General features: G+C 44.4%; 51 protein-coding genes and 1 riboswitch (2 of these 52 only partly in view). Of the genes, 25 read left to right on the top strand and 26 right to left on the bottom strand.

Annotated features, from left to right (window positions below; genetic code table 11):
* Together R7F07_RS02825 and R7F07_RS02820 are read right to left on the bottom strand one after the other, a co-directional pair.
* On the bottom strand, positions 1-100 hold the start of the coding sequence (locus tag R7F07_RS02825; protein WP_005386427.1) for a ubiquinone anaerobic biosynthesis protein UbiU. The gene continues 914 nt to the left of window position 1, outside the view; only the first 100 of its 1,014 coding nucleotides appear in the window; it begins with the start codon at positions 98-100; the stop codon falls past the left edge of the window.
* A 133-nt stretch (positions 101-233) separates the two neighbouring features.
* Positions 234-2,273 (bottom strand): EAL domain-containing protein, encoded by a 2,040-nt coding sequence (locus R7F07_RS02820; RefSeq protein ID WP_171343200.1) that lies wholly within the window; start codon positions 2,271-2,273, stop codon positions 234-236.
* Positions 2,274-2,636: 363 nt separating this feature from the next.
* Here R7F07_RS02820 and R7F07_RS02815 point away from each other — a divergent pair, with 363 nt between their 5' ends.
* Entirely contained in the window at positions 2,637-3,164 is a 528-nt protein-coding gene (locus R7F07_RS02815; RefSeq protein ID WP_005394645.1) for a ubiquinone anaerobic biosynthesis accessory factor UbiT, read from the top strand.
* Complete coding sequence (locus R7F07_RS02810) at positions 3,148-3,651, top strand: GNAT family N-acetyltransferase (protein ID WP_005380119.1); 504 nt, start codon at positions 3,148-3,150, stop codon at positions 3,649-3,651. Before R7F07_RS02815 ends, R7F07_RS02810 begins: the two co-directional genes overlap by 17 nt.
* A 62-nt stretch (positions 3,652-3,713) precedes the next feature.
* Here R7F07_RS02810 and R7F07_RS02805 read toward each other — a convergent pair whose 3' ends face one another.
* Positions 3,714-4,160 carry a hypothetical protein gene (locus R7F07_RS02805; protein WP_064368743.1) on the bottom strand — a complete coding sequence of 149 codons (447 nt, stop codon included), beginning with the start codon at positions 4,158-4,160 and terminating at the stop codon, positions 3,714-3,716.
* 159 nt (positions 4,161-4,319) lie between these two features.
* On the opposite strand from R7F07_RS02805, the gene R7F07_RS02800 reads away from it, so the two are divergent.
* The 6 genes from R7F07_RS02800 to R7F07_RS02775 all read left to right on the top strand — a co-directional run bounded on the left by R7F07_RS02800 (position 4,320) and on the right by R7F07_RS02775 (position 9,601).
* Entirely contained in the window at positions 4,320-4,718 is a 399-nt protein-coding gene (locus R7F07_RS02800) for a DNA polymerase III subunit psi (RefSeq protein ID WP_005386429.1), read from the top strand.
* 12 nt (positions 4,719-4,730) lie between these two features.
* Entirely contained in the window at positions 4,731-5,186 is a 456-nt protein-coding gene (gene rimI / locus R7F07_RS02795; RefSeq protein WP_005386430.1) for a ribosomal protein S18-alanine N-acetyltransferase, read from the top strand.
* A 285-nt stretch (positions 5,187-5,471) separates the two neighbouring features.
* Positions 5,472-7,061 (top strand): peptide chain release factor 3, encoded by a 1,590-nt coding sequence (prfC, locus tag R7F07_RS02790; protein WP_005380123.1) that lies wholly within the window; start codon positions 5,472-5,474, stop codon positions 7,059-7,061.
* A gap of 94 nt (positions 7,062-7,155) precedes the next feature.
* Positions 7,156-7,353, top strand: a complete 198-nt coding sequence (locus R7F07_RS02785; protein WP_005380125.1) for a DUF5363 family protein — start codon at positions 7,156-7,158, stop codon at positions 7,351-7,353.
* On the top strand, positions 7,340-8,113 hold the full coding sequence (locus R7F07_RS02780; RefSeq protein WP_053304096.1) for a TatD family hydrolase: 774 nt from the start codon (positions 7,340-7,342) through the stop codon (positions 8,111-8,113). The genes R7F07_RS02785 and R7F07_RS02780 overlap by 14 nt, the downstream gene beginning before the upstream one ends.
* A gap of 204 nt (positions 8,114-8,317) precedes the next feature.
* Positions 8,318-9,601: a NupC/NupG family nucleoside CNT transporter gene (locus R7F07_RS02775; RefSeq protein WP_005380131.1), complete on the top strand. Its 1,284-nt coding sequence runs from the start codon at positions 8,318-8,320 to the stop codon at positions 9,599-9,601.
* 358 nt (positions 9,602-9,959) lie between these two features.
* Here the strand turns inward: R7F07_RS02775 and R7F07_RS02770 are convergent, their stop codons facing one another.
* The gene (locus tag R7F07_RS02770) at positions 9,960-10,094 is read right to left on the bottom strand and encodes a hypothetical protein (RefSeq protein ID WP_005391675.1); all 135 of its coding nucleotides are present in this window, start codon (positions 10,092-10,094) and stop codon (positions 9,960-9,962) included.
* Positions 10,095-10,184: 90 nt separating this feature from the next.
* On the opposite strand from R7F07_RS02770, the gene deoC reads away from it, so the two are divergent.
* The 4 genes from deoC to deoD all read left to right on the top strand — a co-directional run bounded on the left by deoC (position 10,185) and on the right by deoD (position 14,539).
* Positions 10,185-10,961: a deoxyribose-phosphate aldolase gene (gene deoC / locus R7F07_RS02765; RefSeq protein ID WP_005380133.1), complete on the top strand. Its 777-nt coding sequence runs from the start codon at positions 10,185-10,187 to the stop codon at positions 10,959-10,961.
* A 97-nt stretch (positions 10,962-11,058) separates the two neighbouring features.
* Positions 11,059-12,387 (top strand): thymidine phosphorylase, encoded by a 1,329-nt coding sequence (gene deoA, locus R7F07_RS02760; RefSeq protein ID WP_025768209.1) that lies wholly within the window; start codon positions 11,059-11,061, stop codon positions 12,385-12,387.
* A 68-nt stretch (positions 12,388-12,455) separates the two neighbouring features.
* Positions 12,456-13,676, top strand: a complete 1,221-nt coding sequence (locus R7F07_RS02755) for a phosphopentomutase (RefSeq protein WP_054700480.1) — start codon at positions 12,456-12,458, stop codon at positions 13,674-13,676.
* 143 nt (positions 13,677-13,819) lie between these two features.
* Positions 13,820-14,539 carry a purine-nucleoside phosphorylase gene (gene deoD / locus R7F07_RS02750; RefSeq protein WP_005380140.1) on the top strand — a complete coding sequence of 240 codons (720 nt, stop codon included), beginning with the start codon at positions 13,820-13,822 and terminating at the stop codon, positions 14,537-14,539.
* A gap of 95 nt (positions 14,540-14,634) precedes the next feature.
* Here deoD and R7F07_RS02745 read toward each other — a convergent pair whose 3' ends face one another.
* Positions 14,635-15,240 (bottom strand): YtjB family periplasmic protein, encoded by a 606-nt coding sequence (locus R7F07_RS02745; protein WP_005391677.1) that lies wholly within the window; start codon positions 15,238-15,240, stop codon positions 14,635-14,637.
* A 91-nt stretch (positions 15,241-15,331) separates the two neighbouring features.
* On the opposite strand from R7F07_RS02745, the gene serB reads away from it, so the two are divergent.
* On the top strand, positions 15,332-16,312 hold the full coding sequence (gene serB / locus R7F07_RS02740) for a phosphoserine phosphatase (protein WP_005380142.1): 981 nt from the start codon (positions 15,332-15,334) through the stop codon (positions 16,310-16,312).
* Positions 16,313-16,376: 64 nt separating this feature from the next.
* Here the strand turns inward: serB and R7F07_RS02735 are convergent, their stop codons facing one another.
* Positions 16,377-18,725: a PilZ domain-containing protein gene (locus R7F07_RS02735; protein ID WP_005380143.1), complete on the bottom strand. Its 2,349-nt coding sequence runs from the start codon at positions 18,723-18,725 to the stop codon at positions 16,377-16,379.
* A 136-nt stretch (positions 18,726-18,861) separates the two neighbouring features.
* Here R7F07_RS02735 and radA point away from each other — a divergent pair, with 136 nt between their 5' ends.
* Together radA and fusA are read left to right on the top strand one after the other, a co-directional pair.
* On the top strand, positions 18,862-20,241 hold the full coding sequence (gene radA, locus R7F07_RS02730; protein WP_005386443.1) for a DNA repair protein RadA: 1,380 nt from the start codon (positions 18,862-18,864) through the stop codon (positions 20,239-20,241).
* Positions 20,242-20,456: 215 nt separating this feature from the next.
* Complete coding sequence (gene fusA / locus R7F07_RS02725; protein ID WP_005386444.1) at positions 20,457-22,547, top strand: elongation factor G; 2,091 nt, start codon at positions 20,457-20,459, stop codon at positions 22,545-22,547.
* 118 nt (positions 22,548-22,665) lie between these two features.
* On the opposite strand, the gene R7F07_RS02720 is transcribed toward fusA, so the two are convergent.
* Positions 22,666-23,613, bottom strand: a complete 948-nt coding sequence (locus tag R7F07_RS02720) for a LysR substrate-binding domain-containing protein (protein WP_005391685.1) — start codon at positions 23,611-23,613, stop codon at positions 22,666-22,668.
* Positions 23,614-23,710: 97 nt separating this feature from the next.
* Between R7F07_RS02720 and R7F07_RS02715 the strand changes: the two genes are divergently transcribed.
* Entirely contained in the window at positions 23,711-23,920 is a 210-nt protein-coding gene (locus R7F07_RS02715) for a DUF1127 domain-containing protein (RefSeq protein ID WP_005380156.1), read from the top strand.
* A gap of 68 nt (positions 23,921-23,988) precedes the next feature.
* Here the strand turns inward: R7F07_RS02715 and R7F07_RS02710 are convergent, their stop codons facing one another.
* Complete coding sequence (locus tag R7F07_RS02710; protein ID WP_031779037.1) at positions 23,989-25,680, bottom strand: AMP-binding protein; 1,692 nt, start codon at positions 25,678-25,680, stop codon at positions 23,989-23,991.
* A gap of 476 nt (positions 25,681-26,156) precedes the next feature.
* Here R7F07_RS02710 and R7F07_RS02705 point away from each other — a divergent pair, with 476 nt between their 5' ends.
* Positions 26,157-27,152: a transporter gene (locus R7F07_RS02705; protein WP_005380160.1), complete on the top strand. Its 996-nt coding sequence runs from the start codon at positions 26,157-26,159 to the stop codon at positions 27,150-27,152.
* Between the two features lie 224 nt (positions 27,153-27,376).
* Here R7F07_RS02705 and R7F07_RS02700 read toward each other — a convergent pair whose 3' ends face one another.
* Genes R7F07_RS02700 through R7F07_RS02685 form a run of 4 tightly spaced genes read right to left on the bottom strand, consistent with a single transcriptional unit; the run spans position 27,377 to position 29,954 of the window.
* Positions 27,377-27,943 carry a hypothetical protein gene (locus tag R7F07_RS02700; RefSeq protein WP_025768212.1) on the bottom strand — a complete coding sequence of 189 codons (567 nt, stop codon included), beginning with the start codon at positions 27,941-27,943 and terminating at the stop codon, positions 27,377-27,379.
* A 54-nt stretch (positions 27,944-27,997) separates the two neighbouring features.
* On the bottom strand, positions 27,998-28,675 hold the full coding sequence (locus R7F07_RS02695; RefSeq protein ID WP_005380165.1) for a C39 family peptidase: 678 nt from the start codon (positions 28,673-28,675) through the stop codon (positions 27,998-28,000).
* 5 nt (positions 28,676-28,680) lie between these two features.
* Positions 28,681-29,004, bottom strand: coding sequence for a hypothetical protein (locus R7F07_RS02690; protein WP_005380167.1), 324 nt, complete (start codon positions 29,002-29,004; stop codon positions 28,681-28,683).
* A gap of 20 nt (positions 29,005-29,024) precedes the next feature.
* Positions 29,025-29,954 (bottom strand): hypothetical protein, encoded by a 930-nt coding sequence (locus tag R7F07_RS02685; RefSeq protein ID WP_005391691.1) that lies wholly within the window; start codon positions 29,952-29,954, stop codon positions 29,025-29,027.
* A gap of 568 nt (positions 29,955-30,522) precedes the next feature.
* On the opposite strand from R7F07_RS02685, the gene R7F07_RS02680 reads away from it, so the two are divergent.
* Positions 30,523-31,167 carry a helix-turn-helix transcriptional regulator gene (locus R7F07_RS02680; RefSeq protein ID WP_005380169.1) on the top strand — a complete coding sequence of 215 codons (645 nt, stop codon included), beginning with the start codon at positions 30,523-30,525 and terminating at the stop codon, positions 31,165-31,167.
* A 123-nt stretch (positions 31,168-31,290) separates the two neighbouring features.
* Here R7F07_RS02680 and chrA read toward each other — a convergent pair whose 3' ends face one another.
* Positions 31,291-32,430, bottom strand: coding sequence for a chromate efflux transporter (gene chrA / locus R7F07_RS02675; RefSeq protein ID WP_054577566.1), 1,140 nt, complete (start codon positions 32,428-32,430; stop codon positions 31,291-31,293).
* Between the two features lie 112 nt (positions 32,431-32,542).
* On the opposite strand from chrA, the gene R7F07_RS02670 reads away from it, so the two are divergent.
* Positions 32,543-33,460, top strand: a complete 918-nt coding sequence (locus R7F07_RS02670) for a LysR family transcriptional regulator (RefSeq protein WP_115386440.1) — start codon at positions 32,543-32,545, stop codon at positions 33,458-33,460.
* A 170-nt stretch (positions 33,461-33,630) separates the two neighbouring features.
* On the opposite strand, the gene ebgR is transcribed toward R7F07_RS02670, so the two are convergent.
* A complete protein-coding gene (gene ebgR / locus R7F07_RS02665; RefSeq protein WP_171343201.1) occupies positions 33,631-34,617 on the bottom strand; it encodes a transcriptional regulator EbgR in 987 nt (328 codons plus the stop codon).
* 420 nt (positions 34,618-35,037) lie between these two features.
* On the opposite strand from ebgR, the gene R7F07_RS02660 reads away from it, so the two are divergent.
* A complete protein-coding gene (locus R7F07_RS02660) occupies positions 35,038-35,625 on the top strand; it encodes an outer membrane beta-barrel protein (protein WP_017820436.1) in 588 nt (195 codons plus the stop codon).
* Positions 35,626-35,663: 38 nt separating this feature from the next.
* Here the strand turns inward: R7F07_RS02660 and R7F07_RS02655 are convergent, their stop codons facing one another.
* Positions 35,664-36,215 (bottom strand): gamma-glutamylcyclotransferase family protein, encoded by a 552-nt coding sequence (locus R7F07_RS02655; RefSeq protein ID WP_025768214.1) that lies wholly within the window; start codon positions 36,213-36,215, stop codon positions 35,664-35,666.
* 182 nt (positions 36,216-36,397) lie between these two features.
* Here R7F07_RS02655 and R7F07_RS02650 point away from each other — a divergent pair, with 182 nt between their 5' ends.
* Positions 36,398-37,582 (top strand): NnrS family protein, encoded by a 1,185-nt coding sequence (locus tag R7F07_RS02650; RefSeq protein WP_318110434.1) that lies wholly within the window; start codon positions 36,398-36,400, stop codon positions 37,580-37,582.
* Between the two features lie 73 nt (positions 37,583-37,655).
* Here the strand turns inward: R7F07_RS02650 and R7F07_RS02645 are convergent, their stop codons facing one another.
* From R7F07_RS02645 to R7F07_RS02625, 5 genes are all read right to left on the bottom strand, one after another.
* On the bottom strand, positions 37,656-38,609 hold the full coding sequence (locus R7F07_RS02645; RefSeq protein WP_005391702.1) for a CorA family divalent cation transporter: 954 nt from the start codon (positions 38,607-38,609) through the stop codon (positions 37,656-37,658).
* Between the two features lie 277 nt (positions 38,610-38,886).
* The gene (gene glpD / locus R7F07_RS02640) at positions 38,887-40,446 is read right to left on the bottom strand and encodes a glycerol-3-phosphate dehydrogenase (RefSeq protein WP_017636005.1); all 1,560 of its coding nucleotides are present in this window, start codon (positions 40,444-40,446) and stop codon (positions 38,887-38,889) included.
* Between the two features lie 177 nt (positions 40,447-40,623).
* Positions 40,624-41,415 carry a DeoR/GlpR family transcriptional regulator gene (locus R7F07_RS02635; RefSeq protein WP_005380192.1) on the bottom strand — a complete coding sequence of 264 codons (792 nt, stop codon included), beginning with the start codon at positions 41,413-41,415 and terminating at the stop codon, positions 40,624-40,626.
* Positions 41,416-41,573: 158 nt separating this feature from the next.
* Positions 41,574-43,091: a glycerol kinase GlpK gene (glpK, locus tag R7F07_RS02630; protein WP_171343206.1), complete on the bottom strand. Its 1,518-nt coding sequence runs from the start codon at positions 43,089-43,091 to the stop codon at positions 41,574-41,576.
* 59 nt (positions 43,092-43,150) lie between these two features.
* Positions 43,151-44,005, bottom strand: coding sequence for an MIP/aquaporin family protein (locus R7F07_RS02625; RefSeq protein WP_005380195.1), 855 nt, complete (start codon positions 44,003-44,005; stop codon positions 43,151-43,153).
* An 896-nt stretch (positions 44,006-44,901) separates the two neighbouring features.
* Between R7F07_RS02625 and glpT the strand changes: the two genes are divergently transcribed.
* Both glpT and glpQ read left to right on the top strand, forming a co-directional pair.
* Positions 44,902-46,266: a glycerol-3-phosphate transporter gene (gene glpT, locus R7F07_RS02620; RefSeq protein WP_171343207.1), complete on the top strand. Its 1,365-nt coding sequence runs from the start codon at positions 44,902-44,904 to the stop codon at positions 46,264-46,266.
* Positions 46,267-46,322: 56 nt separating this feature from the next.
* Complete coding sequence (gene glpQ, locus R7F07_RS02615; RefSeq protein ID WP_005380201.1) at positions 46,323-47,378, top strand: glycerophosphodiester phosphodiesterase; 1,056 nt, start codon at positions 46,323-46,325, stop codon at positions 47,376-47,378.
* 81 nt (positions 47,379-47,459) lie between these two features.
* On the opposite strand, the gene dapD is transcribed toward glpQ, so the two are convergent.
* The 5 genes from dapD to R7F07_RS02590 all read right to left on the bottom strand — a co-directional run bounded on the left by dapD (position 47,460) and on the right by R7F07_RS02590 (position 52,362).
* Positions 47,460-48,491, bottom strand: a complete 1,032-nt coding sequence (gene dapD, locus R7F07_RS02610; protein ID WP_171343208.1) for a 2,3,4,5-tetrahydropyridine-2,6-dicarboxylate N-succinyltransferase — start codon at positions 48,489-48,491, stop codon at positions 47,460-47,462.
* 325 nt (positions 48,492-48,816) lie between these two features.
* Positions 48,817-49,800 carry a GGGtGRT protein gene (locus R7F07_RS02605; protein ID WP_005391709.1) on the bottom strand — a complete coding sequence of 328 codons (984 nt, stop codon included), beginning with the start codon at positions 49,798-49,800 and terminating at the stop codon, positions 48,817-48,819.
* 23 nt (positions 49,801-49,823) lie between these two features.
* Positions 49,824-50,516 (bottom strand): iron-sulfur cluster assembly scaffold protein, encoded by a 693-nt coding sequence (locus tag R7F07_RS02600; RefSeq protein WP_005391710.1) that lies wholly within the window; start codon positions 50,514-50,516, stop codon positions 49,824-49,826.
* Between the two features lie 259 nt (positions 50,517-50,775).
* Positions 50,776-50,851, bottom strand: a riboswitch (Fluoride riboswitch).
* Positions 50,852-51,007: 156 nt separating this feature from the next.
* Positions 51,008-51,307: a YebG family protein gene (locus R7F07_RS02595; RefSeq protein ID WP_005380208.1), complete on the bottom strand. Its 300-nt coding sequence runs from the start codon at positions 51,305-51,307 to the stop codon at positions 51,008-51,010.
* A 128-nt stretch (positions 51,308-51,435) separates the two neighbouring features.
* A complete protein-coding gene (locus R7F07_RS02590) occupies positions 51,436-52,362 on the bottom strand; it encodes a LysR substrate-binding domain-containing protein (protein WP_318110433.1) in 927 nt (308 codons plus the stop codon).
* Positions 52,363-52,471: 109 nt separating this feature from the next.
* Between R7F07_RS02590 and R7F07_RS02585 the strand changes: the two genes are divergently transcribed.
* Positions 52,472-53,446, top strand: coding sequence for a TDT family transporter (locus R7F07_RS02585; RefSeq protein WP_017636010.1), 975 nt, complete (start codon positions 52,472-52,474; stop codon positions 53,444-53,446).
* A 75-nt stretch (positions 53,447-53,521) separates the two neighbouring features.
* On the opposite strand, the gene R7F07_RS02580 is transcribed toward R7F07_RS02585, so the two are convergent.
* Positions 53,522-55,345, bottom strand: coding sequence for a DUF3413 domain-containing protein (locus R7F07_RS02580; RefSeq protein WP_033905554.1), 1,824 nt, complete (start codon positions 55,343-55,345; stop codon positions 53,522-53,524).
* A 252-nt stretch (positions 55,346-55,597) separates the two neighbouring features.
* Here R7F07_RS02580 and recC point away from each other — a divergent pair, with 252 nt between their 5' ends.
* Positions 55,598-57,671, top strand: partial view of an exodeoxyribonuclease V subunit gamma gene (gene recC / locus R7F07_RS02575; RefSeq protein WP_054574838.1) — the 5' portion only. The gene runs 1,418 nt beyond the window's last position; the window shows 2,074 of its 3,492 coding nt (coding positions 1-2,074); its start codon is at positions 55,598-55,600; its stop codon lies beyond the right edge, outside the window.

Here is a 57,671-nt window from a genome sequence, read left to right as displayed (position 1 = left end):
CGTTGGTATCATCTTTGAAACCAATGTAGACGGCATCGGCACCGCAATCAATCGCAGTTTTTAACGCAGGCAGGTTACCCGCGGGACACAAGAGTTCCATATGCTCACAATCATTGAGAATAAAAAGGTGTCCGCATTTTATGAAGAATTATGAATAGCGAAATTGACCTAAGTTAGGTTTAGCTCAATAAAGTCGATATTTACCCCTTGCGAGTAAGGGTATCGGGTCGGGGTTAGTTCTTGTGACGACGATTCTGTACAAACAGCTCTTCAATTTCATGTTTTGGCTGCGGGCGATAAAAATGGAATCCTTGAATCGCATTACATTGAAGGTTAGAGAGCAAAGTAGCTTGCTGGTGGGTTTCCACCCCCTCGGCAACGACAGTTAAGTCGAGCGACTTACCCAGATTAATGATGTTTTCAATCACAGTGACTTGTTTCGGTAGTGTGTCGATATCATTAATAAAAGCGCGGTCGATTTTTAGCTCGTCAATAGGGAAACGCGCTAAGTAGGAAAGAGAAGAGTAGCCGGTACCAAAGTCATCGATAGAGAGAGCGAAGCCAAGCTTTTTAATCGCATTCAACATCTGCAGTGTATGTTCGCTATCACTCATCACGGCACTTTCGGTTAGCTCGAAGGTAATGCAGCTTGGATCAAGCTCGGTAGTGCGAAGCAGCTTTTCCATAAAGTCGATCAGCTGTGGGTTGCCAAATTGCTCGGGAGAGAGGTTGATGGCGACACGGCCTGGCAGTATGCCTTGTTGCTTCCAACGTTTTACCGTATTGAAAACATCACGCATCACGACACGTCCAAGGTGTTCGATTAACCCAGCGCGCTCGGCGACAGGAATGAATGAGCCGGGACTAATGTACCCTTCGACTGGATGCTTCCAACGAACGAGTGCTTCTGCGCCGTTGATACTGAAGTCTCGCGCGTTAACCTTAGGTTGATACCACACTTCCAAACCGTTCTGCTGCAATGCTTTTTGCAGTTCGATTTCAAGCCACAAACGCATACGCGCTTCTTTGTTCATTTGATCGTTAAATTTGATCAGACGATTTCTACCACGATCTTTGGCTTCATACATCGCAGTATCGGCATTTTGTAGTAGGATTCGTGCATCTTGTCCGTCTTCAGGGTATCGAACGCTACCAATTGAACAGGCAAGGCGTTTGCTGAAGTGGTGCAAGTCGAAAGGTTGGTTGATCAACGAGATAATGCGATCGGACAAAATTTCAGCCATGCGGGTATTTTCTGGCTCCGGCAGAATGACGCCAAACTCATCGCCACCCAAATGACCAATAATCGCTTGGTTTGGTAGCAACCGTTTAAGACGGGCCGATACCTCTTGAATCACTTTATCGCCAATATGGTGACCAAGTGAGTCATTAATGTTTTTGAAGTTATCGATATCCAAATAGAACACCAGAAGCGGTGTTTGCTTTTTGATCAGCTGTTCCAAACGTTTGGTGAAGCCAAAGCGGTTGTAGAGTTTGGTGAGCGAGTCAATGTGTATGTCTTCATTCGATGCAGAAGACAGGTTTTTGGGCGCATCATCAGCATCTTGGATTAGGATAATTTGAGATTCGCTACCTAATATCGCCGTGGAATCCGCGTGTAGCTGAACTTTCCGTTCAAAGCCGCATCTTGCACTGGTTAAGCAGACAAAAGGTTTGTCAGAAATTAATGTACTCAATCGATGACTAAATACCTTTTTACTGTTTTCATCGATGAATAAACGACTTAGCTCTTCGCCCAACAATTCATGAGGAGAGTTAAGTCCGAGAAGGCGCGCTGATGCGGGGTTCGCAGAGATGACAATATCATCTTCGATAAGCAGTAAGCCGTCTGGTAGCAGTTGTGTTAACTTCGCAAACTTACTTTCGGCCTCTTCTAAGGAGCGAACGAGGATCTGCTTTTCTGAAGTATCGACAGCGTGAAACACAACAAAGCGAATGTCGTTACCTTCAAAAACTGGCGAAAGACTAAAGTGAAGACTGGTTTCAAGGTCGGTTTCATCGAGCGTGATTTCGGCTTCGACATGTGCCCCTTTGAACGCGCGCTGATAGTATGGTGCAAGCTTCTTATAAAACTGTTCACCCAGCACTTGGCAATCGTTTAAGCCGACGATTTCCTCATGACTTAAACCTGCGATATCGCAGTAACGGTCACTTACCATTCGATAATTGTGTTTTTTATCAAGAATGGCAAAGAAGAAAGGGCTATTTGAGGTTAGCGTGGCAAACCAATGTTTTAATTGCTGGGAAGGCATTAGGGTATTACCGATCTCCAATGAGCCAGATTATTCGTCCGTGTATAAAAAGCGACACCCTGATAAGCCTGCGGCGGTCTACCACCAAGCTAAAGTGTTACTTGCCATTAAAGGGCTCGCGGTTTTAGCTGTGCAGTCGACAATCACATGGATACGCTCAGATAACTATAACTTTGAAAATACGGTTGTAAAAGTGTTTATCCACCTGTTCGCATCAATAATACACGTAAGTTCAAAAAAAGAAGCGTTAGTGAGCAATAAACCACCAATCTAAAATAAGCACTTTATTGATACATAACAGTAATCTCATCGCCACGATTGCTTAATATAAGCAACCTAATGACAAAGTAACGGATAATGAACGTGTTAAACAAGATTCGCAGTCAACTAGTAAAGAACGCAGCTAATATTTTGCGTTCTCCAGTCCAGTTATTACCACAGCCAATTCAGCAAAAAGCGTTGCTGGAAGGGCTAAAAATGGTGTTTAAAGAAGCCTTGGAAGATGGTGACTTTGAGTTCCTTGAAGACAAGTGGTTAAAAGTTGCGATTAAAGACTTGAACTTAGCATGGTACATCAGCTATCAAGACGAAAAATTGGTGGTAGCTGAAAAACCAGTTCAGGAAGATGTGAGTTTTAGTGGTAATCTAAACGACCTAGTACTGATTGCTGGTCGTAAAGAAGACCCTGACACACTGTTCTTCCAACGTCGCCTTTCAATTGAAGGTGATACTGAGCTTGGCTTAGAAGTGAAAAACTTAATGGACAGTGTCGACTTAGAGCAGTTACCGAAAGCAATGCAAGTCGCTTTGAATCAATTGGCTGATTTTGTTCAGAAAGGAGTTCAAGCGCCTGCACAACCAACCGGAGTAGCGAATGCTTATTCGAACTGAAGCCCCTGCGGACATTCTTACCATTGACCGCTTATTGAAACACGCCTTCCCAACGGAAGCTGAAGCTGAGCTTGTGATGCGTTTGCGCGAAAACAGCAAATTCACACTTTCCTTAGTCGCGTGTACAGATGAGGGAGAGGTGATAGGCCATGCTTTATTTAGCCCTGTGACCTTAAATGGTGAAGATTTGTCATGGCAAGGGCTAGCGCCATTAGCTGTTCATGAAGATTACCGTCGCCAAGGCATCGCTGCAGAGTTGATCAAAGAAGGTTTTGATTCACTGCGTGATTTTGGCTACCCAGTGTGTGTGGTGTTGGGCGATCCTGATTATTACGCGCGCCAGGGTTTTCAATCATGCGACGAGATGGGCTTTGAATGTGCTTGGGATGTCCCTAAAGGTGCATTTCGAGTCGCAGAGTTGGTCGAAGGTCAATGTGCTGGACGCTCCGGACGCATAGACTATGCGCCAGAGTTCTCTGAACTGTAAATGAAAGAAGCCCACGACTAAGTGGGCTTCTTTCTTATTCACTGAAAACTGAGATAGGGAGGTTAGGATGACTGGTTACTTTTCTTTTTGCCCCAGACCTCTATTTTCGCTTTTTTACTTACCCCTAGCAGGCTAAGTTTTGTGCTTCCCCAGCTACTGTAAGTCATTTCAATCCGTTTTAGCTTGGCTTCTTTTGTACCTGGAAGGCTCCAGGCACGAGTCGACAATCCGCTTGTTAGTACGCCCATAGAGGAAAGCTTTTTCTCACTACCATCTGTCATGACGACTTTTAAACCATTAATGTCTACCGTTCCTTGCACACATTTTAATTTTATTTTACTGAAGCTTCGGTTTCGGAATAAGCTATTTGGTGTCACGGTATCTGTTTCTGTATGAAAGTTAACGGCTTTCGTTGCAATCAGCTCCCACTCGTCGCTGTTATTAGCAAAAACACTCATGCTGGTGGCGGCTACCAGTGTGCAAAGCAGTAGCGTATTTAAGAATTTCATAATGTACCTCATATGTCATACCCAATGTGTGGCCGTTGGCAAAACGCTATGTTCAGGAATATCCAAATCATCTCATTGTGTTCAGGTGTTCCTTGAAGTCCTTTAGGTATAATCGCGATAATTTGATAGGATTGCCCTCGTTCAAATAGGTGACGGAAAATGTCAATTAACGAGAAACAGTATTTACGTGAAATGGGGATCAGCACATGGGAGCTGGTACACCCTGAAAGACTGGAAGGCTATCAATCGCCATTATTGGATTTGCAAAGTTCATGTAAACTCCTATTGGTATCGCCAATATGTCCAGAAAACGAGACGGCATTGATGTTTGAGCGCGTATTAAAAAGCATTAAGCTCACGCTTGATGATGCGCTACACCTAGAGCCTGAGCGCTTATCCATGCTGGGTGAACATCAGCTAGAGTGGGTGTGGTTTGCAGGCTGTGAGGCTGATCAAAGCATCAAGGCAAAGCACCTGACCTCGCCACTATTACAAGATATTGATGGTAATAACGAACAGCGCCGCGCATTGTGGCAACAAATCTGTTCGTACTCTTAACGGAGCTAATGCGTGACAATTGAAATTACGCCGATGCGTGCAGAGCACCTCGACCAAGTTTGGCAAATCGAGCAGCAAGCACATTCTCACCCTTGGGCCGAATCTTTGGTTCGTGACTTATCCAGTCGCGGTGCTTGCCACCATGTGATGCTGGAAGGCTCTCAAGTGGTTGGTTACTTCTATGGACAGAATATTGTTGGAGAAGTGACACTATTAAATATTGCAGTAGCGCCTTCTCAACAGGGCAGAGGGCTAGGGCAAAAATTGCTGGACGCGTTTATTGAACACTGTGAACAAGCCAAAGCAGAGAGTGCTTGGTTAGAAGTGCGTGAAAGTAATCACCCAGCTATCCATATTTATGAGCAAGCAGGTTTTAATGAAGTGGACCGTCGTTACAACTATTACCCAGCTAAATCGGGAAATGGTAAGGAAGACGCCATTATCATGAGTTACTTATTTTTGAGTTAGTTTTAGGCCGTTACTAATTACCTCATCAACACTTATGCTTTAAATGCGTATCCGGATTCGAGGCTTTTGAATATGTAATAATAATTTTTTGAATTTTTACATCTCTTTGTGTGGAGCTGGCTTTCCCTTGTTAGTTGCAGGTAAAGGCTGGTGAGCCGAGTAAATTCAGTTCATATCTTTCCAGTTTGCTAGCACAGCGATAATAAGCGAGAATACCGCACAATATCGAATAGTAGATATGCTTGCCTATTTTGTGAGCATGAAAGTAATTTAGAAGATTAACTAATGTCAAATCCCCTTTTTTTAGGCGAAGTGTCTAAGCGCAGAACGTTCGCTATTATTTCTCACCCGGATGCGGGTAAAACCACCATTACTGAAAAAGTCCTTTTATTCGGAAACGCGATCCAAAAAGCAGGTACGGTTAAAGGTCGTGGTAACGCACAGCACGCAAAATCAGACTGGATGGAAATGGAAAAAGAACGTGGTATCTCGGTAACCACTTCTGTAATGCAGTTCCCTTACAATGACTGTCTGGTAAACCTACTTGATACGCCTGGACACGAAGACTTCTCGGAAGATACATACCGTACGTTAACGGCAGTAGACTCGTGTTTGATGGTTATCGATGCGGCGAAAGGTGTCGAGGATCGTACACGTAAGCTGATGGAAGTAACGCGTCTGCGTGACACGCCAATCGTAACCTTCATGAACAAACTTGACCGTGACGTTCGTGATCCAATGGAAGTATTGGACGAGGTAGAAAACGAGTTGGGCATGATGTGTGCACCAATTACATGGCCAATCGGCTGTGGTAAAGAATTTAAAGGTGTGTACCACATTCACCGTGATGAAACGATTTTATACGAATCAGGTCACGGTCATGAGATTCAAGAAGTTCGAATCATCAAAGGTCTCGATAACCCAGAGCTTGATGAAAAAGTTGGTGCAGGCCTTGCGGAAAGTGTTCGAGAAGAGCTTGAGCTTGTCATGGGTGCTTGCCCTGAGTTTGATTTGGAAATGTTCCTAACCGGTGATCTTACGCCAGTTTACTTCGGTACTGCATTAGGTAACTTTGGTGTGGATCATATGCTAGACGGTCTAACTGAATGGGCTCCAGCGCCGAAAACTCGTCAAGCGGTTGAACGTGAAGTTGAAGCGACTGAAGAGAAGTTCTCTGGTTTCGTATTTAAGATCCAAGCGAATATGGACCCAAAACACCGTGACCGTATCGCATTCATGCGTATTGTATCGGGCACTTACACGCAAGGTATGAAGATGAACCACGTTCGTCTTGGCAAGCAAGTGAGTATCTCTGATGCAGTAACCTTTATGGCTGGTGACCGTGCACGTGCAGAACACGCTTACGCCGGTGACATTATTGGTCTACACAACCACGGTACTATTCAGATTGGTGATACCTTTACGCAAGGTGAATCACTGAAGTTCTCTGGTATTCCGAACTTCGCTCCGGAACTATTCCGTCGTATTCGTCTGAAAGATCCACTAAAGCAGAAGCAGCTTCTCAAAGGCTTGGTTCAGCTATCAGAAGAAGGTGCGGTACAGGTATTCCGTCCTCTACAGAACAACGATCTGATCGTTGGTGCCGTTGGTGTACTTCAGTTTGATGTTGTTGTGGCTCGTTTGAAGTCTGAGTATAACGTTGAAGCGATTTATGAAGGCATTAACGTTGCAACTGCGCGTTGGGTTGAGTGTGGTGATGCGAAGAAACTGGATGAGTTCCAACGCAAGAATCAAGCGAACTTAGCATTGGATGGTGGTGATAACCTAACGTATATCGCTCCAACAATGGTTAACTTAAACTTAGCGAAAGAGCGTTTTCCTGACGTTGATTTCCGTGCGACACGTGAGCACTAATTTGCGCGGTTAGGGTAAGCCGTAACGCAAACTAGATTTTAAAACGCCCTTGGCTATAAACTTAGCCAAGGGCGTTTTTATATAAGGATAAGATATGAATTGGTTTAAACGTGGGCTAAAGCGTTACGACAACTGGTGTAAAGAGATGGGGTTAACTCCCGATCAGAAACGCAGTTGTGTCCCATATCGAAAAGACCCTGCCCATCAAACTGAAGAGAAGAGTGAAGCCCAACCATCCTCTGATTTTCTGCCCGCAGATACAGATAAAAAGCGTCAAGATGAAGCTCTTTGATACGCACTGCCACTTTGATTTTGATGTGTTTCAAGATGACTTTGCACATCAACTTGAGCTTGCTCAAACGCAAGGCGTCGCAAGAATTTTGATTCCTTCCGTCGGTCCGCAAAACTGGGCTCGTATTCAAACTTTGGCAGAGCAACATGCCAATTTGTATTATGCGCTCGGCTTTCATCCGTATTTTCTTGAAGATAACGTTGAGCAGCACCTTACAGAGCTAGAAGGCTATCTAGATCAAAAAGGGCAGCAGTGCGTGGCAATAGGAGAGTGTGGTTTAGATTTTGCCATTGATGTTGATCCACAGTTGCAAGAAAAGATACTTGAAGTTCAATTTGAGCTGGCTAGACGCTTCGAACTCCCAGTTATTTTACATAGCCGAAAAGCGCACAATCGCCTTATTCAAATGGTGAAAGCGGCGAATCTCCCCAGAGGTGGTGTGCTACACGCTTTTTCTGGGAGTTATCAGCAAGCCATGGAGTGGGTCAAATTAGGTTTTTTTATCGGTGTAGGAGGAACGATTACCTACCCAAGAGCCAAGAAAACACGCGACGCAATTCAAAAATTACCACTCGAAAACCTAGTAATCGAAACAGACGCACCAGATATGCCTATACTTGGATATCAAGGGGAGTCAAATCACCCAGCCAAACTCATTCACGTCTTTAATGAGCTCGTAGAGTTGCATAACGGCCGAAAGCAATCGATTGCCTCTCAACTGTGGAAAAATAGCAATTTTGCTTTCTCGATATGTGAATAAAATCTAAAGATGTGGTTTGAAATCGAAAACGTTTTCCTGCTTATTGTGAATTAACTCACAAAGCTGGTTGAATCAATCATGAATCTTATAGGAAAGTGTGAGGCTGGCATTACTTTAATTGATTCTGCATGAGTATAATTGCCCCCGCTTTATAGCTCCATTTTGTAACACGCCAATAAATAACTTATAAGGAAGTCATAAACTATGAGCCTGTTTATGAGCCTAATCGGTATGGTAGTGCTTCTTGCGATTGCAGTGGCATTTTCTAACAACCGAAAAGCTATCAACTTTAGAACTGTGGGTGGCGCATTCGCTATCCAATTCGCATTAGGTGCATTTGTTCTGTATGTACCTTGGGGCCGTGATCTACTAAACGGTTTCTCTTCAGGTGTTTCTAACGTTATCAACTACGGTAACGATGGTTCATCATTCCTATTCGGTGGTCTTGTTTCTGACAAGATGTTCGAAGTATTCGGCGGCGGCGGTTTCATCTTCGCATTCCGTGTTCTTCCTACACTGATCTTCTTCTCTGCACTGATTTCAGTTCTTTACTACATTGGCGTTATGCAATGGGTTATCAAGATTCTTGGTGGCGCACTACAAAAAGCGCTAGGCACTTCGCGTGCGGAATCAATGTCAGCAGCAGCTAACATTTTCGTAGGTCAAACTGAGGCACCTCTAGTTGTTCGTCCATTCGTTCCAAAAATGACTCAATCAGAGCTATTCGCGGTAATGTGTGGTGGTCTAGCTTCTGTTGCTGGTGGTGTGCTAGCTGGTTACGCATCTATGGGTGTTCCACTAGAGTACCTAGTTGCGGCATCATTCATGGCAGCACCAGGTGGTCTACTGTTCGCTAAAATCCTTCACCCAGAGACTGACCAGCCTCACGAAAGTATCGAAGAAGCGATGGACGGCGGTGACGACAAACCAGTTAACGTAATCGACGCAGCTGCGGGCGGTGCGGCTTCTGGTCTACAACTTGCGCTTAACGTAGGTGCAATGCTAATCGCATTCGTTGGTCTAATCGCGCTAATCAACGGTATGCTAGGTGGCATCGGTGGTTGGTTCGGCATGCCAGAACTAACACTAGAGCTAATTCTAGGTTACGCGTTCTCTCCACTAGCATTCCTAATCGGTGTTCCATGGGCAGAAGCTGTAACAGCTGGTTCATTCATCGGTCAGAAAATCGTAGTGAACGAATTCGTTGCTTACTTGAACTTCACACCATATCTAGGTGAAAACGCTCAAGTAATCGCGGCAACTGGTGAAGTAATGTCTGAGAAGACAACAGCTATCATCTCATTCGCACTATGTGGTTTCGCGAACCTTTCTTCTATAGCGATTCTACTTGGTGGTCTAGGTAGCCTTGCACCAAACCGTCGTAGTGACATCGCTCGCATGGGTGTTAAAGCAGTTCTTGCAGGTACGTTGTCTAACCTTATGGCAGCGACAATTGCAGGCTTCTGCTTAAGCCTTGCAGCACTATAATTAGAATCGGTTCTTAATATATAGACGCCGTTTTACATCATGCCCTGTAGCAAGAGATTGCTGCGGGGCATTTTTCGTTTTTCGGGCTCCAAAATTTCATCGGGTGTTTCCCTTAGTCGAGGTATTACGCAGTCAATGGAATAGGGGCTAGGAAATTTTGAGATACAAACCGTTTGCGCTCTATTTGGTGCTACAGTTTTGCGGTGAAACTCTATAATGTATTAATCACAGGATAGTGGTTAAGCTTGATTCTTAATCACGTAATGAATATTACATAATCGATGGGCAAATGAATTGCCCTGCAATATCAGATCTAATAGGCGTTTTGCTTTGTGATGTGATATTAAAGACACCGCAATCATAGATTGTTGTGCCATAGGCCAAACTGGTACTGTGCGGTGACAAGGATAGCAATTGGCATATGATAAATTTTCGCTGTATATGCCGAGTCTTCAGGGAACCAAGTCCGTTCATTAATAGACTGTTTAGCCATTTACTCACATTGTCTCGACTTGTTGATTATAGTTAAAGACGTGATGTAAGGCTGAGTAGTGAATTTTTTGAATATTGATCGGAGATAGAAATGAGCGATTTAAAAGCAGCAGCGCTACGTGCACTTAAACTTATGGACCTAACTACGTTGAATGACGATGACACTGATGCAAAAGTGATCTCACTATGTCATGACGCGAAAACAGCAGTAGGCAACACAGCTGCAATTTGTATTTACCCTCGCTTTATTCCTATTGCTAAGAAGACACTTCGTGAGCAAGGTACGCCAGAGGTTCGTATTGCAACAGTAACGAACTTCCCACATGGTAACGACGACATTGAAATCGCAGTTGCTGAAACAAAAGCGGCGGTTGCTTACGGTGCAGACGAAGTTGACGTAGTTTTTCCTTACCGAGCGCTAATGGCGGGTGATGAGAAAGTAGGCTTCGAACTAGTTAAGCAATGTAAAGAAGCTTGTGGTGACATTCTTCTTAAAGTGATCATCGAAACAGGTGAACTAAAAGAAGAAGCACTAATCAAGAAAGCATCTCAAATCTGTATTGAAGCAGGTGCTGACTTCATTAAAACTTCAACTGGTAAAGTGCCAGTAAACGCAACACCAGAATACGCTCGCATGATGCTTGAAGTTATTCGCGACATGGGTGTTGCAGAAACTGTTGGTTTCAAACCAGCAGGTGGTGTGCGCACTGCTGAAGACGCAGCAGCATACCTAGCAATGGCTGACGAAATCCTAGGTGACAACTGGGTTGATGCTCGTCACTACCGTTTTGGTGCGTCTAGCCTGCTAACCAACCTACTAAATACATTAGAAGTATCGGACGACGTCGCTGATCCAACAGCGTACTAATTTCAATAATACGTCTGAACGGTAGCACCTAAACGGGTGCTACCAAACCTCTTCTATCCTACTACAACCATGGCTCAAAAGAGCTTGGGAGGCACTAATGTATTTACCACAAGAAATCATTCGTAAAAAACGTGACGGCGAAGTCCTAACCGCCGACGAAATCAACTTCTTTATTCAAGGCGTAGCGAACAACACGGTATCTGAAGGTCAGATTGCGGCGTTTGCTATGACGATTTTCTTTAATGAAATGACCATGGATGAGCGCATCGCCTTAACGTGTGCGATGCGTGATTCGGGCATGGTTATCGACTGGAGCCACATGAACTTCGGTGGTCCAATTGTCGACAAACACTCAACCGGTGGTGTGGGTGACGTAACTTCTTTAATGCTTGGCCCAATGGTGGCAGCGTGTGGCGGTTTCGTACCTATGATCTCTGGCCGCGGTCTTGGTCATACAGGCGGTACGCTGGATAAACTTGAATCTATCCCTGGTTACAACATTACGCCGAGCAACGATGTTTTTGGTCAAGTAACCAAAGACGCTGGTGTGGCGATCATCGGTCAAACTGGTGACCTTGCTCCTGCGGATAAGCGTGTTTACGCGACTCGTGATATTACCGCAACGGTAGACAATATCTCCCTGATTACGGCGTCGATCCTTTCTAAGAAACTGGCGGCGGGTCTGGAATCGCTAGTGATGGACGTAAAAGTGGGTTCAGGTGCATTTATGCCAACTTACGAAGCGTCTGAAGAGCTAGCAAAATCAATCGTTGCGGTAGCAAACGGTGCTGGCACTAAGACTACGGCAATTCTTACGGACATGAACCAAGTATTGGCGTCTTCAGCGGGTAACGCAGTAGAAGTTCGTGAAGCGGTTCGTTTCTTAACGGGTGAATACCGTAATCCTCGTCTACTTGAAGTGACCATGGCTTCATGTGCTGAAATGTTAGTACTTGGCAAGCTTGCTGAGAACACAGAAGACGCACGCGCAAAACTGATGGAAGTGCTGGATAACGGCAAAGCGGCTGAGTGCTTCGGCAAGATGGTTGCCGGTTTAGGCGGCCCTGCGGACTTCGTAGAAAACTACGACAACTACTTAGAAAAAGCAGCAATCATTAAGCCAGTTTACGCAACAGAAACGGGCATTGTCTCTGCAATGGATACACGTGCTATCGGCATGGCTGTGGTTGCTATGGGTGGTGGTCGTCGTGTTGCTACTGATGAAATCGACTACGCAGTTGGTTTCGACGAGTTCATCCGCCTAGGTGAGGTCGCAGACAGTGATAAACCTCTTGCGGTCATCCACGCTCGCACTGAAGAGCAATGGGAAGAAGCGGCAAAAGCACTGCGCAGTGCAATCAAAGTAGGTGGTGAATACACACCAACTCCAGAGGTTTACCGCCAAATTCGTGCAGAAGATATCTAATAGAACAAGTAATTACACAAGGCCTACTCAACCATAATAAAAATCCGAGTGGGCCTAAGGAACGAGCAATGAAAAGAGCATTTATTTTAGTACTAGACTCATTCGGTATCGGTGCAACTGCCGATGCTAAAGAATTTGGTGATGTAGGTTCAGACACACTAGGTCACATCGCTGACCAATGTGACAAAGGCTTAGCAGATAACGACAATCGCCAAGGTGCACTTCGCCTTCCAAATCTATCGAAACTTGGTTTGGCAATGGCGCATAAAGAATCGACAGGTCGCTTCGCACCTGGACTAGACGCAGACGCTGAAATCATTGGTGCATACGGTCATGCAGCAGAGCTTTCTTCAGGTAAAGACACGCCGTCTGGTCACTGGGAAATCGCAGGTGTTCCTGTTCTGTTTGACTGGGGTTACTTCACTGACAAAGCAAACAGCTTCCCGAAAGAATTGACTGACCGCATTCTTGAGCGTGCAGGTCTTGACGGTTTCCTAGGTAACTGTCACGCGTCTGGTACTCAAGTTCTTGACGATCTTGGTGAAGAGCACATGAAGACTGGCAAACCAATCTTCTACACGTCTGCTGACTCTGTATTCCAAATCGCATGTCACGAAGAGACTTTCGGTCTAGACCGTCTACTAGAGCTTTGCCAAATCGCACGTGAAGAGCTAGAAGATTACAACATTGGTCGTGTTATCGCGCGCCCATTCGTTGGTGCTGGTAAAGGTCAATTTGAGCGTACAGGTAACCGTCGTGATCTTTCTGTAGAGCCACCATCAGCAACGGTTCTTCAGAAGCTCGTTGATGAGAAGCAAGGCAACGTGGTTTCTATTGGTAAGATTGCTGATATCTACGCAAACTGCGGCATCACTAAGAAAGTGAAAGCGACAGGTATCCCTGCATTGTTCGAAGCAACGCTAGAGCAAATCAAAGAAGCGGGCGACAACACGATCGTATTCACTAACTTTGTAGACTTCGACTCAGCTTACGGTCACCGTCGTGACGTAGCGGGTTACGCAGCGGCACTTGAGTACTTCGATGATCGTATCAACGAAGTGCTAGAGATTATGGAAGAAGACGATGTGCTTATCCTAACGGCAGACCACGGCTGTGACCCAACATGGCCAGGTACTGACCATACTCGTGAGCACATCCCAGTATTGGTTTATGGTCAAAAAGTACCAGCTGGTTCTCTTGGCCGCCGCGAAACATTCGCAGATATCGGTCAAACATTGGCAAGTTACTTCGGTACTTCTCCAATGGATTACGGTAAGAACTTCCTATAATTAGTTAGGTTTTTGAAAACTAGGAGCTTGATAGCTCCTAGTTTTATGTTTGCAGTATGTAAATGCTGCTTGTCGGAAATGAGAATACTCTGGCTTATATCGCCTTAAGCGCGGAGCGCTAGAGAAAGGTTAAGGAAAAGAAAATGGCAACTCCACATATCAATGCTGAAATGGGTGCATTTGCAGACGTCGTACTGATGCCTGGTGATCCACTACGTGCAAAATACATCGCAGAGACTTTCCTTGAAGATGTCGTTCAAGTGTGTGACGTTCGTAATATGTTTGGTTACACAGGTACATACAAAGGCCGTAAGATCTCGGTAATGGGCCACGGTATGGGTATCCCATCATGCTCGATTTACGCAACTGAACTAATCAAAGACTTCGGCGTGAAGAAAATCATCCGTGTTGGCAGCTGTGGCGCAGTGAATGAAGACATCAAAGTGCGTGATGTTGTGATCGGCATGGGTGCATGTACTGACTCTAAAGTGAACCGTATCCGCTTTAAAGGTCATGACTTCGCGGCAATCGCAGACTACAACATGGTTCGTGCGGCAGAAGACGCTGCAAAAGCTCGCGGTATTGACGTTAAAGTTGGTAACCTATTCTCAGCAGAGCTTTTCTACACGCCAGATCCAGAAATGTTCGATGTAATGGACAAGTACGGCATTGTTGGTGTTGAAATGGAAGCGGCTGGTATTTACGGTGTTGCGGCAGAATACGGTGCAAAAGCTCTGACAATCTGTACGGTTTCTGATCATATCAAGACTGGCGAACAGACTACATCTGACGAGCGTCAAACGACATTCAACGACATGATGCTAATCGCACTAGATTCAGTATTGCTTGGTGACGAAGAGTAAGCGACGAAGAGTCATTCTATTTTTCGCTCTCAAGAGCTAAAAAAACAGCCCACACATTGCGGGCTGTTTTTATATGAGTTGTTAGCGCTACCTAGTTACTTGGTTAGCAGCAGGTTTGGCGCTTTTTTACGACGTATCGGTTGTCGACGTAAAATCAAGATGAACAACATACCACAGACAAAGCTCATTAAGACCATCATGTACATATAACGATCGCTCTTGCGATAGTGGTGGTCAGAAATAGCCGTCACCCGGCCCGTCTCAAAGGTCACGCGAACAAAACCGATAAGCGCACCATCTGCAAAAACTGGTTCAACCAACTGCTGGCGACCAATGGAAGCTGTTGCCAAAGGCGTATCCAGGCCAAGAACTTCGCGTACCGATAATGCCTCTTCACTAGACGCTAAACGTACACCCTGTGCATCGTAGATTGTTGCATCAAACACTAAACGGTCTTGTGCTAGCTGGTTTGTTAGCTGAAGTAATCGTTCTTGATCTTTAGTTAAAATCATCTCACTGGCAGAAAGAGACGCCTGTGAAATCAAAACTTTGGTGAGCGTTTCAAGCTGTTGTGCTTGAATTTTCTCATTACCCTTACTGATCACAACACTGTTTTTTATTGTGATAAACAACATCACACACAGTAGGATTAGTGCCAGAATTCTTAGGGCATTCCTTACTGAGAACAAAGATTCACTCATGCTCTTTACTCATCCATTTAAAATAAAACAAAGACTTGCCTTTTTAGTTTGTTGAGGTAACGTTTTAGCAAAGTCATAAGGGATTATATACATGGACGCGTCAAAAAGCTTGCCTATCAGAAAACATACGACACTTTTAAAACGATTACCCGAGACTCGATTTGCCTCCCAATTAGATAAAGCAAAAGCAAACTGGATCGTATTTGCTGAGTACCTTTCGCCAAGTCACTTCGAAGACATTGATTTCTTCACCGGCTTTTACAACCCAATACTAGAAACGTGGAAAGTTGGCCAATATGAAGTAGCCCTGATGGCCGGAGAGTTGACTCCTCAACATGAAACGATCTTACAAAGTCTCAACCTAGATTACGCCTCGCTTAATGAAGTGCCCGATCTATCAACCCAAGGGTTGATTGTATTTGATATGGATTCAACGGCGATCCAGATAGAGTGTATTGATGAAATCGCGAAACTGGCAGGAGTAGGGGATGAGGTCGCTGAAGTCACTGAACGTGCCATGCAAGGTGAGCTGGATTTTGAGCAAAGTTTACGTCAGCGAGTTGGTAAGCTCAAAGGTGCCGATGAATCAATTCTTGAACAAGTTCGTTCCCAGTTACCATTCATGCCGGACTTTGAAGCGCTAATTGCGACGTTGAAAGCCTTGGGCTGGAAAACAGCGATTGCCTCCGGTGGTTTTACTTACTTCTCTGATTACATCAAAGATAAAGTCGACTTAGACTTTGCTCGCTCCAATCAATTAGAAATTATTGACGGCAAACTCACGGGTAAAGTACTTGGCGATGTGGTAACGGCGCAGATGAAGTCTGACATTCTAGTGGAACTGGCGGATGAATATGAAATTGAGCAGCACAACACGGTTGCTGTCGGTGATGGCGCTAATGATCTTGTGATGATGTCGGTGGCAGGATTAGGGATTGCGTATCACGCAAAACCAAAAGTGGAAGCTCAAGCGCAATCAGCGATTCGCTTTGCAGGGTTGGGCGGTGTGCTCTGTATTTTATCTGGCGCATTGGTGAAGCAGCAAAAGGTCAGCTGGAAAGCTAAACCTTAACCATCCATTCAAAAACACCGCCAGAAAGGCGGTGTTTTTTTTTCAATTTGGTATGACTTTGAATTTACTCGGTTAACTCCAATCTAATTACAACCTCTTCAGTAATGTCTTCAAATTCACTGTAACCAACGAGCGCTGTTAACTCTTTTTCTAACTTGCTCGCTTGATGTACGCCAAATTGGGTTAAGTCACTTAAATCTTGTTGCAGTAATGATGTCATCGGATCGAAAATTGGCGCAGTAGAAAGGCGAATCACGTAAAAGTCACCCATCATTCGCGCTTTCTTTATAAATTGAATCCGCTCTTTTACGCTGTTGAACTCTTGATGAAGCTTTGACTCAATGCCTGTAATTTTATTGCCTACTTTTGCGGCGCTTATGTAGATATCCTGATGTCTGGCTTGAGCACCTTCTACACGTTTTATTGGCTCTGCGATTAATGTGCTTGTCCGGCCTTTAAAGATAGGTTCAAGTGACAACAGTTGGTCATGCCCAAGACGGGCAAAAAGCTCAATGTGTTTAGGTAGCGGCAAGTTCACCCCGATAACGGGGGTTTTGATTGAAGATGACGTACTCTTACTGATAAAAATGGGCGTGCTCAGCGTACGCGAGAGCAACATGCAGTGCAGCCTTTCAAGTAGAGCATTACTTGGTAGCGTCTCTTTTTGCGGGATTAGCTTGTCTTGATTGTGCTCGATAATGCTGTTGAAAAAAGCGATTACCTTCATGGTTTGGCTGCTTTCATCAATAACTAGCTGCACGCTACAACCGTCTGGGCTTACACGAATTACTCGGTATGGCACCGACATTAACGGCAATTTTTTATCGTAGAGTTGTAATTCTCGAAAGTTGATTCTTACCTCTTGCCCAGAACGTAACATCGTAGGCTCACTTAGCCTAATTCCGAGTCCTCGTTTGGAAAGGTCAACAGTACAGCCGCCTGTTTTAGTTTGTCCTGAGTACAACTCTAAAGGTGTTTTAAAACGATAACGAGGCTCTTTTCGACGAGACTTTGCATCAAAATAAATGCCCTTTGGATTGCCGATAACTCTTCTCGGATGACGAAACGCGTTTAACGTATTAGCGGGTAAGCGCGGCTTTTCAGTTAGCAGGTAATCCTGCCCTGATTTTTCGTCAGCAATTTCTTGCAAAATACCAATATGAGTCAGTGATTGAGACGTTTCTGCTAACTCTGGAGAGAAAGCTGCTAGGTCTTCCTGTTCTTGCTCAGATAGTTCAAAGATTGAAATTCTAAAGGCGCGCCAACTCTCTCGTTTGCCACCTAAATGCCAAAATAGCTGGCGCTGTTCGCGAGTTGCTTCAGGGCGAAACATCGAATAGAAATAGGTTCGATTCTCGTGCTCGTGAGTAAATGAATAAAGGACATTGGTTGTTCCTTTCACACCAGGCTTAATGAGTGACGCGATGCGTTGCTCGTTGAATAAGGAACCAAACATTTGCTGGTTTCTCTCATCGTGCCAGTATTGCCAAAGCTTTTGATTGTTTGGCGTTAACATTGCTAATTTTAGGTCACTACCATCAAAGAATAGAGGCAAGCTGCTGGTGTGCTTTAGTGCGATGTGCTCATAACCGCGAGTTCGAGCTCGAATAATCTTGTCTTGATTGTCGTGACGAGCCCTTTTAGCAGCACTGTTGAGCGCTTCATCTATCACTCTGGTGACGACATTGGTGTCAGTTAAGCGTATGGTTCTGAGGTATCGAACTGAGTCATTTTCGTAACAGTCATCAACCGCGAGTATGCGGTATGCAAGCGGTTTCTCTATACCTGCAACGTTAGATTTGCTGGCAAATTCAGTAAACGTGACCTGAATAATTTCCCCAAGGTTATATTTAAATGCGCTAGGGACTTTGAACTTTGCGCCAGAGCTAGATAAATCAATGCTTAATCCATGAAGAAGCTGTCCTTTAGAACGGCAAATTTCAACTTGAGATTGGACTTTCAAGCGTTTTTCTTGGCGCTTTAAATCGTAGCCTAGGTGAACGGGTTCTGCTAAGAACGGGCTTTTAGGATCCGTTAACGATTGCGTTTTTTGCTGAGTAAGGCGCTTGCTCATTACGCGAAAGTTATTTCGCGTGTTGACCAATGCTTCCCACATTCCTTCCGTGTAGCAGCCAAACTTTTTGATGTTTTTATGGTAAGCGTTGAAAGCAACATCATCCAACCAATGTGGAATGCCATCCAAAATATACTCGCGACATTCGCCTTGAACGCGACCTCGCAAATCAATGCTTTTTTTGCATGGAGCCATTAAGCGGTTAAGTTCCATTTTAACCAAAATTTTGGCCGAAGGCGGCTCTTCCTCGGTCAGTTGGCCAAGGACAAAGTCAAAGTCATTCGTACCGTAAACGGGAATGAGTCGTTCTGCGAGCGAGAGAATTTCAGATTGCTGCATTATTTCTGTTAGAGTATGTCGTTACTTTAAATTGTATCGGCTAAGCGAAGTAATACTTAAGTATATCAATAGTTCATTTCAGTTCAGGTCTGACTTGGCTGTGCTTAGTCACATTTGTAGAAAAAATTGAGGCATCATGGCGAAAGCAAAACGAGCGTATGTTTGTAATGATTGTGGCGCGGACTTTCCCCGTTGGCAGGGGCAGTGTAACGCATGTGGTGCATGGAATACGATAACAGAAGTACGTATCGCTGCATCGCCAACCGTTGCTCGCAATGAACGCTTAAGCGGCTACGCTGGTTCCGCAACAGAAGCAACGGTTCAAACGCTATCCGAAATTGATCTGCAAGAAGTACCTCGCTTCACCAGTGGGTTTAAAGAGCTTGACCGCGTCTTGGGTGGTGGTGTTGTGCCAGGTGCCGCAATTTTGATTGGTGGTAACCCTGGTGCAGGTAAATCAACCCTTCTGTTGCAAACCATGTGTAGTTTATCTGCGCAAATGCCAACGCTTTACGTAACCGGTGAAGAGTCGTTACAGCAGGTGGCAATGCGTGCTTCCCGATTGGGCTTGCCGAAAGATCATTTAAAAATGCTATCGGAAACGAACGTCGACAAAATTTGCCAAATCGCCGAAAAAGAGCAGCCTCGTATAATGGTAATAGACTCGATTCAGGTGATGCACGTTTCTGATGTTCAATCGTCGCCTGGCAGTGTTGCTCAGGTACGTGAATCTGCGACGGCTCTGACACGATACGCAAAACAGAATAATGTTGCGGTATTTATTGTTGGTCACGTAACAAAAGATGGTACCCTTGCGGGCCCCAAAGTTCTTGAACACATTATCGACTGTTCGGTACTACTCGATGGTGGAACGGATAGCCGATTCCGCACTTTGCGTAGTCATAAAAACCGTTTTGGCGCTGTGAATGAGCTTGGTGTCTTTGCAATGACAGGCCAAGGATTGAAAGAAGTGAGTAACCCATCAGCGATCTTCCTTTCTCGTGGTGAAGAAGAAACATCAGGCTCTTCCGTCATGGTGGTTTGGGAAGGCACGCGCCCTCTGCTAGTAGAGATTCAAGCGCTGGTGGATTACTCGCAGTTAGCCAACCCTCGTCGTGTTGCGGTCGGCTTGGAGCAGAACCGCCTATCACTTTTGCTCGCGGTGTTGCATAAGCATGGTGGCTTACAAATGGCAGACCAAGATGTCTTTGTTAATGTGGTTGGCGGTGTTAAGGTGACGGAGACGAGCGCTGATCTTGCTTTAGTTATGGCGCTTTTATCGAGTTTTCGTGACCGTCCACTCCCTAAAGATGTGGTGATTTTTGGTGAGGTAGGGCTTGCGGGCGAAATCCGTCCAGTGCCAAGTGGGCAAGAGCGTTTGAATGAAGCGTTCAAACATGGTTTCAAGAAAGCCATCGTGCCAGCAGCCAACATGCCGAAAGGTGGCATCCCTGGCATGCAAATTCACGGCGTTAAGAAATTGTCGGAAGCTATAGAGGCTTTTGACGAGCTGTAATGCTCATAAGAATGGTATTTGTGCAATCACAAACTGTTCTATCCGTCCTCAATAAAATGCGAATAAAGTACATAAATTGCTGTGTTTGACTATGCTTTGGGGACGGAAATTTCACGTTAAAATTTTTTTTCTTCCATCCGCACGCAAGGGTATCAGTATTGACAGAATGTGATATACTCTGCGCGCACTTTATACCTTATTAACAGAGTAAGACAATGACTGATTTATCAAAATACAGAAACATTGGTATTTTTGCTCACGTAGACGCGGGTAAAACTACCTCTACAGAGCGTATCCTAAAGCTAACTGGTAAGATCCATAAGATCGGTGACACTCACGACGGTTCAACTACTACTGACTTCATGGAGCAGGAAGCTGAGCGTGGTATCACAATCCAGTCTGCAGCAACAACTTGTTTCTGGAACGATCACCGTCTAAACATCATCGATACTCCTGGACACGTTGACTTCACTATCGAAGTTTACCGTTCTCTAAAAGTACTTGACGGTGGTATCGGTGTATTCTGTGGTTCTGGTGGTGTTGAGCCTCAGTCAGAAACTAACTGGCGTTACGCTGACGAATCACACGTATCACGTCTGATCTTCGTTAACAAACTAGACCGTATGGGCGCAGATTTCTACAAAGTTGTAGATCAAGTACAGAACGTACTAGGTGCTACACCTCTAGTTATGACTCTACCTATCGGTATCGAAGAAGATTTCGTAGGTGTTGTAGACGTACTAAGCCAACAAGCTTACGTATGGGATGAGTCTGGCCAACCAGAGAACTACGAAGTTCAAGATATTCCAGCAGACATGGTAGAAAAAGCTGCTGAATACCGTGAAATGCTAATCGAAACTGCTCTAGAGCAAGACGAAGATCTAATGATGGCTTACCTAGAAGAAGGCGAAGAGCCATCTCTAGAAGACATCAAACGTTGTATCCGTAAAGGTACTCGTGATCTAGCATTCTTCCCAACTTACTGTGGTTCAGCGTACAAGAACAAAGGTATCCAACTTATTCTTGACGCGGTAATTGATTACCTACCATCTCCAACAGAAGTTGATCCACAGCCTCTAACTGATTCAGAGACTGGTGAGCCAACTGGTGAAGTTGCGACTGTATCTGCAGACGAGCCACTACGTGCTCTTGCATTTAAGATTATGGATGATCGCTTCGGTGCTCTAACCTTTATCCGCATCTACTCTGGTAAGATGAAGAAAGGTGACACAATCCTTAACTCTGCAACTGGTAAAACAGAGCGTATCGGCCGTATGGTTGAGATGCACGCGGACGAGCGTAACGAGATCGATTCAGCACAAGCTGGTGACATCATCGCTGTAGTTGGTATGAAGAACGTTCAAACTGGTCACACTCTATGTGATCCTAAGCACGAATGTACTCTTGAGCCAATGATCTTCCCAGATCCAGTAATCTCTATCGCAGTTAAGCCTAAAGATAAAGGCGGTTCTGAGAAGATGGGCATCGCGATCGGTAAAATGGTTGCAGAAGATCCATCATTCCAAGTTGAGACTGATGAAGATTCAGGCGAAACTATCCTGAAAGGTATGGGTGAACTTCACCTAGACATCAAGGTAGATATCCTTAAGCGTACATACGGCGTTGAGCTAGAAGTTGGTGCTCCACAGGTTGCTTACCGTGAAACTATCACTCAAGCAATCGAAGATAGCTACACGCACAAGAAACAGTCTGGTGGTTCTGGTCAGTTCGGTAAGATCGACTACCGCATCAAACCAGGTGAGCCAAACTCTGGCTTCACGTTCAAATCAACAGTTGTTGGTGGTAACGTACCTAAAGAATTCTGGCCTGCAGTTGAGAAAGGCTTTGCGTCAATGATGGAGCACGGTGTTCTAGCTGGCTTCCCTACTCTAGACGTTGAAGTTGAACTATTCGACGGTGGTTTCCACGCAGTTGACTCTTCAGCTATCGCTTACGAAATCGCAGCGAAAGGTGCATTCCGTCAGTCTATGCCTAAAGCTGGCGCGCAACTTCTTGAGCCAATCATGAAAGTTGACGTGTTCACTCCAGAAGATCACGTTGGTGACGTAATCGGTGACCTTAACCGTCGTCGTGGTATGATCAAAGACCAACAAGCAGCGTCTACTGGCGTACGTATCAAGGGTGATGTACCTCTATCAGAAATGTTTGGTTACATCGGTACTCTACGTACTATGACTTCTGGTCGTGGTCAGTTCTCTATGGAGTTCTCACACTACGCACCATGTCCAACAAACGTTGCAGAGCAAGTAATTGCTGACGTTAAAGAGCGTAACGCTAAGAAGTAATTCTTAAGTTAACTCTATAACTTGAAAGCCCCGCTTAGTGCGGGGCTTTTTGTATTTAGCAGTCTTATACGCAGAGCGTGTTTGTTTTATTCCTATTTAGCGTTTGTTTTGACGATTGTTATGATGCCGTTCTAGTACTGTTGCCTTTTAGGTCAATGGTCCTAAAGTCTGGTACCACTGACTTTTCAAATATTTCTATTTCTTCCTTCAACCATTGCGCAAACAATTGAGCTTTAGGTCTTTTTAAGTAGCCTTTTGGCGCACACAAGTAATACGCAAAGTTGGGCTTGATAGCGATATCTCCAATTCGGACCAATTTGCCAGAACGAAAATATTGATGAGCTAAACTGTGTTTTACTAATGCCACGCCTTGAAGTGATAGTGCAGCCTCAAGCACGAGATGTGATCCACTGTATTTTAAGGTAGGCTTTGCTGCGCAGTGACCCAAGGTTGCTAACCACATATTCCAATCAAGATCAGGCCAAACATCTTCAATCAGCTCAGCTTTGCTTAAATCCTCGATGTTATAGATCCCGTGCTCTTTCTGGTACACCGGATGACAAGCTGGATAAAAAGCTTCGTCCATTAGCCATTGCGATTCTAAATTGGGGTACTTTCCTAAACCGTAACGAACACATAAATCTATCTGGCTATCTTGAAAAGACACCAAATCATTGGTTGGTTCTAATAGCAAGGCGATATCAGGGTGACGCTGACGAAAAGCCGTAATTTTCGGGACTAACCAATGATGAGCGAAAGAGGGGAGTGTTGATATCGAAAGGTGGTTCGGGTTTGGATCTTGATTGACTAATCTTACCCCTTGCTGCAAATGAGCAAACCCTCTTTCTGCCTGACTAAACAGTAGCTCTCCCTCTGGTGTGAGCACGATTTTTCTGTGCTGACGAACAAATAGGTCCGTGCCTAAGAACTCTTCTAAATGACGAATTTGCTGACTAATGGCCGCTGGCGTAACAAACAGTTCTTTTGCTGCCGTTTTAAAGCTTCCTTCCTTTGCTGCAACGAAAAAGTAATACAAGCTTTGTAAGGGAGGCATTCGATCTTTCACATTAGTTTTCCTTAACTCTATGGCAGATTCTATCGCTTGAGGTTATCAGCGTAGTCGCTGATTATTAAGTGGTCAACATTGTATAGGGATCTTTGAAATGGAAAACATGACACACACTTGTGAGCGTACTATACCTACTGCCCATCAGAGCGGGTTACAGTTAATTTATTCTAAACTGGCGGCTTGGAGAAGGAACTATAAGACACGTCGTCACTTGAGAGAGTTACCAAAGCACCTTTGGGACGATATTGGATTAGGTGAAAGGGAGATTAGTTGTGAAGTGAGTAAGCCATTCTGGAGAGAGTAGTCTATGAGTTTGATTCAAGCTCAAAGTTAAGTTGCACTCCCCAATGGTGTTGAGGAGTGCAAGCAAAATTACAAGTCTTCTTCCCACACGACCAATTCATCTTTTGGCCAATTGTGGCCTATCTCATGATACTTTTGTTCGAGCACATGACGTTTAATTTTAAGCGTTGGCGTCAGTACGCCATTTTCTATACTCCAAGGTTCTTTAATCATTAACACACCTTTGATTTGCTCATGAGAGGCGAGTTCTTGATTCATCCTGGCAATAACTTTACGTGTGGTACGTGCGTATCGCTCTCGATCAAAGTTAGGGAAGTCATGTGGCACAACCAAAAGAATCGGAGCGGGTAGCCCTAAACCGATGAGACACATCATCTCTACGCGACTGTACTCGAAAAGCTTTTTCTCGATAGGTACCGGAGAGACAAATTTACCTTTGGCGGTTTTGAAGTTATCTTTTTTACGGCCTTGAATCGTTAGATAACCATCTGAATCGATAGCGCCGATATCGCCTGTGTGTAGCCAGCCCTCTGAATCAAAAGACTCTTGGGTGGCAATATCATTTTTGTAGTAGCCAGAAAATAGCCCTTTGCCACGCACCATGATTTCATCATCGGCTGCGATTTTTAACTCAATGCCTGGCCCTGCATTACCGACACTACCAATTTTGTCAGCTCTAAATGGGTAGTTGAGCGTGCTGTAGGCAAATGATTCCGTCATCCCCCAAGCCTCTGTGATATCAAGGCCCACTGAGTGGTACCATTCCAACAGCGCTGGTGAGACAGGTGCAGAGCCACAGCCTAATACTCGAGCCTGATCTAAACCTAGACCATCTGCTAGCTTTTTCTTGATCAAAGAATTGACGAATGGGATTTTCAACAGAATATTGAGCTTCTTCTGTGGAAGTTTGTCTTGAATACGTTGCTGGAATAGCGTCCATAATCGTGGGACGGAGATAAACAGAGTTGGTCGGTGCATCTTCACATCTTCGATAAAAGTGTCCAGTGACTCTGGAAATGCTGTTGGCACGCCACCCATAATCGATGAACCGAAGATATAAACACGCTCTGTAATATGAGCGAGCGGTAAATAAGAGAACAATCGGTCGTTTTCTTGGATACCAATATGATTGATCAGTTGCTGAACAGACCAACTGAATGCGCCGTAAGTTAGCATCGCGCCTTTCGGTAACCCTGATGTGCCTGAGGTATACACCAACGACATTAGCTTGTCATCGTAATGCTGCGGACGCTCTTCACTTGGCACTGCATCAGCAATGAGCGCTTGGTATTCGTGCTTACACTTAGGTGCCGTGTCATAAGGTAGAGCGATGCTAATGAGTTCAGGCATAGCATCAATGACTTGCTGAGTTGCTTTGGGATCATCGAGTTTTCCGCCAATGATCGCTTTACTTTCACTATGAGTCACACAGTATTCGATGGTGTCTGCACCGGCGGTAGGAAAGATTGGCACACTGACATAGTCACCAAGCATCATAGCAAGATCGCAAATAAACCATTCTGCACAGTTTTTAGATACTAACGCAACTTTGTCGCCAGGCTTTACACCAAGTGAGCGTAGTGCGCTGACAAGTTTTAAGGCTTGATCTGCAACATCAGAGAATGTGTACTCAACAAACTGTCGGTTAATAATTTGTTTTAGGTAGACCTCATTTGGACGCTCTTGAGCCCATTTGAGGATCATTTCATTTGGTGGTGGGAGAGCGCAACCAGCAGCGCTATTTAGATTCGGCTGATTCATTTTAAGTGACTCCATGTCTTCTCATTGTATTTATAATTGTTAACGCATTGTTAACTTTAGCATGTTAAATCGCGACACGGGAATGCATTTTGATGAAATATGTGGGGAAGATAGCGTTAGTTATGGTTGAAGTCGGAGCGACTCGATCTAAAAAGCAATGTGATTGATGCTACGCAAAAGAGAACAGGCTTTTCAGCTGTTATGTCATACCGACTTCATACTAAGAGCACAGGTAAGCAATTTATTTTATTAATAATATTGCGAAAACATAGAATCTATCCTAATTATTTATTAACTAGTGGCTTAGTGTTGAAGATAAGTATAAATGTCTCCTAATTTCTTCAAAGCGCCAAACTTAAAGGTATGTCGTGGTTTTGAAGTAGCTATACTAATCTTACTTTGGAAAGTTAGGAGCTTCACCTCAAGCTATTGCCTGAGATTACTTGGGTACGATCATCAGCAAAAGGAAAGATGTGATGTTACGGAAGACTTTACTGGGTACCTATCTTTGTAGTTTATTCATTGCGGGGAATGCATATGGTGCTGAAGGAGATGATATTCCTCAGCGCGCCCAAACGGTTGGTGATGTTATTGAGCGCCCAGGCGTTCTCACACCTAAAGGTAAATGGTCATTTGATTCGTCTTTAAGCTATACACAAAACTCTTCAAACAAAGTATCTGTTGTTGGGTATACAGTCTTACCAACTCTGATTGTTGGGCGAATTGAAGTGAGTGATTCGGATAGGACTACAGTAACCGTTGGATTAACTGCTCGGTACGGTTTAACAAACGCCACAGAGTTAGAAGTTAGAGTGCCGTATGTGTATCGTAATGACCAAGTTTCTACGCGCCCCATTCAAGATGGTTCAAACAGTGAAGTAGTAAACACAACGGTGGATGGCGGAGGGCTTGGTGATGTAGAGTTCGCATTGAGGCACCAGTTTAACTTTGAGTCTGCGCCATACTGGGTAGGTGGCCTTAGAGTAAAGTCGGATACAGGACGATCGCCTTATGATGTTTCTATTGAAGATGGAAGCAACTCATTTAGTGATGTCCCTACAGGTTCGGGTTTTTGGAGTTTTGAGCCTAATTTATCTCTTATTCACCCTGTTGATCCTGCGGTCTTGTTCGCTAGTCTAAGTTATATTTATAACTTAGAGGATACTGTTACAGTTGGCGACACAAAAGCTGATGTTGAACTTGGAGACACTATTTCTCTTTCAGGGGGAATGGGGTTTGCGGTGAATCCTGATCTTTCATTCTCTTTAGGACTTAGCCATAAAACTATTTTAAAAAGCAAAGTAAATGGCAGATCGGCAGATGATGCTAAGTTGCTTCAATTAGATGCATTAACTTTTGGTATAAACTATGCCTTTAGTGAACGCTCATCTATCAATGTTAGTGCTCAAGCTGGTCTTACAGAAGATACTCCCGACTTTCAATTAACAGTACGAGTACCTTTTAATTTGTAAAATGGATATTAGGCCCTTGAGTCTTGGGCCTAATTTATCGTTAGCGCCTAGTGTTCGCATTATAAATTGATTGGATTATATTGGATAAAGTAGGTATATATTCTTAAAATGATGGTGGCCGATTGATATATCGAACTTTCTTTTGGTATGTAATCATAGATATCAGTCGTTTCTAATATCAAAGAAGCTTAACGTGACAATTTTTCAGATAAAAATGGAAATGCTCATTGAAGGTGGTTCAATAAGGCGTCTTCTAATTGTTGGTTTGCTTTGATTTCCCGTATTACCCCATTTACTTGAGCATCAATGTCTACGAGCGTGCTAAGTCCAATAATACTGTTATCTTTCGTGTTTTGAATAATATTGATAATACTTGAATTTATAAAGTCTGAACTTATTATATTAGGATTTTGAGACGAAGGCATTTTGGGTGAATCTATAGAATCATCTCCAATAATATTGCCTTCACCAAATTGTATGATGTTAACAATACCCTGGTTGAAAACATCTCCACTTTGATTTTCACTATTTGCGCTAATGTTTTTTAAATTACCATTTTCAATTACTAAGTTGGCAATATTTGTGTTCAAAATATCATCGCCATTTATAGTCGTAGTAATGCTTAATCCAATATTAATAATATACTCGTCCGTAATTTGGAAACCACCTCGATATTCTTCTAAAGATAAATTTGAAAGAGGAGTAAGTTCTTGCAGGCCAACATCTTTAGCATTCACATTAAAATGAGGTATTAGCATACAAAGCACTAACAAAAATTTATTGTAGTTCATAATGTAGGCCTTTCAGGTTGTTAAGTTCTTAAAGTTATTTAAAACAATGTTATATTAATTTTCACCGGAAACTGGGAGAGTAATGCTAAATACCCCTAAGGAATCTCTAGACACTCCTGTTTTTAATGGTGATCTTTGATATACGGTGAAATTATCATTGGTTATAAAGCTAGACCGTCCCATTTCCGCTTCGTTACGGACCAGTAACACAATTCCTTGGTAATATTTTTCAAACTCATCCAGTTTCATTATCATGGTTCCTCTAGAAGGGTCTCCTAGAATAACTGAGTGATTGTTTATACCTCTGATGACAACAAAATGCATATACCCGTCGAAATTAACGAGAGTAATCCCAGGGACGCCGACTTCTTTAATTTTCTCCAGTCCTACTTGAAAGCCGTCAGAACGTAACCCTATGGAATCCAAGTAAAACTTCATATCCAACAAAGAAAAACCTTTCTCTTTGATTTTTTCTTTATCACCTTTTTCAAACATGCTTTTGAAGATATCTTGTTCAGATGACTCTGTTGCATAATGAAAAGTGAGAAGAGAAGCCAGGGCGGCAGAGCCACAGCTGAAGTCATACTGTTGGCGAAAAACATCACCGAACACTATTTCTTTGTAGCTTTTAACAGGAACAGAGTAATGTGCTCGGTAAGGTAGCAGTTCTAATGAAATGGCTGATGCTGAATAAACGAGCATCAGCCAAATTAAGTTATTTAATACTTTCATATTGTTTACTTGAGTGTCAGGTTAACGACGGTAGAGTTCTGGATTAAAACGTTGTTTCCGCTGTTCTGAATTACGTTGGATATACCCGAACTGTCTGCGAACGCTCCACTTGATAGTATATTGTTACCACTCACGGTGTTTGACGCGACATTATCTGACGAAATACCATTGATATCTGATTCTGCATAAACCAAGTCGAGTTCAACATTTTGTCCACCTCTTGATTCATTCATGATATCCAAGCTAACTTCTCCGCCAGATAATGCAATGTCATCAGCGAGTGCAGTGCAGGCAACTATCATACTCAAAGTACAGATTGCCAAACGCATCGCTTTCTCCTACTAGTCGGTTACTCACCCCCAGTAAACACACTTGCATTAGTTGTAACAGATTGTTGTACAAGTGAATTTGAACCAGCATTTTGACCAACGGTAGTAATACCAGCTGCACCACCAAGACCACCAAGGGTGTTCATGTTTTCAACTCGAACTCGAGTATCATCCGCGTTAGTTGCATAAATAACTGATGCACCTGTAACACCACCCATTAGGCTTGAGCTCGCAACAACCATATCTGTATCCATATGGACTTGATTGAAGCTATCAACATTTGTTGAGCTCGAGTCACTTTGATAGTTACTATTGTCGTTAAAGCTGTTCGAGTTTGTTGTGCTTGAATCAGCGTAGCTACGGTTATCACTCTGGTTACGGTTGTCGCTTTGATTACGATTATCGCTGTTATCGTTAAAGCTACTGTTGATACTAGAGTCACTGTTGTCGTTGTTGCTACGTCTTACAGTAGTACTAGAGTCGCTGTTGTCGTTGTGGCTTCTATTTGTGTTAGTACTTGAGTCACTACTATCACTATTTAGGCTCACATCAAGATCAGCACTGGTACTGTTGTCGTTAGCGTTAGACGTACTATTGTCGTTGTGGCTTTGAGCTGTGTTAGTGCTCGAGTTTGAGTTGTCGCTGTTGTTATTAAAGCTGTCATCAACACCAAGAGTTGCACTGTTGTCAGTGTCGCTGTTGTCGTTGAAGCTATGACCAATACCTAGTGACGCACTATTATCGCTGTTGTCGTTGAAGCTATCACCAACACCGAGAGATGCGCTATTGTCACTGTTATCATTGAAGCTGCCAGATAAACCGATATCGGTATTAGCGCTGTCAGTCCATTGCATGTTGTCGTCTCCATCATCGATCTCATTCGCGATTAGAGAGCCACTAAATAAAATTGCTGACATTGCTAAAGCAAGCCCTGTTTTGTTTAGAGTCATAACGATTACTCCATTTCCTGTTATTCCTGATTAAAAATGACTGCACTTAACTTCTTGCTGCTTCCTTCAAATGTTGTGGGAAGCGATGAAATTATAAGAAAGGATCAGTGAAAGCTGTTCTCATTATTGAGAATGATTCAGGCTGGAAGGGAGTATTTAGGTACGTCTATTTAAAGTATTAAAGAAAAAAATAACATAATCATAATGTTATTTTTTGTATTTACTTTAAGTACTCATCAAGTATGAAATGAAGCCAATATAAAGAAGTAATTTGTTCTATTGCACTGAGCGGAGCAGTCATCCATTTTTTATAAATGGCATTTTATCCAATTATTATCTTTATTATTTAATATTATAAATCATATCCTTATGCTAACACAGGTTGAAAAGTATGGATAAAAACACAACAGGTTCATACTTTTTAAGTCTTTTTCGGTGCTGAAAAGCAATGCGATATCATTCTGAAGTGCTATATTTTCTACTTAAAATGAAGATAAATTCTCTTTGCTGCCTCCAATTAATTTTCTAACGGGGGTTGGTGAAACAGGTAAGTTAATGTGGTGGGACTATGGAAAAGAAGCACTTGATACTGCTAGCTGAGAGTAATTTACAAAGTAACTTAATAAAAAAACAGCTGTCTTCCATTCATGATGTCGATGTAAAGATAATGCAACCAGATGAAGTGGTGTTCAGAAGTCACTCACTCAGTATCGATTTGATGTTTATTGATTACGATTTTATGCGTCAGCTTGAAGTACAAGGAAAGTTACCAGATTTTGATCTATTTGGGTGGTCCTTTATGCTTCACAACGTCCCTTGTGAAAAAGTACAAACGGACTTACTGCATTGGAAGTTGTTAAAAGGAATTTTGCTCCGAAGTGCATCAGTGACACATATATGTGATGGCGCGGAATACGTACTGAAAGGTGGGTTGTGGCTACCAAGAATGTACCTAGAGAAGTTAGTCCTCAATTATCGGCATGCAAATTTGTCCGAAGAACAGCAGCATGATGAGTTAACATGCAGAGAAAAACAGATTCTAGAGCTACTTGTGTACGGCATTTCAAATCAACAAATTGCTTCAAGACTTTTTTTATCTGAAAGTACAGTGAAAAGCCATATATACAAGTTGTACAAAAAACTCGATGTCCATTCTCGTCATGATGCAGTTAAGTTGGTAAGAATGAACAATGGCTTAACCGAGAGAAGTTAAGTCATAATTTGTGATGCTCTTTTTATCGGGGTCTGTTCCGTTTTCACTATCTAATCTAAGCAAGGGCACTCGTATTTGAGTGCCCGTGGTTTATCTAGATTCAATAGTTGGCGTATCAGCAGGCTACATCATGCCCGTGACAAGGCCTGCTGCCACAAAAAACACGATCATCCATAGTACCGAAAGGTTGAGCTTTTTGTGTAGATAGAAACCCGCAATCACTAACGCCATGTCGATGGGAGCAACAACTGCGCTGCTAAATACTGGCTGGTAAAGTGCCGCGAGTAGTAACCCTACTACCGAGGCATTTACACCGTTGATGGCGCCGGAGACCAGCGGTTTGCCTGCCAGTGCTTGCCAGTTCTTAAGAACGCCAAGTAGTAAAAGAAACCCAGGGAGGAATACGCCAAGCGTTGCGATCAGAGCGCCTAAAATTGGCGTATCCGAAAGCTCATAACCGATAAAAGTAGCAAAGGTGAACATTGGCCCCGGTACAGCTTGTGCAGCGGCGTAGCCTGTTAAAAATGCATCTTGGCTGAGCTGGTCGCCAACAATGTTTTGCAGAAGCGGCAGAACCACATGACCGCCACCAAACACTAAGCTACCAGCTTGGAAAAAATCACTAAACAGCCCAAGCAAAGGTAACGTATGAGCCACTAACGGTAAGCCGAGTAAAAGCACCGCAAATAGAGCCAATGCCGCGATAGACGGTTTAAACGACTCGGCTGATGGCGCGGAGTCTTTCTTTAGATATCGCATTCCGACAAAACCTGCTGCGATCAACACGAACATTTGCGTCATGATGCTTGGTGCCACCAGCAACGCAATCGCAGTCGCGATGCACAAACCCGCGGTCAGTTTGCTTTGGCAGAAGTTTTTGTACATGCCCCAAGTCGCATCCGCCACGACGACGACTGCGAGCAGTTTTAGGCCGTGAACGATGTTTTGGAACACTGCGGTGTCGGTGATTTGGCTGCTCACCATCGCCAGCGCCAACATGATGACCACTGAAGGAAGCGTGAATCCGACAAATGCTGCGCATGCGCCACCTAAACCGCCGTGTTTATAGCCTAAAGCAAAGCCAACTTGGCTTGAGCCCGGTCCCGGCAAAAACTGACTGAGCGCGACAATTTGCGCGTACTCGCTGTCATCAAGCCATTTCAGTTTCTCAACAAAGGTTTGGCGAAAATAACCAATATGAGCCGCCGGGCCGCCGAAGCTGAACCAACCCAGCCAGAAAAAAGTTTTGAATATGGTGAACATGTCGAGCCTGTTTATCTAAAAAGCATTGTTGCTAATTTATCGAATGCTCTAAAATGACTCAAATTGATGATTTTAATTTCATCTATGAATGAAATGGGATGAGGATGTTGGAGTGAAAGAGGACATTCAGTGGCGCAACATTGACTTGAACTTATTGGTGACGTTTTCCTACTTGTATCGCTATCGAAGCGTTAGCGTCGCGGCAGAGAAAAGTTACGTTAGCCAGTCGGCGATGAGTCATAGTTTGTCTCGTTTAAGGTTGTTGTTTGACGACCCGCTTTTTGAGCGAAAAGGGCACAAGATGGAGCCCACCGAGCACGCTCACCACATCGCGCCAACTGTGCATCACTTGTTGGATTCTATCGCCAAAGACTTGCTCACTAAGTCTGCCTTCCAACCTGAAAATTACGCGGGTGTATGTCGCATCGGGTTAACGGATTATGCCGAGTTTATCTTTGCTCCTCGGCTTTATGACGAAATACGCCAGCGCGCCCCAGAGGCGCAGATCAGTTTTATTAACGTCAATCGTAGCAACTACGTGGCATTAACTGAGCACGAAAAGCTCGATGTCATTATTGGCAGCATGCCGGTGTTGGATGACAACTTTGAGAGCTTGTACTTGTACACCGAAAAACACGTGTGCATGTGTGATAAACAGGTGTTGAAAGGGGAAACACAGCTGTCTCTGGAAGCGTTCGCGAACATCGAGCAAGCTCTGGTAAGTCCCGATGGGAGCTTAAAGACACAAGTAGACCAAAAGCTCGCAGAACATGGCTTGAGCCGCAAAGTCACCGTGGCGTCGCGCAACTTTCTCACTATTCGGCATCTATTGAAAAAGCGCGATCTCATTGCCATCGTGCCAGAAAAAATGGCGTTGGCGGAGGGCTTTTCGGACGATCTCATTACTGTTAAGCCGCCGATCGCCGTTGCGGATTTTGATATTGCCATGCTGTGGCATTCCAGCCGAAACAATGAAGACAAAGGCATTTGGCTACGCGAGTTGGTTTCTTCGACCATCACCTCTAAATGATAAACATTTGGGGCACTCATGGTGCTTAGAGTGATTTGTTGTTGAACTTCTTACTACCCGCTGAGTTATCGGCGTTACGCCGAAACAGTACTGATTGTGCAAAATGAATATCTTGGGTTAGGGGGGGATGTTCCAGATTTAATTCATAAAAGAGATTAATGGAAAAGGTATCATTGAGTTGTACCACGTAGTTTAAGCTCTGTTTGAACGTATACATGAAGAGGGAGTAAGCGTCCATCTCGGTATTTTTCCACTAGTAAGTTCACTCCCTGAGTTCCCATCAACTCAGAGTGAATACGAATTGTAGACAACGGCGGAAAGGTAAAGCGAGCAGTAGGAATATCATTCATACTAATCAGCGTAATATCCTCTGGTATCTTTAAGCCAAATTCATGGATTGCACGTACTATGCCAATCGCGATGGAGTCTGAATCAATGAATACTGCTTTCGGGAAGTCACCTTTGGCTAGCATCTCTTTCGCTAAGTTATAACCGGACAAACTAGAGCAGGCACAATAGTGTATATCATGTTCTGCGACCACGCCTTTTAGATAGCCATAGTCCAAAAACACATTTTCACGAGTGTCAGCTGCGTCGTGCTTGTCTTGACCGCCAATATAACCGATGCGGCGGTGGCCTCGTTGTACAAAGAAATCAACTACTTGCCTACTGATTCGAATAAGGTCGACATCAACGCAATCATAAGGGCAGGTTGGATCTGAAAAGTTTATGTAGCAAATGCTATCGGCTAGACGTTTAGGTAATTTATCTACTACCTTTTGGTCGACATTTCCGACTAAAAGGACACCTGTTATCTTTTTCGTTTCAACATCAATTTCACTGTTATAGCAATTGGTTAGCGTAATATCTAATTTGTCGCATTGCGTTTCAATCCCATGACGAATTGATAAGTAGTAAGGGTCATTCACCTCTGTTTCTTGTTTGTAGTTATATAAGGCTAAAAAGTGATGTTTTTGCTTAGCTTCTTTGATGCCTTTCTTCGAGCTACTGGTGCGGTACTCCAGTTTTTCTGCAATTTCCAAAATGCGGTATTTGGTTTCTTCTTTAACGCTCAACGTTGGGTCGTTGTTCAAAACCCGCGATACGGTTGCAAGTGAGACGCCTGCTTCAATGGCGATATCTTTTAGCTTTGCCATGTAAATTTCCCGTTGGCACTGCCCAAGTGTGAGCTCAATAATCTGACTATTTTAAACAGCTACTTAGATATGCACAAACCTTTAGTAAGACAGTCCTAAACACTTTAAATCATCATATCAAGCCAAATTGTTTTCATGAAATAGACTCTATTGAGTAATAAATAAAGCCGTAAACGTAAGGATTATATTGCTGTAAAAATACTGAAAAACGCGACTGGTTTGGAAACTTGCTACTTGTGGTAACTCTAGTACTTAATAGGACTCGAGCTGTTTAGAGTTTAATCAAGCAAACGTTTTATTGTTCATGTTTATGTTTTGTGTCTCATTTTATAAACAAATCAATAGGAAAGTATTCAACTCTATTTATAATCTCCGCGCTTTTAAAAGCTGTCTAACAGTATGAAAAATTAGGAAATTATAATGAAAAAAGTATTGCCATTATTGGCTTTAGGTGCAGTGGTTGCTTCAGCATCAGTTCAAGCAAAAGGTAACTGGTATGTTGGTGCTGATTTGGTAAATTCAGATCTTAAAGTTAAAAGCTTGTCAAAAGATCTTTCTGCGACAGGTCTTAGCCTTGCTGTAGGTAAAGAGCTTCAATATTCAGAAAACTTCAAACTAGCTTTTGAAGGTGAGTACATATACTTTGGCGACTTTGAAGAAACATTTTCTTACATGGGGTGGCCGGTTAAATTTAGTGTTGATGCTTCTGCGTTCAATTTCAATGCGAAGCCTAAATACCAATTTGCAGGTACAGGCTTCTATGTTGGTGCGATTGCTGGCCTTGGTGTAATGAGTGTTTCTTATGAAGTGAAATCATCTAGCACTGTTACCGATGATGGTCGTGATGTAGGCTTTAACTACGGTGTTGAGGCTGGTTATGAGTTCGCTTCAGGTTTGGTTGTATCTGGTGGCTACCGTGCTTCTTCGGTAAGTATTGATGCCGAAAACGGTGGCAGCGAAGATTTTGATTTTGACAGCCTGTACGTTGGTGTTGATTACAAGTTTTAAGCTCGCGTAAGCAAAACATAGATACTAAAAAGGAGCCGTTAGGCTCCTTTTTTTATTAGATTATCAATCAACTCATAATGGTGATCTTGTACGCCTGCAAGGTTGCCATATTTGGGTTGGTGGCGGTCATTTTCTTTCGCGTGTTGCCAGCCAATGGTGTGACGCACAAAATGCTCTGCAAACGCGTGGGAAACTTCCAAGCAACCTGCCAGTACGGTATCAACATAACTTTGCATGATTGGGCTCTTTTCGCATGGTGGTAGTGGCTCGTCTTTTACGTAAACCCAAATGTCATGTTCTTGGTTAAAACTCGCATCTGTTTCGATTTGATCTGGCTGAAGTTGAATACGATGATAACCTCGCTCACGGCGGTCGAATTCTGCGAGCGCTTCTTCATTTACTTCGAGTAAAACGCCATTAACCTGTCCATCGCCTTGGTTCACCACTAATGGAGAGAGGCTGTAGCTGTCGTCAATCTTCCCCCAGTAGCGAACCAACCCATGTGCTATGACGGGAATGGCTTCTCCCGTTTGTCCGGTTAACTTACGCGACGCAGAATTAATCAAACTGCCATAGCCAAATATGTACATTGTCGTTGCATCCCTTAACTGATAGTTGTGCCTCTCATGTTTATACCTAACCCGCATCTGAAGCACAACTTTACCTCTTAAGTATAATCTTAATTATAAACATGTATTTTTTATACATGTTTATGGTAGCATCAATATGTAGTTGAGTTAACCAGCATCGAGAGACGCTTGAGGGCAAGATAATGCTGAATATCACCGATAAAAAAGTAGAAGAAAAAATCCCCGCATGGCTGCGATTAGGCTTTCGGCCGTTTTTTCTGTTTGGGTCGATTTACGCCATTGTTGCGATTGCGTTGTGGGTGTGGATGTTCCAAGGCGGACAGCCAAACGCATTAGCCGTGCCTGCATTGTGGTGGCACGTACATGAAATGTTGTTCGGTTTTTCGATGGCCATTGTAGTTGGCTTTGTACTGACCGCGGTACAAAACTGGACTGGCATTAATGGTACCAAGCATTACATGCTTCTGGCTTTATTTGGCTTGTGGTTAGTGCCCCGCATATTGCTTTGGACACCAGCACCGTTATGGTTAACCAGCAGTATCGAAGCGGTATTTTTACTGTTTGTCGCCTATGAGGTGGGCATTCGTGTGTATCGAGCCAAAGGTTGGCGTAATTTGTTTTTCGTTCCACTGTTTCTTTTAGCCATCTTTGCGAACTTTGCAAGCTACGCAACGATAAAAGGTATGCCGCCCTTTAGCTCTTCAGCGGTGTGGCAAGCAATGCTGTGGTGGTTTACCTTGCTGTTGTCAGTGATGGGCGGACGTGTGATTCCATTTTTTACTGCGCGTCGATTTAATTTCGAAAAAGCGCAACCATTGGCTTGGTTAGAGTGGTTCGCGAACTTGCCATTGGTAATGCTATTTGTGCTGAGCTTTTTCCCTATGACGTTTGCAGAACTAGGTAGTCCTTTGATGCTATTTGCAGGTGTTGCTCAGTTGGTGCGTTTTGTTCGCTGGAAACCTTGGTTAACCCTGAGCGAGCCTTTAGTGTGGTCGCTGCATGCTGCGTATTTGTGTTTACCACTAAGCTTAATTTTGCGAGGCGTCTGGGGAGATGCATTTGCCAGCCATAACCTCATTCACCTGTTTGCGATAGGTGCGCTAGGCGGTTTGATTTTAGCGATGATTGCACGGGTGACGATGGGACATACTGGTCGCATGATCTACAAAGGGCCAAACATGAGCCTTGCGTTTACAGCGATTACCGCGGCAGCTTTGGTTCGCAGTTTCGCCGTGATCTTTGACCCAGCGAACATGATACTGTGGATTGATATCAGCGGCGGATTATGGATTGTTGCGTTTGGGCTGTTTGTGTGGCGCTTTGGTGTGATGCTTGTGACCCCTCGTGTGGATGGTCACCCCGGATAAGATTCTAATGTGAGTAGAGAAAAGAGGAGCCGCGTGCTCCTCTTTTGGTTTTTGTTCTTTATAGGTTTAGTGTTTATTCGTCTTCGTCGTCCGCTTTATTCGTGAGCCCCAAGCGTTTAAATAGCCACCACTCTAGACCAAAAATGACAATTAAGGCGATGCAGAACCAGGTGAATGCCATGGTGGATTCCACGCCTGGCATTCCACCAACATTGATACCGAGTAAACCTGTTAAGAAGCTGGTTGGTAGAAAAATCGTTGCTACCAAAGTAAACAGGTAACTGTTTTTATTGGTTTTCTCATCACGATGATGTTTGATCTCTTCTTGGAAAAGCGCCACTTCTCCAAGATAAAACTCAAGTGTTTCATTTATGCGCGTAATATTATTGTGTGCGAAGCGATATTGATGAGGTCTCAAAGCAATCAATTCTGATTCTGACTCCACAAGATCACGGATAGCGTACTGCTGAGGGCGAATAAAACGCTTGATAGAAATCAGTGCTTTTTGAGTCGCCATATGTTTGTACGTCGACTCATCATTCACATCGAACTGGTTTAGTGTTTCTTCAATCGTATCAAGGTAAATGTCTATTTTACTGTTTAATCCTTCAATGATCTGATGAAGTAAACTAGCAAGACTTTTTGGGCCTTTGTGTTCCGCTAATGCTTGGCGAATCTCCATGATCGCGCGTGATGGAATTTTACGAGTTGAAATGAGTGCGCCTTGAAAGTAGAGAATTCGAATACTAAGCATATCTTCTGGTGATGCATTGCCGTTCATATTGACGCCTCGTAAAATCAACATGAAGTTCTCGTCATCTAAAGGATGGAAAGATGGTCGGCTTTCGTCGGCTAATAGATGATCAACCGTAGCTCGAGGTACTTGGTTCTGCTCCAGCCAACCACGAATATCGGGATGCAGCCGTTCGCAATGGTACCAATGCTTAGCTTGAATTTGCTCTGCCGTGGTGGATTGTTGAGTTGCTTCTGGGGTTGAGAAGTCCCAATGTTCAATCATAAAACCCATTTTCTTTTCCTTGTTTGAGCCGATACCAAAATAACCTCAAGATACTTCTTTCGCGAGAATTGCATTGCCATACAGAGGCAATGCTCTGAATACGGTACTCTGAAGTCATTGATGCATTATTTTTCAAATGAGTATGATTGTATTTAACGCCAAATGTCTATGAATAGTTGTTCTTATTTGCAATCGAGTGGAGCGCACCAAGGTGTTGTGCTTAAACAACAAAACAAAAAGCCTGCAACTAAGCAGGCTTTATTGTGGGGGGGAGGGAGGGGAGCTGTTAGCCAACCTGAGAAAGATTAACCACTTTCTGTTGTAGCTTTTTCTTTAAATAGTCCGTTAAGGCCTGTTTTTCTTCCTCGTTCATGTAAAGACCAAGCTTAGTACGGCGCCATAAAATGTCTTCATCGGTCATTGCCATTTCATGGTTCATTAAGTAATCGATCTCACGTTGGTAAACACCACCTGCTTGTGCCGAGAACGTTTGTCCTAAGTCAGCTTCACTTGTTGTGCCTTCCATTAAGTTCCAGGTTTGGGTACCAAACTGTGTGACATAACGAAGAATCAATGCTTCTGGCGCCCAAGTGTATTTAGCGTGAATTTGTTTAGCTAATTGTTCACGACTACAGCTGAAGTTACCACCAGGAAGGGTTTGGTTGGCCGTCCAGTCTTTACCCATTTCAGGTAGGAACGGAGCAAGTTTCTTCATTGCTGCTTCACCTAACTTACGGTAGGTCGTTAACTTACCACCAAAAACAGAAAGCAGAGGTGCATGGTCGTATTCCGCATCGAGCTCTAGCGTGTAGTCTCGTGTGATTGCTTGCGGAGAGTCAGATTCATCGTCACATAAAGGACGAACACCGCTGTATGTCCAAACTACATCTTCGCGAGTCAACTGGTGGACAAAGTGTTGGTTTACGATATCAATGAGGTAATCGACTTCGTCATCTGAGATCGACACTTCACGTGGGTCACCTTTGTATTCCACATCTGTTGTACCAATGATTGAGAACTTATCTAAGTAAGGAATCATAAATACGATGCGATTGTCTTTGTTTTGAAGGATGTAGGCTTGCGGTTCGTTGTGGATACGAGGAACAACGATGTGCGAGCCTTTGATTAAGCGAATGTTACGAGGAGAGGCTTGCTCTAATCCATCATCAAAGAACTGTTTTACCCAAGGCCCCGCAGCATTGACTAACGCTTTCGCTTTACGTTCGAAACGTTGGTCTGTCATCACATCGTGAATAGTAACGTGCCAGATACCACCTTCACGGTGTGCTTTTTCCACGCGGCAGTAGTTACGTACTTCAGCATGGTTTTCGCGAGCCGCAAGAACGTTCAGTAATACTAAACGTGCATCATCAACCCAACAGTCAGAGTATTCGAAACCCGTTTTCATCTCTGGTTTTAGCAAGCCAGATTTCGCAAGGTTGACGGTTTTACTGCCTTGCAGCGTCGTACGTTTACCCAAGTTATCGTAAAGGAAAAGGCCACAACGAATCATCCAAGCTGGGCGTAGGAATGGGCGATGCGGTAAACGGAAACGCATTGGTAATGCGACGTGTGGTGCTTTACGAAGAATAACCTCACGCTCTGCGAGCGCTTCCGAAACTAAACGAAACTCGTAGTGTTCAAGGTAGCGTAAACCGCCGTGTATCAGTTTAGAACTTGCTGAAGAAGTCGCAGATGCGAAGTCATTTGCTTCATATAAGCCAACACTCAAACCTCGGCCAGCTGCGTCTGCTGCAATACCAGCTCCGTTAATGCCGCCACCGATTACGATCAAGTCTAAGGTAGTGGATGAGCTAGTAGTGGAAGCATTATTTTGTATACTCATAAATTTGACCTCTTGGTGAGCGAACGAGCATTTTAGAACATAATGTAATCCTAGCTCAGGTTTCGTTTGTGATCATCTATTATTTTCGTTTGTGAGCGTTTTGTGTGATTTAGACACAAAAAAAACCTCTGTCTAATTAAGACAGAGGTCATTTGAGGGGGAATTATACGATTGACGTTACTCGTTTTCGGAGTTTGATTCGTTAGCTTCAACCACTTCAAGTGGGATAGAAGCTTCCTTCAAAATTGACAAGATTTCTTCTGGTGGCTGCTTATTGGTAAAGATCATGTTGAGCTGTGCAATATTGCCTAGTTTCACCATAGCATTGCGCCCAAACTTGGTGTGGTCTACGGCAAGAAATACACTACGGCTATTGTCAATGATCGCTTGTTTTACCCGGACTTCGTGGTAATCAAAGTCTAATAGCGAGCCATCGAAGTCGATACCGCTAATGCCGAGAATACCAAAGTCGAGACGGAACTGTTTAACGAAATCGAGGGTAGCCTCGCCAACAATACCGCCGTCTCTGCTGCGGACTTCTCCACCCGCTAAGATGACTTTGATTTCAGGGTTAGGGAAAAGAATGGTCGCAACATTGATGTTGTTGGTGACAACACGCAACTGTTTATGATTTTTATTGAGCGCTCGCGCAACTGCTTCTGGTGTGGTGCCGATATCGATGAATAGTGTGGCACCATCTGGAATGTGTTTGACTACCTCGTCTGCAATGACATCTTTTTCATTGAAGTTGAGCGCTTTACGCGTGTTGTAAGATGTGTTTTCAGAACTGAGAGGAATAGTGGCTCCACCGTGATAACGACGAATTTTGTTGTCATCGGCGAGTTCATTGAGATCGCGTCGGATGGTTTGTGGGCTGACATTGAATCTTTCTACCAACTCATCCGTGCTGACATAGCCTTGTTTTTTCACCAGCTCAACAATCTGCTGGTGTCGAGGTATTTGCTTCACTTACCACTCCCTTGTGCATTGGTAACGGCCAATGCTTCAAATTCGAAGCTCTATTGTGCTCGAATTTGTTCGTTGTGAGAAGTAAGCGAGTTCAGGAATCGGGGATAAAGCGCAAAAAGAGCGCACAAATGGCGCTCTTTTTTCTTATGGAGATGAGATTAATCTTCTTCGTCGTGAAGTTCAGACCAGGTTTGTGCACATTTCACTGCACGCTTCCAACCCTTGTAACGACGATTGCGTTTTTCTTCATCATCGTGTGGCTCAAAGGTGCGATCAAGTACCGCTTTATTCTGCAACTCATCAATGCTATCCCAGTAACCAACTGCAAGGCCGGCAAGGTAGGCTGCACCAAGAGCGGTAACCTCAGTTACTTGAGGACGGTGTACTTCTGTATTCAATACATCGGATTGGAATTGCATTAGGAAGTTGTTCGCTACTGCACCACCATCGACGCGAAGGTTCGCAAGCTTAATGCCTGAGTCAGCTTGCATCGCATCCAGTACGTCACGAGTTTGATAAGCGATGCCTTCTAATGTTGCACGGATGATATGGTTTGAATTCACACCGCGAGTAAGGCCGACAATCGTGCCACGTGCGTAGGCATCCCAGTATGGTGCACCTAAACCAGTAAATGCAGGCACGACATAAACGCCGTTTGATGTGTCCACTTTTGTTGCGAAGTATTCAGAATCTTCTGCACCGTTTAGGATTTTCAGTTCATCACGTAGCCACTGGATAGAGGCACCACCCATGAACACCGCACCTTCAAGTGCGTAAGCAGGCTCGCCTTTCGGGCCACAAGCTAGCGTGGTAAGCAGACCATTCTTCGAGGTGACTTTCTCTTGGCCAGTGTTCATCAGCAAGAAACAACCTGTGCCGTATGTGTTTTTCGCTTGGCCAGCTTCCACACACATTTGGCCGTACAACGCGGCTTGTTGGTCACCTGCAATCCCTGCGATAGGAATACGAGTACCACCTTTACCACCGATGTTCGTTTTGCCGTAAATTTCCGATGAGCGCTTCACTTCTGGCATCATAGATGCTGGAATGCCAAGCTCATCTAACATTTTTTGATCCCAACATAGATCGTTGATGTTAAACAGCATGGTACGCGATGCGTTAGTGTAGTCGGTTACGTGAACGCGACCTTGAGTCATCTTCCAAACTAACCAAGTATCGACAGTACCAAACAAAAGCTTGCCTGCTTCTGCGTCTTCTCGTGCGCCTTCAACATTGTCCAGAATCCATTTAACTTTGGTACCGGAGAAGTAAGGGTCAAGCACCAAACCAGTGTTGTCACGTACATAGTTTTCGAGACCGCGTGCTTTTAAATCTTCACAGATATCAGCAGTACGGCGACATTGCCATACGATCGCATTGTAAACGGGTTTACCTGTTTCTTTATTCCAGACGATGGTCGTTTCACGCTGGTTAGTAATACCGATAGCCGCTAATTGGTCGCTACGGATACCAGACTTAGCTAGAGCTTCTACTAAGGTAGAGCTTTGTGTTGCCCAGATCTCCATTGGATCATGTTCAACCCAACCAGCTTCTGGATAAATCTGAGTAAATTCGCGTTGCGCGACGCTTACGATGTTCGCATCATGATCAAGAATCACTGCGCGAGAGCTTGTTGTACCTTGGTCTAGGGCAACAATGTATTTTTGCTCAGTCATGGTAAGAATCCTTTTGTTTCGTTATTTATATTTTAGTAAATGTTCGAGTTACGTCAGTTTTAAGCTCTAGCTTCTTCTGTTTCTTCTTCCGTCTCACATTGGTTTGGAATCGTACAACCGTGGCCTTGTTGTGGAAGGTAAGCGGCAATCGCTTTTGGATACAACCAACCACCAAAACACGCACCTGCAATCGGAGCAAGTAAAGGCACGATAAAGTAAGGAATGTCTTTTGCACCTGTCAGAGCGTAATCCCAACCTGCGAAGTAAGCGAACAGCTTCGGTCCAAAGTCACGAGCAGGGTTCATCGCAAAGCCTGTTAGTGGGCCAAGTGAACCACCGATGACGGCAATCAAAATACCGATCAATAGAGGGTTCATTGCGCCACGTGCCGCGCCGTTATTTTCATCGCCCAGAGCCAGAATCGCAAACATCAGCACAGCAGTGATAACGAATTCCACAGCAAAAGCACCAAAGAAAGAGAGGGAGGCATGCGGATAGGTTGAGAAGATACCAGCAGTTGCTAGTGCATCTTGGCTGCTGCGAACGAAGTTATGAGCGATTTCGTAGTCGGTGAAAAGGTTGCTGTATAAGCTGTATACCAATGCAGCAGAACAGAATGCCCCAAGCATTTGAGCGATAATGTATGGCACCACTTTCGCCTTATCAAAACCATGGAACATAGCAAGTGCGATGGTAACGGCAGGGTTGATGTGTGCACCAGAGACGCCAGCCGTACAGTAAATAGCGATGGCGACACCGAAGCCCCATACAATACTGATTTCCCATTGTCCAAATGATGCGCCTGTTAGAACTAAGGCTGCAACACAGCCTACGCCGAAGAAAATAAGTAGTCCTGTACCGATAAACTCGGCCAAACATTCTCCAAGCAGAGAGGGGTGTTTGTTCGTTGTCATGTTAAAAGTCCTTTGATCATTTTTGCCTGTCTAGCACGATACTATTGTGCATATATAAACGTTTACGAAAACAAACGAGCGTTAAAAGTGAGCGTTTGAGCATAAATTTGTTAATCAAAGTCTTCGTTTTTGTTAAATGGCGCATCTTTTAACCGGAAAAGAACATAACGAAAATAATTTATTTGTCACGAGGCCAGTGTTGAGAGCTCTCAAATTACCGATGTGAAAAAGAATGCACAACTGGTAAGAGGAGTTTTGTGAAGCTGCTACGTGCTTGGAGACTTATTGCACAGAACTTGTGTAGCAATTAACCCTAAAGGAGTAGCGGAATGTCAAATGTATCAAGGGATAGCAGTGATATAAAAAATACGCTGTCATGTTTGGACTTTTAGAAAAAATCGTCATCCCATTGGTACCAATAGGATGAGTTGAGAAGAGAATAAACGCTGTTAATGTCTTGTGTTTGTGAATCATTGCTTCGGCTTGTATTCAAATAAAAATTGTTTTTTTTATTTCGTTTGATGCTAAACGTGATCGTTTTTCAGCTTTTTAGTTATTAGTTGGTTCGGAGCGAGTAGGGCAGGCGTAAATCGCCCTTTTTATGGTTAGTTTATGTTCTAATTCGAGCCTTTGTTTCAAAGGTTTCGAATTGGAATGCTCAAGTGAGAGGTTTGAATATCAGTTTCATATTAACGAATCTTGAGTAAAGTTGAACGATGATCTAATTAATGCTCATATAATTTACTGTATTTACTTATATTTAATCCATGTGCAACATTTGTCACAGAAATAAAATCCTAACTCCATACAATTCATGAACTTTCGAACGAAGATTTATTTTGTTTCGTTCGCTCCTTTTGTGTTTTTACCATCGCATACAAAATAATGAGGTTCCTATGTTTGGAATATTCAAACCTAAGGCGCACATTGATCGTCTGTCCCCTGGCAGCATCGATAGCACCTACTCTCGCCTCCGTTGGCAACTCTTTATCGGTATCTTTGTTGGCTACGCCGGTTACTATCTAGTTCGTAAAAACTTCAGTTTGGCGATGCCTTATCTTATCGAGCAAGGCTTTAGCCGCGGAGACTTAGGTGTCGCCTTGGCAGCTGTTTCCATTGCATATGGTCTCTCTAAGTTTCTAATGGGCAGCGTTTCAGACCGCTCCAACCCTCGCTATTTCCTTAGTGGCGGCCTATTGATGTCTGCATTAGTGATGTTTTGCTTTGGCTTTATGCCATGGGCGACTGGTAGCGTCACTGCGATGTTCATTTTGCTTTTCTTAAACGGTTGGTTCCAAGGGATGGGGTGGCCTGCTTGTGGCCGAACCATGGTGCACTGGTGGTCACGTAAAGAGCGTGGTGAGATCGTTTCGGTTTGGAACGTGGCGCACAACGTGGGTGGTGGCTTGATTGGTCCACTATTTATTCTTGGCCTGTGGGCATTTAACGATGATTGGCGCACTGCATTTTATGTTCCTGCATTTTTCGCCACGTTGGTTGCTGTGTTTGTTTGGATGACGGTTCGCGATACCCCTCAGTCTTGTGGTCTGCCTCCTATTGAAGAATACAAAGACGATTACCCAGATGACTATGACAAGTCCCATGAACAAGAAATGACAGCGAAGGAAATCTTCTTCAAATACGTCTTCAACAACAAACTTCTTTGGTCGATTGCAATTGCAAACGCATTTGTTTACCTAATTCGTTACGGCGTACTGGACTGGGCACCTGTTTACCTAAAAGAAGCGAAGGATTTCTCGGTAGATAAATCGTCATGGGCTTATTTCTTATACGAATGGGCTGGCATTCCAGGAACACTATTGTGTGGTTGGATCTCTGACAAATTGTTCAAAGGTCGTCGTGCACCTGTTGGTATCTTATTTATGGTGCTAGTGACAGTTGCAGTGATGGTTTATTGGTTTAACCCTGCGGGCAACCCAACAGTAGATATGATGGCGCTTATTGCAATTGGCTTCCTAATCTATGGTCCGGTTATGCTGATCGGTTTGTACGCACTTGAACTCGCTCCGAAGAAAGCCGCAGGTACTGCCGCTGGTCTTACTGGTTTGTTTGGATACCTGGGTGGGGCAGTTGCCGCAAACGCGATTTTGGGCTACACCGTAGACCACTTTGGCTGGGATGGTGGCTTTATCATCTTAGTGGGTTCTTGTATTACTTCTATCGTGTGTTTGATGTACGCCTTCTTAGGTGAACGTGCGCACCACGAGCAAAAAGAGCGCGAGAAGGAAGCGCTAGCGTAATATTTATTTAAAGAGGCAGTGGAATACTGCCTCTTCGCTTTATCAAGGAAATAACAATGAAAACAAAGTCAGTATGTCTTACTTTTTTAGCACTTAGCCTCTCTGCTGGTGCGATTGCGAAGCCGCTTGTCATTGCGCACCGTGGCGCATCGGGCTACTTGCCTGAGCACACGCTAGAAGCCAAAGCACTTGCTTACGCAATGAAACCTGACTACATAGAGCAAGATGTGGTAATGACGAAAGACGACCAGTTGGTCGTGTTGCATGACCATTATCTCGATCGCGTAACGGATGTTGCGGAGCGTTTTCCTGATCGTGCACGTAAAGATGGTCGTTATTACGCGATTGATTTCACTCTGGCGGAAATCAAATCCTTGCGAGTTACCGAAGGGTTCAACATCGATGAGAAAGGCAACAAAGTAGCGGGCTATCCAACCCGATTCCCTATGTGGAAATCTGACTTCACCGTGCCGACGTTTGCTGAAGAGATTGAGCTGATCCAAGGCTTAAACAAAACGCTGGGTTATGACATCGGTATTTACCCAGAAATTAAAGCGCCTTGGTTCCATCGTCATGAAGGTAAGGACATTTCTAAAGCAGTACTTAAAGTCTTGAAGCAGTACGGTTACGGCTCTCAAGACGACAAAGTCTACCTTCAGTGTTTTGATGCGAATGAACTTCAACGCATCAACAGTGAACTCATGCCTGCAATGGACATGGACTTAAAGCTCGTTCAGCTTATGGCTTACACGGACTGGAACGAAACTATGGTGTACAAAGGCGACAAGGCAACACCATACAGTTATGACTGGATGTTCGAAGCCGACGGAATGAAGAAAGTAGCGAGTTACGCGGAAGGAATTGGACCTTGGAAGCCGATGCTGGTGGATGATAAGTCAACCAAAGACAATATCATCATCAAGCCGTTGATGAAGGCTGCAAAAGACGCTGGCTTGCAAGTGCATCCATACACGTTCCGCGCCGATCCAGGACGCATTCCAGCGTACACTGACAGCTTTGAAGGCATGATGGATGTGTACTACAACCAAGTAAAAGTGGATGGTTTGTTTACTGATTTCCCAGATAAAGCGGTCAGCTTTTTAAATCAGTAATCACGCATTTTGCTGTAAGCTAAAAAATCCCCCAACAGTTTCCTGCTGGGGGATTTTTCGTAGGGCTAATTCACGAATGAATTAGTTGTTTTTATGCAGTTCGCTGTTCAGTTCAACCGCGCTCTTGTTTGCAAGACACTCGATTTGACCTGTTACAGAGTTACGACGGAACAGTAGGTCAGAAACACCAGCAAGATCGCGGGCTTTCACAACTTCTACTTCTTGGCCTGCAGAATCTAGCATGCGCACTTTAGAACCAGCAGTTACGTACAGACCTGATTCGATAGTACAACGGTCACCCATTGGGAAGCCAAGACCTGCGTTCGCGCCTAGTAGAGAGTTTTCACCGATAGAAACCACAACTTTACCGCCGCCAGATAGCGTACCCATGATAGATGCGCCGCCGCCGATGTCAGAGCCGTTACCAACCACTACGCCAGCAGAGATACGACCTTCAACCATGCTCACGCCTGTTGTACCCGCGTTGAAGTTGATGAAGCCTTCGTGCATTACCGTTGTGCCTTCGCCAACGTGTGCGCCAAGACGTACGCGAGAAGTGTCAGCGATACGAACGCCAGTTGGTACCACGTAGTCCACCATTTTAGGGAACTTGTCTACGCAATCTACGCTTAGTGCACGACCCGCTAGGCGAGCTTCGATTTGACGCTCTGCTAGTTCAGGTAGGTCGATTGGACCTTCATTAGTCCATGCGATGTTGTGTAGTAGACCGAAGATACCGTCTAGTACCGTACCGTGTGGTTGAACTAGGCGATTAGAGATAAGTTGAAGTTTTAGGAAACCTTCAGCAACGCTTTGTGGCTGCTCGTCAGTTGCAAGGATAACCAGTACAAGTGGTTGTGCTGATTCTGCTGCTTTTGCTGCGAAAGAAGCGTTTGCCGCATCGCAGTTTGCTTCAAATGCTGCTGCCAGTTCTGCGCTTTGTGCTGCAGAGATCTCGATAGCTTGGTTGCCTTGCTCATAACCTGCTACTGCTGCTAGTGCGTTAACAAGCGCTTCGCTTGGGTTAAGAACTGGGTTTGGGAAAAACGCTTCGATGATTTTGCCGTCGCGGTTTTTAGTTGCCGTACCAAAGGCTAGAGAGAAGAAAGCCATAGTTGATCTCCATGTGTTGAGTCTTGTGTCTCGTCTGTTCACTGACAAGAAATAATTAAGTTGTCGGTCATCATAAAGAGAGTGTTGGGGAGTTTAAAGAGGGGAAATGGAGAAAGTCCGTAGATGGATACCTTTTGTCTTTTTAGAGATATGTTTGTCTGATGAGAAATGTGTCGCAAAAGCCTTATCAGGCCGATTTTGGGCAGAGACACAGTGAAGTGGGAGAAGGGAGCATCGCAAAAAAATAAGGGGAGGACCGAAGTCACTCCCCCTACACTGGGTTTGTTGGATTTACTGACTTTGGATAGTAAAGCGATAAATCGACTTAGAGGCTTAGCTCACCGACCTCTACTGCAAGTGCAACCGTTGCCCCTACCATTGGATTGTTGCCCATACCGATGAAGCCCATCATCGCTACGTGTGCTGGTACTGAAGAGCTACCCGCGAATTGCGCATCGGCGTGCATGCGACCCAAGGTATCTGTCATGCCGTAAGAGGCAGGACCTGCCGCCACGTTGTCTGGGTGTAGAGTACGACCAGTACCACCACCTGATGCCACAGAGAAGTAAGGCATGCCTTCACGGTTACGTTCTGCTTTGTAGATGCCTGCTACAGGGTGTTGGAAGCGAGTCGGGTTGGTTGAGTTACCAGTGATGCTCACATCCACTTGTTCTTTATGCATGATAGCCACGCCTTCACGCACATCGTCTGCACCGTAGCAAAGGATCTCACCACGTGGACCTTGGGAGAAACGGCGACGTTCTACTTCCACTAACTCACCAGTTTGGTAGTTGTACTGAGTGCGTACGTAAGTGAAACCATTGATGCGTGAGATTAGGTAAGCGGCGTCTTTACCCAAGCCATTTAGGATAACTTTCAACGGATTTTTTCGTGACTTGTTCACGTTCAATGCGATTTTGATAGCGCCTTCTGCCGCTGCGAATGACTCATGGCCCGCAAGGAAAGCGAAACAGCCACTTTCTTCATTCAATAGACGAGCCGCCAATGCACCGTGACCGATACCCACTCGGCGTTGTTCTGCGACGCTGCCTGGTTTTGTGCAGGCTTGAAGGCCTTCACCGATGATGTTTGCAGCTTCTTCAGCTGTTTTTGCTACGCGGAAAATCGCCAAAGCAGTGCCTAGCGTGTAGGCATCGGCAGCGCTTTCAAACGCGATAGGTTGAGTGTCCATCACTAGTGCTTTAGGGTCGATACCACGATCCATACAGTATTGGTAAGCCTCTTCCAGAGAAGAAAGTTGCATTTCGTCTAATGTGCGACGTACAGATTCAGTAATTGGAGTGTTCATAATCTCTTTCCTCTTGGTGGCAATTATTGTTGGCGTGGGTTGATGGTAGTTACGGCTTCGTCAAAACGACCGTAAGTCCCCGTCGCTTTGTCTGCGGCTTCTGCAGCAGATACGCCTTCGTTGATGGCTTTCATCATCTTGCCGAGGTTGAGATATTGGTAACCAATCACTTCTTTGTTTTCGTCTAGCGCGAGTTTTGTTACATAGCCTTCAGCCAACTCCATGTAACGCACGCCTTTTGCTTTGGTTGAGTAGCTAGTACCCACTTGGCTGCGTTGAGTTTGACCAAGATCTTCCAATGCCGCACCAATTTCTAAGCCGCCTTCAGAGAAAGCAGATTGCGTACGACCGTAAACAAATTGAAGGAAGATTTCGCGCATCGCGACGTTAATAGCATCACATACCAAGTCGGTATTCAGTGCTTCAAGAATGGTTTTGCCTGTTAGGATTTCTGCGGCCATCGCTGCTGATTGAGTCATGCCTGAACAGCCGATCGTTTCGATCAAAGCTTCTTCGATGATGCCGTTTTTGACGTTAAGGGTCAGTTTTGCTGCGCCTTGTTGAGGAGCACAAGCGCCAACTCCGTGGCTAAGACCAGAAATCGCGATAACGTCTTTTGGATTGATCATTGCGCCTTCAACAGGGATCGGTGCAGATGCATGAAGCTCGCCGCGTTGAATCGGGCACATTGATTGGATTTCGTGTGAATATTGCATAATGTTTTCCCAGTGTACGATATCCAGCCTATTTGTCAGTCTCAACGGCGTTGACTGCTCTTATTCGCTCCATCAAATAGAAAACTATGTTCAGGAGGTTCATGCGTTTGTCGCCTTGTTGAGTTAACAACTATTTTGGATATCTTTTTAATTTTTGAGAAAACAGGTGCGGGGTTGGAGAAGAGTTGAATTGCTCACTACAGAACTCTCGCTTTCACAACATAAGCGAAAGCACTTCCAACAGGGCTGACCTGTTTTCGTTTCTGTAGGAGTCATTAGCTTTAACAGCGGTTCGAATCTTTCGATTCCGGTGGCACCCCATCACCGGACCCATTTAGACTAGATCTAAGTCACACTAATCCGCAACATGAAATTTAGAGCAATTTGGGATATTAAATCGGTTCTTTATATTCTCAGAGATATATGGAGATAAACGGAAGGAATAAAAAAACGCCGCATAATGCGACGTTTTTTCTAAACAAATAAGAGGCTTATGCAGCGTCTTCTTGCTCGCTATCTTCTTCAACAGCTTCAAGCTTCTTTGCTTTTTTTGGTGCAGGTTTACGTTTTGCACCAAGAGCGTAAAGCACTTCTTCTTTGTTTTGCGCAAGGAACATTGCAAGATCTTCTTGCTTACCTTCGTCTTCTAGAAGTTCACTTTTACCCAGCAGTGAGAATAACTCGTCTGCCATATCCAGCATTTTGTCGTATGCGTCAGCTTCCGCTTTAGAGGTAAAAGTCATTTTCTCTTCTCCATTGCGTTCTACCACGTACTTGACGATTACAGCCATGGTTGGTCCCCTAATTTGGTGTATTGATACTGGCTTTTTATACAGTTTTTGACCAATCAAGTCTAGCGACAAGCCTCAGAATGAGAGACACGTACAACTAACTGACTAGCATTTAAACTATCTTGGTTTCACATTGCGGATTTGTCCGCCAAAGGAAGGTTTGTTGGTCGCTCCCAATCTTGGCAAAATTCGATAAACGTTTTGAGCAATGGGCTTTGATATTTCTCTTTATGAACCAGTAACCAGAAGCGACGTTTCATATCTAAAGGCATGTCGAGCAGTTTTACGCGGCCGTCACGAATAGCAGGTTCTGCAGACAAACGTGACAAACAGCCCAAGCCTAACCCTGCCGATACTGAGTTGATCAACGCTTCGGTGGTATTGAGCTGAAAAGCTTCATGCCAATGTTCCAAGCGCGGCGCGACAACGCGCATAAAAAATTCGCGTGAACCAGAGCCTGCCTCTCGCAATATCCATTCACTGTTTTCTAGCTCGGTTAAGTTTACTGGCCCTTCGTGCGCGGCTGGGGAATTGGGCGCGCAAATCACGCACATTTCATCTTCGCTAAACTGGGTAGACTGCAATTCAGGGTGAAGTGTTTTGCCTTCAATGAGGGCTATGTCTAACTCGTAATCGGTCAGCATGTCGCAGATTTGTGCGGAGTTAGAAATGAACAGACTTTGAGAACGATGGTTCGTTTGCTGACGAAATTCGCTAAGCAAATAGGGCGCGACTTGGTTGCCAATGGTGTCGCTGGCACCAATGCGAAGTTGGCCCGATAGCGCTTGGTCACCATCGAAAATGCTCTCGATGTCCTTGGCTCGGTTGAGTAATTCATCCGCCAGTGGCAGTAGTTTTTGACCTTCTTGGTTCAAAATCAGTCGGTTATTAACACGATCAAATAAGTGATGGCCGATCTGCTTTTCTAATTCTGAGAGTGCCATGCTCACTGCGGCTTTCGATAAAAAGAGACTATCAGAAGCCGCTGTGAGCGTTTTGTGCTGCGTGATCGTCGTAAACACTTTCAGTTGTTTAAGAGAAATGTGACTTGCCATACCCCACCGTTAAGTAATTCTGAACGTTTGTTTTAAATAATTAGATATATCGGAACGAAGTGCAAGCGTATTATACGTCTCATCAAGAGTGAGTCTGGTTGAGGTCATCATGATTCAAAGAACAAAAGCAAAAGTAATGGGAGCGCCAACTCCAATGGCGGGTTTGGCTCTTGGTATTGCAAGCTTGGGCTGGAGTTGGGAAAACTTCGCCGAATTACATGGCTACGGACAGTGGATTAGTGCGGGTATCGCGAGCATATTGTTGGCTATATTGGCAACCAAGTTTTTGCTACATAATCATCTATTGAGACAAGATCTTGCTCATCCGGTTGTGGGCAGCGTGGTTCCGACATTTGCGATGGGCACTATGGTGGTATCGAACTCTCTCGGCCATTTTTACCCATTAGCTGGCGATGCGCTTTGGCTGATTGCGGTGGTTTTGCACATCGTATTCTTGGTGAGCTTTGTTTACCATCGCGCCAAAGATTTTGAATTGCACCACATGGTTCCTAGTTGGTTTGTACCGCCTGTGGGTATCATCGTTGCGGATGTGTCTTTCTCTGGCAACCCTATGTTAGCACCAGTGGCACAAGGTGCATTGATGTTTGGTATGGTGGCGTACGCGATCATGTTGCCGATGATGATTTACCGTTTCATGTTTACCCATGAAATTCCGGATGCAGCAAAACCAACCATGGCAATTATGGCGGCGCCAGCAAGTCTATCATTGGCAGGGTACTTAACGGTCACTGCGACACCATCACCAGTGATCATCGCTATGCTATTTGGTATCGCGGTATTGATGACAGCCATCATATATCTCGCGTTCTTTAAATTGCTTAGACTGCCATTTAGCCCAGGCTATGCAGCGTTTACCTTCCCGATGGTGATCGGTGCGACGGCGCTGTTTAAAATGGCGAATTGGATGGAGTTGCAAGGATTGGCTGCGCACTATGTTCAACAAGTGCGAGGCTTAGCTGGTCTTGAGTTGATTGTGGCAACATTTGTTGTCTCTTATGTGGCTTTACAATACATCAACAACTTATTGATTCAGCCACGCTTGATGCACGCTCATCACGCTTAAATAGCAGATAGGAAAAAGCCTCTTGGTCTTACAACCAAGAGGCTTTTTTATTTCAATCGGCGTCGATGTTGGACACTAGCCTTTTTTGTAAAATCGCGACATCTCATCCAGAGAATGACGAATGATATCGACAGGAATTTTCTGTTCTTTCTCGACTTTTAACTGGCGATTCAGTTGCTGAGAGTGCCCGCCAGGGTTGACCACAAGCATCAGTTCTTTGCCGACCAATGCATAGTTGTAGTAGCTGCCTGCAATATACCAATCGCGAGAGGCAGAGCTATCAAACAAGTTATGACCAACGCTGTATGAACTCGTTGTGCCTTGAACGTCAAACAGCGTATTCATCATGGTTGGCACGACGTCAAAATGGGTCGTGCGGTAATCAACTTGCTCTGGCTGACGATTTGGCATGTACACGTAAAGAGGCACATGTACTTGAACGTCACTGTAGTTACCCGTGTGGCCCCAATAGTTCATCTTATGGTCGTTAAACTCTTCACCATGATCTGATGAAATCACCACAATGGTGTTGTCTAAGTCGACATTTTTCAGCACATCACCAATCAAGCTGTCGATGTAGTACAACGAGTTCTTGTATCGATTGTGGTAAAGCGAAGCGTCAAAATCGTTGTTGAGCAAAATGTGGTCAACGCGTTCCCAGTATGGTTTGAATTTCGCAAATTCAGGTTCAGGAAACACCGTGCCGTGGGCGGCATCGTAGAACAGAAAACCAAAGTACGGCTTGTCGCTGTCCTGCTTTTGGAACTCGATGAACTTGTCTGTTATCTGCTGATCGCGCTCGACAGTTGTTTCTCCAGTTTGTTTCAGGGTCAAGTCCGACACTTTTTTGAATACCGTGCGAGAAAGTGGCGGGCTGGTGAGCGGTGCTGAGCCAAAAATGCCCATGCGGTAGCCTTCTGCTTGCAGCGTATCCATAAACACAGGAGAGCGTTGACTTGCGTAAAAGCTTTCCCAGTAGGTCGCTGGCAAGCTGTAAAACAGGCTGAAAATACCCGCTTGAGTTGAGTTGCCGCCGCTCATATGTTGTGTGAAATTCACCGTTTTTTCGGCGAACTTGCTGACATTTGGCATGACTTCCGGCGTCGCATCACTGTAGCGCCACGCGTCAACCAAGATAAACAAAACATTGGGCTGTTTCTCTTTGCTTTGCACTTGAATCGGCGCAAGCGGGTAGTTGAGTGAGCTACGTTCAATGTTGGTTAACTCTACGCGGTTCTTCGATGCAATGTTCTCATCCACTAGGTCGTGTTTGTAAATAAATTTACGAGCCGTCAGCGGGTAGTAAAGTGGCCAGTTATTCGAAAACTGACTGACTTCATCGTCGTAAAGTGCGTTTTTGTACGCATGAATCATCTGCGTGCTAAGCAATACAGCAAACCAGACGCTGATCAAAACGAACTTAGCTCGGCTTTGTGCCAGTTGATTACTTACCCAAACGGTACAAGCGAGCCCGATCACCAGAACGGCAATTTCACTGATGAAGATTAGCCAACTCATCCACGAAATATCGAAGACATCATCACCACCTTCGAAAAACATACGGATTAATAGAGCGTTGATGTGAAGTTTGTATTGCTGAAAAACGAGAATATCGACTTTAAACATAATCAATAGACAGATCGCGATAGCGATCACGATGCCTTTGAATACTCGAGTCGGTAGAAAAGAGAGCAATAAACTCAACAACATAAATGGAAGAGCGATCAAGCCCAGCCAGCCATATTGAGTCGAAACCAAATAGTAACCTTGCAACAAGGTTAGCGGTTCATTCTGATTGTTAGACAACACAAAAGGATAACAAGCGATCGACAGGTACACTGCAAAGCAAGCAAAAAAAGCAATCAGCCAAGCGCTGTTGGAAGACAGTTTGCGAAACATACTTTTTGTTTGTTTATAAATTATGGGTAGAGGGAGTATAAAACAGTGTTTTTTATTATGGAATAGTTGCGACGAATGTCACATTTTGTATGGAAGTGTCAGACTTGATTGACATGTGAAAATTCAGAAGATTCATACTCTATTTGAGTGATATATAACCTTTTGTTTTTTCCGAACGCGAGATCACTGCGGGTTTAAATGGGGCTGTGCTAAGCTAGCTAACAGTTTCAATCGGCGCTCGGTATTCCCAATTTGTTTACTGTTTATCACTCCAACCAAGTTGACGTTCTTAAATCACTCCTTGTCGAACTGATTCGAATCAGTCCGCTGGAAAACCCGTTCGAAAAAGAACAAATTCTGGTTCAAAGTCCGGGCATGTCCCAGTGGCTAAAAATGGAATTGGCCAAAGAGTTTGGTGTTGCCGCGAACATTGATTTTCCGCTTCCTGCTACCTTCATTTGGGAAATGTTTACGCAGGTGTTGCCAGACGTGCCAAAACGCAGTGCGTTTAACAAAGAAGCGATGACTTGGAAGTTGATGCATCTGCTGCCGGGGCTTCTCAACCAAGACGTGTTTTCGCCGTTAGCGCAGTACCTCAAAGATGACAGTGATCACTCTAAGCTGTATCAACTGGCTGAGAAAATTGCCGATATTTTCGATGGTTACTTGGTGTATCGTCCGGAGTGGATCGCAAGTTGGGAAGCAGGGCAGAGTGTGCCAGAGCTGGAAGATGAGCATCCGTGGCAGCCGATCTTATGGCAAGCGTTGTATGATCACACTGTGTCATTAGGACAGTCTCCATATCACCGTGCCAACCTTTATGAGCACTTTATCGACACGTTAGAGAGTTTTAACGGCAATTTTGACCATTTACCCAAGCGTTTGTTTGTTTTTGGCATTTCTTCGTTGCCGCCTCGCTATATGGATGCGCTAAAAGCAATTGGTGAACACATCGACGTGCATCTGATGTTCACCAACCCGTGTCGTTATTACTGGGGTGAAGTTCGAGATCGCAAATATCTGGCTCGTTTGGCGGCGAAACATCGTCAGCACGTTGTGTGGCAGGACGATCACTCGGAAGTGCAAGGTGAAACTGAGCAACTGAAAGGATCACTGGAAGATAATGTGATCGATGAGCTGCACACCGATGTGGTCGGAAACAGTCTGTTGGCATCCATGGGTAAACTCGGGCGCGACAATATGTATCTGTTGTCTCAGCTGGAATCTCATGAAATCGAAGCCTTTGTTGATGTTGAGCGCGACAGTCTGCTCCATCAATTGCAAGCGGATATTCTCAATCTTGAAGAACATCAAGATGATCAACAGATTGAAAACAGTCATCACAAACAAGTGGTTAGCTTGGGTGATAAATCACTGAGCCTACACGCTTGTCACAGCCCGATGCGCGAAGTTGAAGTGCTGCATGATCAACTGTTGGCGATGTTCGATGCTGACCCAACGTTAAAACCGCGCGATATTATCGTGATGGTCGCGGACATCAACGCTTACAGCTCTGCGATTCAGGCGGTCTTTGGTAACGCGCCGGGTGAGCGTTTTATTCCATATTCGATTTCTGACCGAACCGCCGATCAAGAGAGCCCAATTCTGGCTGCATTTATGCAGTTGGTGAACTTACCCAATACGCGCTGTTTGGCATCAGAACTACTCGAACTTCTGGAAACTCCAGCGATATTAAAGCGTTTTGAACTCAGCGAAGATGATTTCTTACAAGCCAAACAATGGGTTGAGGAATCGGGAATTCGCTGGGGGTTGGATGCCAATACCGGACGCGAATTTGAACTGCCGGAAACTCGTCAAAACACATGGCAATTTGGTATTCAACGCATGTTGCTTGGCTACGCGATGCCAGAATCCGCTGGTTTGTTTGAAACCGAGCAAGGCAGTTTGTCTCCGTACAACGAAGTGCAAGGCATGGGCGCAGAGCTGGCGGGCAAGTTGGCACACTTTATCCAACAAATTAGCACTTATCGAAGCAAACTTTCTCATGTTCAGACTATTGATGGTTGGCGAGAGACTTTAGTTTTACTGCTGGATGACTTCTTCTCAGTTGAGTTAGAAGGCGAAATGGCGCTCAAATCCATTCGCGATACGCTCAGCCAACTCAAAGAGCAATTAGCTGATGCTGCATTTGATGATGCGTTATCGCCGTCGATCATCAGCCAATACCTTCAAAACAAATTATCTGGCACACGAGTCAGCCAGCGCTTCCTTGCTGGTCAAGTGAACTTTTGTACCCTGATGCCGATGCGCTCTATTCCGTTTAGAACCGTTTGTCTACTGGGGATGAATGACGGCGTGTACCCAC

The sequence above is a fragment of the Vibrio sp. YT-16 genome, assembly GCF_033337405.1.
GTDB classification, from domain to species: Bacteria; Pseudomonadota; Gammaproteobacteria; order Enterobacterales; family Vibrionaceae; genus Vibrio; species Vibrio alginolyticus.
The sequence above is the reverse complement of the archived record's forward strand: the minus strand, read 5'-3'. Positions and strand labels throughout refer to the sequence as shown.

Coding starts and splice junctions, on each gene's coding strand:
- R7F07_RS02780 (WP_053304096.1), top strand. CDS start 7,340: ATGAAGCTCTTTGATACGCACTGCCACTTTGATTTTGATGTGTTTCAA.
- serB (WP_005380142.1), top strand. CDS start 15,332: ATGGACGCGTCAAAAAGCTTGCCTATCAGAAAACATACGACACTTTTA.
- fusA (WP_005386444.1), top strand. CDS start 20,457: ATGACTGATTTATCAAAATACAGAAACATTGGTATTTTTGCTCACGTA.
- R7F07_RS02605 (WP_005391709.1), bottom strand. CDS start 49,800: ATGAACACTCCAATTACTGAATCTGTACGTCGCACATTAGACGAAATG.
- deoC (WP_005380133.1), top strand. CDS start 10,185: ATGAGCGATTTAAAAGCAGCAGCGCTACGTGCACTTAAACTTATGGAC.
- dapD (WP_171343208.1), bottom strand. CDS start 48,491: ATGGCTTTCTTCTCTCTAGCCTTTGGTACGGCAACTAAAAACCGCGAC.
- chrA (WP_054577566.1), bottom strand. CDS start 32,430: ATGTTCACCATATTCAAAACTTTTTTCTGGCTGGGTTGGTTCAGCTTC.
- R7F07_RS02775 (WP_005380131.1), top strand. CDS start 8,318: ATGAGCCTGTTTATGAGCCTAATCGGTATGGTAGTGCTTCTTGCGATT.
- R7F07_RS02650 (WP_318110434.1), top strand. CDS start 36,398: ATGCTGAATATCACCGATAAAAAAGTAGAAGAAAAAATCCCCGCATGG.
- R7F07_RS02655 (WP_025768214.1), bottom strand. CDS start 36,215: ATGTACATATTTGGCTATGGCAGTTTGATTAATTCTGCGTCGCGTAAG.
- R7F07_RS02735 (WP_005380143.1), bottom strand. CDS start 18,725: ATGCAGCAATCTGAAATTCTCTCGCTCGCAGAACGACTCATTCCCGTT.
- R7F07_RS02710 (WP_031779037.1), bottom strand. CDS start 25,680: ATGAATCAGCCGAATCTAAATAGCGCTGCTGGTTGCGCTCTCCCACCA.
- R7F07_RS02820 (WP_171343200.1), bottom strand. CDS start 2,273: ATGCCTTCCCAGCAATTAAAACATTGGTTTGCCACGCTAACCTCAAAT.
- glpD (WP_017636005.1), bottom strand. CDS start 40,446: ATGAGTATACAAAATAATGCTTCCACTACTAGCTCATCCACTACCTTA.
- R7F07_RS02805 (WP_064368743.1), bottom strand. CDS start 4,160: ATGAAATTCTTAAATACGCTACTGCTTTGCACACTGGTAGCCGCCACC.
- R7F07_RS02745 (WP_005391677.1), bottom strand. CDS start 15,240: ATGAGTGAATCTTTGTTCTCAGTAAGGAATGCCCTAAGAATTCTGGCA.
- R7F07_RS02680 (WP_005380169.1), top strand. CDS start 30,523: ATGGAAAAGAAGCACTTGATACTGCTAGCTGAGAGTAATTTACAAAGT.
- radA (WP_005386443.1), top strand. CDS start 18,862: ATGGCGAAAGCAAAACGAGCGTATGTTTGTAATGATTGTGGCGCGGAC.
- R7F07_RS02695 (WP_005380165.1), bottom strand. CDS start 28,675: ATGAAAGTATTAAATAACTTAATTTGGCTGATGCTCGTTTATTCAGCA.
- R7F07_RS02690 (WP_005380167.1), bottom strand. CDS start 29,004: ATGCGTTTGGCAATCTGTACTTTGAGTATGATAGTTGCCTGCACTGCA.
- R7F07_RS02755 (WP_054700480.1), top strand. CDS start 12,456: ATGAAAAGAGCATTTATTTTAGTACTAGACTCATTCGGTATCGGTGCA.
- deoA (WP_025768209.1), top strand. CDS start 11,059: ATGTATTTACCACAAGAAATCATTCGTAAAAAACGTGACGGCGAAGTC.
- R7F07_RS02700 (WP_025768212.1), bottom strand. CDS start 27,943: ATGAACTACAATAAATTTTTGTTAGTGCTTTGTATGCTAATACCTCAT.
- R7F07_RS02705 (WP_005380160.1), top strand. CDS start 26,157: ATGTTACGGAAGACTTTACTGGGTACCTATCTTTGTAGTTTATTCATT.
- R7F07_RS02685 (WP_005391691.1), bottom strand. CDS start 29,954: ATGACTCTAAACAAAACAGGGCTTGCTTTAGCAATGTCAGCAATTTTA.
- ebgR (WP_171343201.1), bottom strand. CDS start 34,617: ATGGCAAAGCTAAAAGATATCGCCATTGAAGCAGGCGTCTCACTTGCA.
- prfC (WP_005380123.1), top strand. CDS start 5,472: ATGTCAAATCCCCTTTTTTTAGGCGAAGTGTCTAAGCGCAGAACGTTC.
- R7F07_RS02715 (WP_005380156.1), top strand. CDS start 23,711: ATGGAAAACATGACACACACTTGTGAGCGTACTATACCTACTGCCCAT.
- R7F07_RS02625 (WP_005380195.1), bottom strand. CDS start 44,005: ATGACAACGAACAAACACCCCTCTCTGCTTGGAGAATGTTTGGCCGAG.
- R7F07_RS02810 (WP_005380119.1), top strand. CDS start 3,148: ATGCTTATTCGAACTGAAGCCCCTGCGGACATTCTTACCATTGACCGC.
- R7F07_RS02645 (WP_005391702.1), bottom strand. CDS start 38,609: ATGGGTTTTATGATTGAACATTGGGACTTCTCAACCCCAGAAGCAACT.
- deoD (WP_005380140.1), top strand. CDS start 13,820: ATGGCAACTCCACATATCAATGCTGAAATGGGTGCATTTGCAGACGTC.
- R7F07_RS02595 (WP_005380208.1), bottom strand. CDS start 51,307: ATGGCTGTAATCGTCAAGTACGTGGTAGAACGCAATGGAGAAGAGAAA.
- R7F07_RS02770 (WP_005391675.1), bottom strand. CDS start 10,094: ATGGCTAAACAGTCTATTAATGAACGGACTTGGTTCCCTGAAGACTCG.
- glpT (WP_171343207.1), top strand. CDS start 44,902: ATGTTTGGAATATTCAAACCTAAGGCGCACATTGATCGTCTGTCCCCT.
- glpK (WP_171343206.1), bottom strand. CDS start 43,091: ATGACTGAGCAAAAATACATTGTTGCCCTAGACCAAGGTACAACAAGC.
- R7F07_RS02585 (WP_017636010.1), top strand. CDS start 52,472: ATGATTCAAAGAACAAAAGCAAAAGTAATGGGAGCGCCAACTCCAATG.
- R7F07_RS02600 (WP_005391710.1), bottom strand. CDS start 50,516: ATGCAATATTCACACGAAATCCAATCAATGTGCCCGATTCAACGCGGC.
- R7F07_RS02580 (WP_033905554.1), bottom strand. CDS start 55,345: ATGTTTCGCAAACTGTCTTCCAACAGCGCTTGGCTGATTGCTTTTTTT.
- R7F07_RS02590 (WP_318110433.1), bottom strand. CDS start 52,362: ATGGCAAGTCACATTTCTCTTAAACAACTGAAAGTGTTTACGACGATC.
- R7F07_RS02800 (WP_005386429.1), top strand. CDS start 4,320: ATGTCAATTAACGAGAAACAGTATTTACGTGAAATGGGGATCAGCACA.
- glpQ (WP_005380201.1), top strand. CDS start 46,323: ATGAAAACAAAGTCAGTATGTCTTACTTTTTTAGCACTTAGCCTCTCT.
- R7F07_RS02785 (WP_005380125.1), top strand. CDS start 7,156: ATGAATTGGTTTAAACGTGGGCTAAAGCGTTACGACAACTGGTGTAAA.
- R7F07_RS02660 (WP_017820436.1), top strand. CDS start 35,038: ATGAAAAAAGTATTGCCATTATTGGCTTTAGGTGCAGTGGTTGCTTCA.